The sequence below is a fragment of the Corallococcus sp. Z5C101001 genome, assembly GCF_007352635.1.
GTDB lineage: Bacteria > Myxococcota > Myxococcia > Myxococcales > Myxococcaceae > Corallococcus > Corallococcus silvisoli.
Genome location: NZ_VKLU01000017.1, coordinates 115344 through 173014, shown reverse-complemented (window position 1 = coordinate 173014; position 57671 = coordinate 115344). Strand labels below are relative to the sequence as shown.

At 71.7% G+C, this 57671-nt stretch carries 40 protein-coding genes (2 of these 40 cut by a window edge); 16 read left to right on the top strand and 24 right to left on the bottom strand.

What is annotated here, in order from left to right:
* The 3 genes in view from FOF48_RS32195 to FOF48_RS32185 are tightly spaced (at most 17 nt apart) and all read right to left on the bottom strand, a layout consistent with a single transcriptional unit that may run on beyond the window.
* On the bottom strand, positions 1-1177 hold the 5' portion of the coding sequence (locus FOF48_RS32195) for a DUF1501 domain-containing protein (protein ID WP_143908059.1). 230 nt of this gene lie to the left of the window's left edge; 1177 of the gene's 1407 nt are visible here — the first part of the coding sequence; the start codon lies at positions 1175-1177; its stop codon lies off the left edge, out of view.
* A gap of 17 nt (positions 1178-1194) precedes the next feature.
* Positions 1195-1866, bottom strand: coding sequence for a hypothetical protein (locus tag FOF48_RS32190; protein ID WP_143908057.1), 672 nt, complete (start codon positions 1864-1866; stop codon positions 1195-1197).
* Positions 1866-3683 carry a DUF1585 domain-containing protein gene (locus tag FOF48_RS32185; protein WP_255442909.1) on the bottom strand — a complete coding sequence of 606 codons (1818 nt, stop codon included), beginning with the start codon at positions 3681-3683 and terminating at the stop codon, positions 1866-1868. The genes FOF48_RS32190 and FOF48_RS32185 overlap by 1 nt, the downstream gene beginning before the upstream one ends.
* 335 nt (positions 3684-4018) lie before the next feature.
* On the opposite strand from FOF48_RS32185, the gene FOF48_RS32180 reads away from it, so the two are divergent.
* Positions 4019-4591: a DUF420 domain-containing protein gene (locus tag FOF48_RS32180; RefSeq protein ID WP_143908053.1), complete on the top strand. Its 573-nt coding sequence runs from the start codon at positions 4019-4021 to the stop codon at positions 4589-4591.
* Here the strand turns inward: FOF48_RS32180 and FOF48_RS32175 are convergent.
* Positions 4525-5187: a biliverdin-producing heme oxygenase gene (locus tag FOF48_RS32175; RefSeq protein WP_255442903.1), complete on the bottom strand. Its 663-nt coding sequence runs from the start codon at positions 5185-5187 to the stop codon at positions 4525-4527. The two genes, FOF48_RS32180 and FOF48_RS32175, sit on opposite strands and share 67 nt — an antisense overlap.
* Positions 5188-5396: 209 nt before the next feature.
* Here FOF48_RS32175 and gltB point away from each other — a divergent pair, with 209 nt between their 5' ends.
* Together gltB and FOF48_RS32165 are read left to right on the top strand one after the other, a co-directional pair.
* Positions 5397-9968, top strand: coding sequence for a glutamate synthase large subunit (gltB, locus tag FOF48_RS32170; protein ID WP_143908051.1), 4572 nt, complete (start codon positions 5397-5399; stop codon positions 9966-9968).
* A 3-nt stretch (positions 9969-9971) separates the two neighbouring features.
* A complete protein-coding gene (locus FOF48_RS32165) occupies positions 9972-11432 on the top strand; it encodes a glutamate synthase subunit beta (protein WP_143908049.1) in 1461 nt (486 codons plus the stop codon).
* Between the two features lie 101 nt (positions 11433-11533).
* On the opposite strand, the gene FOF48_RS32160 is transcribed toward FOF48_RS32165, so the two are convergent.
* The 4 genes from FOF48_RS32160 to FOF48_RS32145 all read right to left on the bottom strand — a co-directional run bounded on the left by FOF48_RS32160 (position 11534) and on the right by FOF48_RS32145 (position 18780).
* Positions 11534-12931 (bottom strand): ammonium transporter, encoded by a 1398-nt coding sequence (locus FOF48_RS32160; protein ID WP_143908047.1) that lies wholly within the window; start codon positions 12929-12931, stop codon positions 11534-11536.
* Between the two features lie 313 nt (positions 12932-13244).
* Positions 13245-13661, bottom strand: coding sequence for a hypothetical protein (locus tag FOF48_RS32155; protein WP_235685271.1), 417 nt, complete (start codon positions 13659-13661; stop codon positions 13245-13247).
* A 28-nt stretch (positions 13662-13689) separates the two neighbouring features.
* Positions 13690-14364: a hypothetical protein gene (locus tag FOF48_RS32150; RefSeq protein ID WP_143908043.1), complete on the bottom strand. Its 675-nt coding sequence runs from the start codon at positions 14362-14364 to the stop codon at positions 13690-13692.
* Between the two features lie 72 nt (positions 14365-14436).
* On the bottom strand, positions 14437-18780 hold the full coding sequence (locus FOF48_RS32145; protein WP_143908041.1) for a DEAD/DEAH box helicase: 4344 nt from the start codon (positions 18778-18780) through the stop codon (positions 14437-14439).
* A 136-nt stretch (positions 18781-18916) separates the two neighbouring features.
* Between FOF48_RS32145 and FOF48_RS32140 the strand changes: the two genes are divergently transcribed.
* From FOF48_RS32140 to FOF48_RS32130, 3 genes are all read left to right on the top strand, one after another.
* Positions 18917-20170 carry a hypothetical protein gene (locus FOF48_RS32140; protein WP_143908039.1) on the top strand — a complete coding sequence of 418 codons (1254 nt, stop codon included), beginning with the start codon at positions 18917-18919 and terminating at the stop codon, positions 20168-20170.
* Positions 20171-20473: 303 nt separating this feature from the next.
* Positions 20474-20833, top strand: coding sequence for a helix-turn-helix transcriptional regulator (locus FOF48_RS32135; protein WP_143908037.1), 360 nt, complete (start codon positions 20474-20476; stop codon positions 20831-20833).
* Between the two features lie 66 nt (positions 20834-20899).
* The gene (locus FOF48_RS32130) at positions 20900-21400 is read left to right on the top strand and encodes an SRPBCC domain-containing protein (protein ID WP_143908035.1); all 501 of its coding nucleotides are present in this window, start codon (positions 20900-20902) and stop codon (positions 21398-21400) included.
* Between the two features lie 75 nt (positions 21401-21475).
* On the opposite strand, the gene FOF48_RS32125 is transcribed toward FOF48_RS32130, so the two are convergent.
* Positions 21476-22474, bottom strand: coding sequence for a zf-TFIIB domain-containing protein (locus FOF48_RS32125; protein ID WP_143908033.1), 999 nt, complete (start codon positions 22472-22474; stop codon positions 21476-21478).
* 168 nt (positions 22475-22642) lie between these two features.
* Here FOF48_RS32125 and FOF48_RS32120 point away from each other — a divergent pair, with 168 nt between their 5' ends.
* Positions 22643-23578 carry a pirin family protein gene (locus FOF48_RS32120; RefSeq protein WP_143908031.1) on the top strand — a complete coding sequence of 312 codons (936 nt, stop codon included), beginning with the start codon at positions 22643-22645 and terminating at the stop codon, positions 23576-23578.
* Here the strand turns inward: FOF48_RS32120 and FOF48_RS32115 are convergent.
* Together FOF48_RS32115 and FOF48_RS32110 are read right to left on the bottom strand one after the other, a co-directional pair.
* Entirely contained in the window at positions 23569-24177 is a 609-nt protein-coding gene (locus tag FOF48_RS32115) for a DUF2378 family protein (RefSeq protein WP_143908029.1), read from the bottom strand. The genes FOF48_RS32120 and FOF48_RS32115 overlap by 10 nt on opposite strands.
* Before the next feature lie 81 nt (positions 24178-24258).
* Positions 24259-25722: an ATP-binding protein gene (locus FOF48_RS32110; protein WP_143908027.1), complete on the bottom strand. Its 1464-nt coding sequence runs from the start codon at positions 25720-25722 to the stop codon at positions 24259-24261.
* Positions 25723-25899: 177 nt separating this feature from the next.
* Between FOF48_RS32110 and FOF48_RS32105 the strand changes: the two genes are divergently transcribed.
* Positions 25900-26859 (top strand): PLP-dependent cysteine synthase family protein, encoded by a 960-nt coding sequence (locus FOF48_RS32105; protein WP_143908025.1) that lies wholly within the window; start codon positions 25900-25902, stop codon positions 26857-26859.
* A gap of 27 nt (positions 26860-26886) precedes the next feature.
* On the opposite strand, the gene FOF48_RS32100 is transcribed toward FOF48_RS32105, so the two are convergent.
* The 3 genes from FOF48_RS32100 to FOF48_RS32090 all read right to left on the bottom strand — a co-directional run bounded on the left by FOF48_RS32100 (position 26887) and on the right by FOF48_RS32090 (position 31027).
* Positions 26887-27978, bottom strand: a complete 1092-nt coding sequence (locus tag FOF48_RS32100) for an aromatic ring-hydroxylating dioxygenase subunit alpha (protein WP_143908023.1) — start codon at positions 27976-27978, stop codon at positions 26887-26889.
* A 42-nt stretch (positions 27979-28020) separates the two neighbouring features.
* The gene (locus FOF48_RS32095) at positions 28021-28434 is read right to left on the bottom strand and encodes a four-helix bundle copper-binding protein (RefSeq protein ID WP_143908021.1); all 414 of its coding nucleotides are present in this window, start codon (positions 28432-28434) and stop codon (positions 28021-28023) included.
* A gap of 115 nt (positions 28435-28549) precedes the next feature.
* Positions 28550-31027, bottom strand: coding sequence for a heavy metal translocating P-type ATPase (locus FOF48_RS32090; RefSeq protein WP_143908019.1), 2478 nt, complete (start codon positions 31025-31027; stop codon positions 28550-28552).
* 311 nt (positions 31028-31338) lie between these two features.
* Between FOF48_RS32090 and FOF48_RS32085 the strand changes: the two genes are divergently transcribed.
* Complete coding sequence (locus FOF48_RS32085; protein WP_143908017.1) at positions 31339-33390, top strand: leucine-rich repeat domain-containing protein; 2052 nt, start codon at positions 31339-31341, stop codon at positions 33388-33390.
* Between the two features lie 9 nt (positions 33391-33399).
* On the opposite strand, the gene FOF48_RS32080 is transcribed toward FOF48_RS32085, so the two are convergent.
* Together FOF48_RS32080 and FOF48_RS32075 are read right to left on the bottom strand one after the other, a co-directional pair.
* A complete protein-coding gene (locus tag FOF48_RS32080) occupies positions 33400-33978 on the bottom strand; it encodes an RNA polymerase sigma factor (RefSeq protein WP_143908015.1) in 579 nt (192 codons plus the stop codon).
* A gap of 4 nt (positions 33979-33982) precedes the next feature.
* Positions 33983-34561, bottom strand: coding sequence for a hypothetical protein (locus tag FOF48_RS32075; RefSeq protein ID WP_143908013.1), 579 nt, complete (start codon positions 34559-34561; stop codon positions 33983-33985).
* Between the two features lie 119 nt (positions 34562-34680).
* Here FOF48_RS32075 and FOF48_RS32070 point away from each other — a divergent pair, with 119 nt between their 5' ends.
* Positions 34681-35145 carry a hypothetical protein gene (locus FOF48_RS32070; RefSeq protein ID WP_143908011.1) on the top strand — a complete coding sequence of 155 codons (465 nt, stop codon included), beginning with the start codon at positions 34681-34683 and terminating at the stop codon, positions 35143-35145.
* Here FOF48_RS32070 and FOF48_RS32065 read toward each other — a convergent pair.
* On the bottom strand, positions 35142-36560 hold the full coding sequence (locus FOF48_RS32065) for a sigma-54 dependent transcriptional regulator (RefSeq protein ID WP_143908009.1): 1419 nt from the start codon (positions 36558-36560) through the stop codon (positions 35142-35144). The genes FOF48_RS32070 and FOF48_RS32065 overlap by 4 nt on opposite strands.
* Positions 36557-38017 carry an ATP-binding protein gene (locus tag FOF48_RS37645; protein ID WP_143908007.1) on the bottom strand — a complete coding sequence of 487 codons (1461 nt, stop codon included), beginning with the start codon at positions 38015-38017 and terminating at the stop codon, positions 36557-36559. The genes FOF48_RS32065 and FOF48_RS37645 overlap by 4 nt, the downstream gene beginning before the upstream one ends.
* Positions 38018-38186: 169 nt before the next feature.
* Here FOF48_RS37645 and FOF48_RS32055 point away from each other — a divergent pair, with 169 nt between their 5' ends.
* Positions 38187-39122: an MBL fold metallo-hydrolase gene (locus FOF48_RS32055; RefSeq protein WP_143908005.1), complete on the top strand. Its 936-nt coding sequence runs from the start codon at positions 38187-38189 to the stop codon at positions 39120-39122.
* A gap of 33 nt (positions 39123-39155) precedes the next feature.
* Positions 39156-40916, top strand: coding sequence for a M14 family zinc carboxypeptidase (locus FOF48_RS32050; RefSeq protein ID WP_143908004.1), 1761 nt, complete (start codon positions 39156-39158; stop codon positions 40914-40916).
* 137 nt (positions 40917-41053) lie between these two features.
* On the opposite strand, the gene cglD is transcribed toward FOF48_RS32050, so the two are convergent.
* Positions 41054-44470 carry an adventurous gliding motility lipoprotein CglD gene (gene cglD / locus FOF48_RS32045; protein ID WP_143908003.1) on the bottom strand — a complete coding sequence of 1139 codons (3417 nt, stop codon included), beginning with the start codon at positions 44468-44470 and terminating at the stop codon, positions 41054-41056.
* 261 nt (positions 44471-44731) lie between these two features.
* Between cglD and FOF48_RS32040 the strand changes: the two genes are divergently transcribed.
* Together FOF48_RS32040 and FOF48_RS32035 are read left to right on the top strand one after the other, a co-directional pair.
* Entirely contained in the window at positions 44732-45472 is a 741-nt protein-coding gene (locus tag FOF48_RS32040) for a TIGR02266 family protein (RefSeq protein ID WP_370456617.1), read from the top strand.
* Entirely contained in the window at positions 45469-46416 is a 948-nt protein-coding gene (locus tag FOF48_RS32035; protein ID WP_186002156.1) for a serine/threonine-protein kinase, read from the top strand. Before FOF48_RS32040 ends, FOF48_RS32035 begins: the two co-directional genes overlap by 4 nt.
* Positions 46417-46429: 13 nt before the next feature.
* Here the strand turns inward: FOF48_RS32035 and FOF48_RS32030 are convergent, their stop codons facing one another.
* Complete coding sequence (locus tag FOF48_RS32030) at positions 46430-50404, bottom strand: AAA family ATPase (RefSeq protein WP_143907999.1); 3975 nt, start codon at positions 50402-50404, stop codon at positions 46430-46432.
* A complete protein-coding gene (locus tag FOF48_RS32025; RefSeq protein ID WP_143907997.1) occupies positions 50401-51645 on the bottom strand; it encodes an exonuclease SbcCD subunit D in 1245 nt (414 codons plus the stop codon). The genes FOF48_RS32030 and FOF48_RS32025 overlap by 4 nt, the downstream gene beginning before the upstream one ends.
* 474 nt (positions 51646-52119) lie before the next feature.
* On the opposite strand from FOF48_RS32025, the gene FOF48_RS32020 reads away from it, so the two are divergent.
* On the top strand, positions 52120-52800 hold the full coding sequence (locus FOF48_RS32020) for a hypothetical protein (RefSeq protein WP_143907995.1): 681 nt from the start codon (positions 52120-52122) through the stop codon (positions 52798-52800).
* Between the two features lie 438 nt (positions 52801-53238).
* Here FOF48_RS32020 and FOF48_RS32015 read toward each other — a convergent pair whose 3' ends face one another.
* Genes FOF48_RS32015 through FOF48_RS32005 form a run of 3 tightly spaced genes read right to left on the bottom strand, consistent with a single transcriptional unit; the run spans position 53239 to position 55940 of the window.
* Positions 53239-54372 (bottom strand): putative Ig domain-containing protein, encoded by a 1134-nt coding sequence (locus tag FOF48_RS32015; protein ID WP_143907993.1) that lies wholly within the window; start codon positions 54370-54372, stop codon positions 53239-53241.
* 30 nt (positions 54373-54402) lie between these two features.
* Entirely contained in the window at positions 54403-55125 is a 723-nt protein-coding gene (locus FOF48_RS32010; protein WP_143907990.1) for a 1-acyl-sn-glycerol-3-phosphate acyltransferase, read from the bottom strand.
* 17 nt (positions 55126-55142) lie between these two features.
* A complete protein-coding gene (locus FOF48_RS32005; RefSeq protein WP_235685270.1) occupies positions 55143-55940 on the bottom strand; it encodes an SDR family oxidoreductase in 798 nt (265 codons plus the stop codon).
* 229 nt (positions 55941-56169) lie between these two features.
* Between FOF48_RS32005 and zwf the strand changes: the two genes are divergently transcribed.
* On the top strand, positions 56170-57671 hold the 5' portion of the coding sequence (gene zwf, locus FOF48_RS32000; protein WP_143907986.1) for a glucose-6-phosphate dehydrogenase. Its footprint extends 40 nt past the window's final position; the window shows 1502 of its 1542 coding nt (coding positions 1-1502); the start codon lies at positions 56170-56172; its stop codon lies off the right edge, out of view.

The window sequence follows — 57671 nt, the reverse complement described above, 5'->3', positions numbered from 1 at the left end:
GGTGGTCACGGCCGCCCGTGGCGTTGATGGTGGGCGTGCGCGCGAACTCGCTGAACACCAGGATGGTGGTGTGGTCCATGAAGTTGCCGCCGCCAGGGTGCGACGTCTGGCGGAGATCATTCACCAACAGGTTCAGCGCGTCGAATCCCGCCCGCTGGTTGCTTGCCTGGGTGACCTGCGTGCCGAAGTGGGTGTCCAGGCCGCCGGCCAGGTTGATGGACACGCACTGGCTGATGCCCTTCTTCAGGGCGGTGGCCACCATGGCGGCGCGGCCCGCGGCGCTGTTGTACGGGTAGGCCTGGTTGTTGAGCCCGTAGAAGTCGCGCACGGTCTGGTTGGCCGCCAGGTTGAAGCGGAACGAGTCCGACAGCTTGTTCTCCATCACCGTCTGCATCTGGGTGCGGCTGCTCTCGTAGGCCGTGCCCACGCCCCGCGCGGTGAGCGCCTGCTCCTCGCAGCTGATGGGCATGCCGTTCAGGTCGATGAGGCTCTTCTCGATTTCGCTGTCCAGCTGCCGGGCCGCCACGGGCGGGTCCAGCGTGAGGACCAGGTCCGCCAGGCCGCTCACGCGCAGCGCGTTGGCGTAGCCGCCGTAGCGGTCGTTGTAGGACTCCACGCCCTGGGCGATGGACGGGATGGGCACCGTGGGCTTCATCTGGCCCACGATCTCCGTCGCGGTGGAGGAGCCGCGCGCCGCGCTGCCGATGGGCATCTTCCCGGTGAGGAAGTAGCGGTAGCCCACCTCGTGGGTGAGCGTGCTCATGTTGATGCCGCGCACCACCGTCATCAGGTCGTAGTGGTCCGACAGCGCGCCCACCGCGGGCCCGAAGGTCATCGTCGCGGGGCCGGCGCCCGGACGCTCCTTGGGGATGATGGGCGTCTGCTGGAAGCGCGAGTCGGTGGAGAGCAGGCTGTAGCCCGGCATGATGCGCGTCTCGCTGACGCGGTCCGCGGTGAACACCGCCGGGTCGCGCGGGTCGAACGCGAGCAGCTGATCCCACCCTCCGTTGAAATACACGAAGACGAAGCAGCGGTCGGGCGGCGCCAGGTTGGTCGCCTGGGCCACGGCCTTGAAGGGGATGCCTCCCAGCAGCAGGGAGCCCATGAAGCCGGCTCCAGCCTTGAGGAAGGTGCGGCGCTCGGGGCAGCAGAGGTCGTCTTGGGGCGTCTTCTTCATCGCAGGCACCGTCAAGGTCAGTAGGTGATGAAGCGCGAGTCCGTCAGCATGGCGATGCAGACCACCGCCAGCGCCTGGTCGCGCTTCTTGAGGGTTTCGGCACGGGCCGCGGCCTTGCGGAAGAACGTCGCGTAGCGCGACAGCTCCTCGCCGGACAGGGGCGCGCCCCAGAAGCGCGTGGACAGGTACACCAGCGTCTCGTTCACCTGCGCGTCCGTGAGCTTGGTCAGGTCGCTCATGGGCGTGGGCAGCGTGCGGCCCAGCGTGCGCAGGGCCACGTCCGTCTGCGCGATGTCCTTCTGCGCCTGGGCGATGCAGACCTTGCGCGCGCCGTCGTCCAGGAAGCGGGCGAAGACGAGGTTGGGCTCGGTGTTCTCCGTGGTGATGAGCGCGTAGTCGGCGCGGCCCAGCGACTGGGCGCGGGCCTCCAGCTCATCCCACTCCATGCCCACGGCGACCTTGATGGACTCCTTGAGCTGCGCGACGGTGAGGCGCCGGGGGGCGCGGCCCACGCTGCCGCCCTGGGCCTCCGGGTCCGGCAGCGGGTCGATGGGGGTGGAGTCCCCGTGCGGGTTGGGCACCGGATCCAGCTGGGCATCCAGCGGGACGGGCTTGGCGGGGGCGTCCACGGAGCCTTGGGTGCAGCCCGTGGCGAGCGCGAGCAGCGCGGTCAACAGTAGGCGGCGCATCAGTCGATCCTCCGGTACGCGTCGGACATCACCACCTGCTGGATGAGGCCCTTGAGGCTGTGGTTGTTCTTGGCGAAGTCCTGCGACAGCGTCTGCAGGTACAGCCGCTGCTCCTCGGCGGTCATCGCCCGGCCCAGGAACTCGTTCCAGATGCGCTTGACGGTGCAGCGCTCCAGGTCGCCCGTCTCCATCATCCGCTGCACGAGCGTCTGCGGACCGCCCTCGATGTTCTTCTCCTCGTCCGCGGTGCGGTAGAGGTAGGTCTTCAAGAGGCCCAGCGAGTTGGCGCCGTCGCCGTCGAAGGCCTGCATGACGTACTGGGTGCACTCGCCGCCGCAGTTGGTGTCACCGGCGATGGCGCAGTCGCGGCACTTCACGTCCAGGCGGGGGAACTGGTCCGGCGACAGGAACAGCGCGGAGCGCTCCGCGAAGCGACCCCAGTGCGCGCCCGTGGGCTCGATGGTGGCGTGGCAGTAGTTGCAGCCGCAGCGCTTGGCCAGGTTGTTCTCGCGGTTGCAGGCGTCCTCCGGGGGCGGCAGCGACGCGTCCGCGGCCGGGGCGAAGTGCTTGCAGAGGAAGGCCTCGTAGAACTCGTTCACGCGGGCGCGCTGCGTGGGGAAGCGGTAGAGGAACGCCGGGGTGGTGAGCACGCCGGAGTGGGTGGTGTCGCGGGTGTACTCGCTCCACTGGTTGGCGCTCGTGTACGTCACGGCGGGCAGCGTGGCGGTGTCCGCGGGGGACTTGATGCTGAAGACGCCCACGCCCTGGCGCTGGCGGAAGAACTCCGACAGCGTGCCGTTCACGAAGGAGCGGCGGGTGGTGAGGATGTTGAAGTAGGGCTCGTCGTTGCGCACCACGGCGTCCGTGATGAAGAGCGGCTCCTCGTTGAAGGCGGTGACGCGCGCGGTGTGCACCTCCGCGATTTCGCAGCGGCGCATCTTGTCGCCGCAGCCGCAGGTGCGGTCGCCGTTGAAGCGCGCCGTCTCACAGGACTCGCCGGTGTACGGGTTCGTCGCGCGGTTCTGCGCCTCCACGGCGCACACCTTCACGGTGTCCGTGGTGGTGGACCAGTAGGGCTGCACCGCCGTGTTGACGTAGCCCTCGCGCTGCACGCAGCCCTGCTGCGGCACCCACGTGCCGTTGATGCCGCTGCGCTGCGCCATGGTGAAGCCGCAGCGGTCCAACCGCTTCAGGCTGGGGTTCGTCTCCGGCGTCGGGTGCACCCACGCGGTGATGACGCCCGTGGCCGGCGAAGGCACCAGCACGTTGGTGGTGTTCTTGCTCGGGTCCGGCAGGCACAGGTAGCCCACGGACTTGTTGGCGCTGGAGAGGAAGCGGTTGTCGCAGAAGTTCACGTACTTGCCGTACGTCGCGTCGGCCTTCAGCGCGTTGCAGTCCGCGAACTTCAGCTCCGGCGCCGTGGAGTTCACGTCCAGCAGCCGGCACTGGTAGTAGTTCGGGTCGTAGTCGTAGCTGACCGGCAGCGGCACGCCCTGCGGGTCGCGGCAGTTGGGCGGCGTGGAGTTGTCCTGGTGCGCGTCCTGCGGCTTCGCCTTGCAGTTGTCCTGTTCAATCTCCCCGTCACAGCGCTGGCTCTGGCCGCCGCGCAGGCTGTTGGAGTTGTTGCCGGCGAAGCTCAGCGGCGTCCCGGAGACGCGGAAGTCGCCGTTGGCCTGCACGCTGGAGTTGATGTTGGAGCGCAGCAGCGCGCGGTGGAACTCGCGCATCCGGGCGTAGAAGGACTCGTCACCCATCATCTTGCGGACGTCTTCCGCGGTGACGGAGCCCTTGGCCTGGAACGTCTTGTACTCCTCCATCGTCGGAGGACGTCCCAGCAAATCAAGAGAGAGCTGTCGAAGGTGCCGCTCCAGGGGGACTTTCGCCACGGGCGCGCACACCGCTTCTTCAGCGGCTGCGGGCAGGGCGAGCAGGAGGGCGGCGCTCGCCAGGGGGGCAAGGCAACGCACGCTGAACACGGGAAACCTCCGAGAGGGGGGTCGGGGGTGACGCACTGGTGTTCGAGTATGAAGGAATTTCCGGTTTGAGATCCAGTTGACCTTACCGATTCCATTCGCCCGACATGTAGGCCCACGTGCGGCCGACCTCGGAGGAGCGGTTGCAAGTGGGCCCTGACGCGAGCCAGAAGGGGGGCATGTCCAACGCCGCTTCCGGGCTTTCCCCGTCGTCCTCCTCGACCAGTGACCGGTCCTTCTTCATCGCCACGGGCGTGGTGTCCGCGGGGGCGCTGGCGCTCCTGGCGTGGCTGCTGCTCATCCGGCGTGGCGGCGCGGGGACGGCGGGCGTGGACCTGCGCTTCATGCCGGCGGTGAACGCGACCCTCAACGCGACGGCGGCGGCGCTGCTGCTGGGGGGCTGGGTGGCCATCAAGCGCGGCGCGCGGCGCGTGCACCAGAACCTGATGGTGAGCGCGTTCATCGCGTCCTCGCTGTTCCTGGTGGGCTACCTCGCGTACCACTTCGTGCACGGGGACACGCGCTACGTGGGCGACTTCCGGGGGCTGTACCTGACGCTGCTGGCCAGCCACGTGCTCCTGTCCATGCCAGTGCTGCCCATGGCGCTCGTGGCCTTCTACTTCTCCTGGCGGCAGCAGTTCGCCCGGCACCGCAAGGTGACGCGGTGGCTGGCGCCCATCTGGCTCTACGTGTCGGTGACGGGCGTGGTGGTGTTCTTCATGCTGCGCGGCGGCGTCCCCGCGGTGTCCTGAAGCGGCCCCGCGTCCCGCGTCAACCAGGCGGCGAAGCCATCGAAGGTGTCGCGGGCGCCCTGCACGACGGCCGCGTCGAAGGAGGAGGAGGCCGCCCGTTCGGACGCCTGGGTGAGGACGGCGCCGAAGGAGCGCCACATGGGCCCCACCTCCTCACCGTAGGCCCGGAAGAAGGCGAAGCTCCCCACGCGCGCGTCCGGACCGAAGTGCCGCGTCAGGTGGCGCAGGATGAGCTGGCCCCCCAGCGTGGAGCCCTCCAGCACGTACGCGCACCCCAGCGCCTCGGGCAGCCCCGGCAGGGACGGCAGCGGGGAGGCGCGAGGCAGCCGCGCGAGCGAGCCCGCGTCGTGCCCCAGCGCCCGCAGGTCCTGCGCCAGGAGCGGCGTCTTCCAGCGCGCTGGCAGGTTCAGCGCGGGCTCCAGGGCTGACAGGGGCCCGGCGAGCAGCGCCTCCACCGGCAGGTAGAAGCCATGGAAGGACTCCAGCTGGCGCTGGTAGTCCGCGGGCGTCAGGTGCGCGTCCATCAGCCGCACCGCGCCCTCCGTGCGCTCGTGATGGGAGCGCGTCTCCGTCTTCAGTCGCCGCAACAGGTCCAAGGTCCCTCCGAGGATGGGACGCAGCGCGGCATCCGGAAACCCCCTTGACGGCGAATGTCGTCCGCTCAGCGGAGCCGGTCGCGTGCCGCCCCTGCATGCGGTCCACCAAACCCCTGATGCCCCCTGTCTTTACGGAGTGCGACACGCCGCGTTAGCCTGGAAGCTCCACAGCTTGGCTTCCCGCGTCACGCGGGAAAGGGGTCCAGACGATGCCGTTCACCCGCCCTCCGCGCTACGGGTTGTACGAGCCGGAGACCGAGCACGACGCCTGCGGCGTGGGGTTCGTGGCCCACCTGAGGGGGCAGCGTTCGCGGGGCATCGTGGAGGACGCGCTGGAGCTGCTCAACCGGCTCAGCCACCGCGCCGCCGCGGGGCGAGACCCGGAGACGGGTGACGGCGCCGGCATCCTGGTGCAGTTGCCGCACCGCTTCTTCAACCACGAAGCGCCCCGGCTGGGGTTCGAACTGCCGCCGCGCCGCCAGTACGGCGTGGCGCAGGTGTTCCTGCCGCCGGAGCCCGAGGCGCGCCGCGCGTGCGAGGCGTTGTTCGAGGACGTGGTGGAGGAGGAGGGCCAGCGGCTGCTCGGCTGGCGCGACGTGCCGGTGGCGCCGGAGGAGCTGGGGCCGCTCGCGCGGGAGGCGGCGCCGGTCATCCGGCAGCTCTTCATCGCGCGCCGGCGCGTGGTGCCCAGCGCCTTCGAGCGCAAGCTCTACCGGATCCGCAAGCTGGTGGAGAACCGCGTGCAGGCGCGCGGCGTGGACCCCCAGGGGCGCTTCCACGTGGCCAGCTGTTCGTCGGAGACGCTCATCTACAAGGGGCTGCTGCTGCCCCGGCAGCTGCCGCGCTTCTACGCGGACCTGCGGCACCCGGAGTTCGTCAGCGCGCTGGCGCTGGTGCACTCGCGCTTCTCCACCAACACGTTCCCCACGTGGGAGCTGGCGCAGCCGTTCCGCTTCATCGCGCACAACGGCGAAATCAATACACTGCGTGGCAACCGCAACTGGATGACGGCGCGGCGCGGGCTGCTGCAGACGGCGAAGCTGGGCGGGAGCCTGGAGCCGCTGTGGCCCATCATCGTCCCGGGCAAGAGCGACTCCGCGCAGTTCGACAACATGGTGGAGCTGCTCTACCTGGGCGGGCGCACCCTGCCCCACGCGATGATGATGATGATCCCCGAGGCGTGGGAGGGGAACAAGGAGATGGGCGACGAGCGCCGCGCCTTCTACGAGTACTCCGCGTCCCTGCTGGAGCCGTGGGACGGCCCCGCCGCCATCGCGTTCACGGACGGGCAGCTGATTGGCGCGACGCTGGACCGCAACGGCCTGCGCCCCGCGCGCTACCTGGTGACGGAGGATGACCGCATCATCCTGGCGTCGGAGACGGGCGTCATCGACGTGCCCTCGTCGCAGGTGCGCCGCAAGGGGCGGCTGACGCCGGGCCGCATGCTGCTGGTGGACACCACCGAGGGGCGCATCCTGGAGGACGAGGAGGTGAAGCGCGAAATCACCTCGCGCTGGCCCTACCGCCGGTGGCTCCAGCGCAACGTCTTCACCTTCGAGGACCTGCCCGCCGTCCCCGCGCCCGCGCGCGTGAAGGGCGAAGCGCTGTGGCGGCTCCAGCGCGCGTTCGGCTACACGGACGAGGACGTGCGCACGACGCTCGTGCCCATGGCGGAGACGGGCAAGGAGCCCACGGGCTCCATGGGCACGGACACGCCGCTGGCGGTGCTGAGCGACCAGGCCCCCACCCTCTTCAACTACTTCCACCAGCTCTTCGCGCAGGTGACCAACCCGCCCATCGACCCGCTGCGCGAAGCGCTGGTGATGACGCTGGCCACGGCGCTGGGCCCGGAGGGCAACACCTTCGAGGAGACGCCCGAGCAGTGCCACCGGCTGTCCCTGCCCGGCCCCATCCTCACCAACGGGCAGTTGGCGCGGCTGGCGAACCTGCGCGGCGACACCGGCCTGTTCGAGCCGCGCACGCTGAGCCTCGTGTACCCGCATGCGGGCGGCGCGGCCACGGCGCTGGAGGTCGCGGTGGAGCGGCTGTGCATGGCGGCGGTGGACGCGGTGGACGCGGGCGCGAGCATCCTGGTGCTGAGCGACCGGGGCGTGGACGCGGCGCACGCGGCCATCCCGGCGCTGCTGGCCGTGTCCGCGGTGCACCAGCGGCTGGTGCGCGACGGCACGCGCATGTACACGGGCCTGGTGCTGGAGACGGCGGAGGCGCGAGAGGTGCACCACTTCGCGTGCCTGTTCGCCTACGGCGTGTCCGCGGTGAACCCGTACCTGGCGCTGGACACGCTGCGCGCGCTGGCGGACGCGGGCGAGCTGAAGGCGGACGCGGACAAGGCGCAGGCCCAGTACCTCCACGGACTGGAGGAGGGCCTGCTCAAGGTGATGTCCAAGATGGGCATCAGCACGCTCCAGTCGTACCGGGGCTCGCAGCTGTTCGAGGCGGTGGGGCTCCAGCGCTCGCTCGTGGAGAAGCACTTCACCGGCACGCCGTCGCGCGTGGAGGGCGTGGGCCTTCCGGAGCTGGGGCGCGAGGTGTCCGAGCGGCACGCGCGCGGCTTCGGCGCCGCGGCGGATGGAGAGGAGGACCTGCTCCCGGTGGGCGGGCAGTTCCGCTGGCGCCGCCAGGGCGAGCGGCACAAGTGGAACCCGGCGACGGTGGCGAAGCTCCAGGCGGCGGTGCGCGCGGACGACGCGGCGCTGTTCCAGGAGTACTCGCGGCTGGCGGACGACGAGACGCGCGAGCACAGCAACCTGCGCGGCCTGTTGGACGTGGTGGCGGACGGGTGCACGCCGGTGCCGCTGGAGGAAGTGGAGCCCGCGATGGAGCTGGCGCGCCGCTTCGTCACGGGGGCCATGTCCTTCGGCTCCATCAGCGCGGAGGCACACGAGACGCTGGCCATCGCGATGAACCGGCTGGGGGGCCGCTCCAACAGCGGCGAGGGCGGCGAGGAGTCGCGCCGGTACGCGAAGGAGCCGAACGGGGACTCGCGCCGCAGCGCCATCAAGCAGGTGGCGAGCGCGCGCTTCGGCGTCACCGCGGAGTACCTGGTCAACGCGGACGAGCTTCAAATCAAGATGGCCCAGGGCGCCAAGCCCGGCGAGGGCGGCCAGCTGCCGGGCCACAAGGTGGATGAGCGGATCGCCCGCGTGCGCTGGAGCACCCCGGGCGTGACGCTCATCTCCCCGCCGCCGCACCACGACATCTACTCCATCGAGGACCTGGCGCAGCTCATCTACGACCTCCAGTCCGTGAACGCGAAGGCGCGCGTGAGCGTGAAGCTGGTGAGCGAGGTGGGCGTGGGCACCATCGCCGCGGGCGTCGCCAAGGCGGGCGCGGGCTGCGTGGTGGTGGCGGGCTACGAGGGCGGCACGGGCGCCTCTCCCCTCTCCAGCCTCCAGCACGCGGGCCTGCCGTGGGAGCTGGGGCTGGCGGAGACGCAGCAGGTGCTGGTGCACAACGGCCTGCGCTCGCGCATCCGCGTGCAGGTGGACGGCGGCCTGCGCACCGCGCGCGACGTGCTGGTGGCGGCGCTGCTGGGCGCGGAGGAGTTCGGGCTCGCCACCGCGAGCCTGGTGTCCGTGGGCTGCATCATGCTGCGCAAGTGCCACCTCAACACCTGCTCGGCGGGCATCGCCACGCAGGACCCGGCGCTGCGCGAGCGCTACCAGGGCACGCCGGAGAACGTGGTGAGCTTCTTCCTGCTGCTGGCGGAGGACCTGCGCCGGCAGATGGCGAGGCTGGGCGCGCGCCGGCTGGATGAGCTGGTGGGCCGGGTGGACCTGCTGCGCCAGCGCGCGGCGGTGGACCACTGGAAGGCGCGCAAGGTGGACCTGTCCGCGCTGCTCACCGCGCCGGCCGCGCCGGCCACCGAGCCGCGCCACTGTCAGGCGCCGCACCGCAAGGACGTGGCGGACCACCTGGACCACGAGCTGCTCGCGAAGGCGCAGTCCGTGCTCGCGGGGGGGCCGCCGCTGCTGCTCACGCTGCCGGTGGCGAACACGCACCGCGCGGTGGGCGCGATGCTGTCCGGCGAGATTGCCCGCCGCCACGGCGCGCAGGGGCTGCCGGACGGGAAGCTGCGGGTGAAGCTGAAGGGCTCCGCGGGCCAGAGCTTCGGCGCGTTCCTCGCGGCGGGCGTGACCCTGGAGCTGGAGGGCGACACCAACGACTACCTGGGCAAGGGCCTGTCCGGGGGACGCGTCATCGTCTATCCGCCGGAGGGCAGCCGCTTCACCTCCGAGGAGAACGTGCTCGTGGGCAACACGGTGCTCTACGGCGCGACGGCTGGCGAGGTGTACCTGCGGGGCCTCGCGGGCGAGCGCTTCGCGGTGCGCAACAGCGGCGCGCAGGCGGTGGTGGAGGGCGTGGGCGACCACGGGTGCGAGTACATGACGGGCGGCGTGGTGGTGGTGCTGGGCCAGACGGGCCGCAACTTCGCGGCCGGCATGAGCGGCGGCACCGCGTACGTGCTGGACCGGGAGCGCACCTTCCGCGAGCGCTGCAACCTGGAGATGGTGGAGCTGGAGTCGCTGGTGGACGAGTCGGAGATCTGGCTCGTGCACGGGATGATTGAACGCCACCTGCACCACACGGGCAGCGCGCTGGCGCGGCGGGTGCTGGACAACTGGGAGCTGATGGTGCCGCAGTTCATGAAGGTGATGCCCACTGATTACAAGCGCGTGCTCCAGGCGCGGCGCGCGGCGCGCAGGCCGCCTCCGACCGCGGGCGTCCAGCAGCTCCACATCGTCGGCGGGGGGAGCTGAGCCATGGGCAAGCCCACGGGTTTCGTCGAGTGGCCGCGCGTCCCCGCACCCAAGCGGGACAAGGCGGAGCGCCTGGAGGACTGGCGCGAGCTGCACCTGCCGCTGGCGCCAGAGGAAGCGAAGCGGCAGGCGGGGCGCTGCATGGACTGTGGCGTCCCCTTCTGTCACCAGGGCTGTCCCCTGGGGAACCTCATCCCGGACTTCAACGACGCGGTGTACCGGGGCCAGTGGAAGGAGGCGTACCAGGTGCTCAGCCGCACCAACTCCTTCCCGGAGTTCACCGGACGGCTGTGCCCCGCGCCGTGCGAGGCCGCGTGCGTGCTGGCCATCGACCGGGACGCGGTGACCATCGAGCAGCTGGAGAAGGAGATTTCAGAGCGCGCCTTCGCGGAGGGGTGGGTGAAGGCCCGGCCTCCGGCGCGGCGCACGGGCAAGCGCGTGGCCGTGGTGGGCTCCGGGCCCGCGGGGCTCGCGGCGGCGGCGCAGCTCAACGCGGCCGGGCACGCCGTGACGGTGTACGAGAAGGACGCCCGAGTGGGGGGCCTGCTGCGCTACGGCATCCCGGACTTCAAGCTGGAGAAGTCGGTGCTGGACCGGAGGATCGCGCTGATGGAGGCGGAGGGCATCGTCTTCCGCACGGGCGAGGACGTCGCCGTGACGCCGGGCTACCGCGCGCTGCGCGAGCAGTACGACGGCGTGGTGCTGGCCATGGGCGCCCGGAGGGCACGGGAGCTGGACGTGCCGGGCCGCGAGCTGTCCGGCGTGGTGCAGGCGATGGACTACCTGGAGCACCAGAACCGGGTCGTCACCGCGGGCGCGGCGACGGACGCGCGCCTGGACGCGAAGGGCAAGCGGATCATCATCCTGGGCGGCGGAGACACGGGCTCGGACTGCCTGGGCACGGCCCTGCGCCAGGGCGCCGCGAGCGTGATGCAGGTGGAGCTGCTGCCCGCGCCGCCGTCGGTGCGCGCGAAGGAGAACCCGTGGCCGCGCTGGCCGCTGGTGTTCCGCACGTCGTCCAGCCAGGAGGAGGGCGGCGAGCGGGCCTTCGCGCTGCTCACCAAGCGGCTGGAGGGCCAGGACGGCCAGCTGAAGCGGCTGCACGCGATCCAGGTGGAGGTGCTGCGCGAGCCGGGCGGCGTACCGAAGCTGGTGGAGGTGCCGGGGTCCGAGCAGGTGTTCGACGTGGACCTGCTGGTGTTGGCCATGGGCTTCACCGGGCCCCAGACAGAGCGCCTGGAGGAGGAGCTGGGCGTGGCGCTGTCACCGCGCGGCACGGTGCGCGTGGACGCGAAGTTCGCCACCTCCGCGCCGGGCGTCTACTGCGCGGGCGACGCGAGCCGGGGCGCGAGCCTCATCGTCTGGGCGCTCGCGGATGGCCGAGAGGCGGCGCGCGCACTGGACACGTGGCTGGCGGGCACCGCGTCCGCGCTGCCCACGCGCGGACAGGACTGCGCGTTCTGAAGGCGGCGCTCCTTCGGGGGCTTGAGGCCTGAAAGGAAGAAGGCTCCCCCGCCGTGAGGCGAGGGAGCCTTCTGTGTTTCAGCGATATTCGGACCGGCCGGCTACGCGGGCACGGGATCCGAAGGAGGGGCGTGCTCCGGCGTGGAGGCCGTCGGGGTGGACGGGGTCGCGGCGGGCGGCGGTGCGGACAGCGCCGCGGTGGGGACCTCGCCCACGGTCTCTCCGTGCTGGCTCAGGTCCAGGCCCTCCTCCTCCTGTTCGCGGGTGACGCGCAGCGGGACGATGCGGTCGACGAGCTTGTAGAGGAGGTACGAGCCCACGAAGGAGAAGACGGAGACGACGACCAGCGCCAGCAGGTGCATGAGGAAGGTGCGGGGGTTGCCGTGGATGAGGCCCACGTCCTTCGCCAGCACGCCGGTGAGGATCATCCCCACCATGCCGCCCAGGCCGTGGCACGGGAAGACGTCCAGCGTGTCATCCAGCGCGGTGCGGCTCTTGAAGTGTACGGCGGCGTTGCTGACGAAGCTGGCGACGAGGCCCACGAGGATGCTCTGCCCCACGGTGATGAAGCCCGCGGCGGGCGTGACGGCGACCAGTCCCACCACCGCGCCCACGCAGGCGCCCATGGCGCTGGGCTTGCGGCCGCGCAGCCAGTCGAAGGCGATCCACCCGAGCATCGCGGCGGCGGAGGCGGTGTTGGTGGTGGCGAAGGCGAGCGTGGCCAGCGACGAGGCGGACAGCGCGGAGCCGGCGTTGAAGCCGAACCAGCCGAACCACAGCATGCCCGTGCCCAGCATCACGAAGGGCACGTTGGCGGGCGCGTGCGTGGCGTGCGTCAGGTGCACCTGACGGCGGCCCAGGACGATGGCGCCCGCGAGCGCCGCGAGCCCCGCGGACATGTGCACCACGGTGCCTCCCGCGAAGTCGAGCACACCCCACTGCCGCAGGAAGCCATCCGGGTGCCACGTCCAGTGGGCCAGGGGCGCGTAGATGAAGAGGCTGAAGAGCACCATGAAGAGCAGGTACGCCTTGAAGCGCACGCGCTCCGCGAACGCGCCCGTGATGAGCGCCGGGGTGATGATGGCGAACTTGAGCTGGAAGAGCGCGAAGAGCAGCAGCGGCACCGTGGGCGCCAGGTCCGGGTGGGTCTCACCGCCCACGCCGCTGAACATGAAGAAGGTCCGCGGGTCACCAATGAGGCCGTGGAAGCTGTCGCCGAAGCACAGGCTGAAGCCGACGACGACCCACAGCAGGCTGATGACGGCCATCGCGATGAAGCTCTGCATCAGCGTGGAGACCACGTTCTTCAGCCGCACCATGCCGCCGTAGAAGAACGACAGGCCGGGCGTCATCAGCAGCACCAGCGCCGTGGCCGTGAGCAGCCACGCCGTGTCCGCCGCGTTGATGGGACCGCCCTGCTTCACCTGCGCCGCCGGGGCCACCACCAGTCCCGCCACCGCCACCGCCACCAGCAGGACCATCGCCATCCACTTCTGCATCGACGCACCTCTCCGAAGAGCTGACGCAATGCAGTATGGATCCGGCATGGACTATTTTCAATCTACATGGCTCTAATCCGAACGGATTAAGATTAAATCTTCGATAATTGAGCATATATCCTGGATCCTCTGGAGCAGCCCCCCAGGCAAGCCCCAGGTGGCTCCCTGGGGCTCATGCCGCCCCTAGACGGTCGGAGCATGGCCGCACCCTTCAGAGGTCTGGCGCAAGTGCAGGAGGGATCCAGCACCGGTCCGAAGACCGGCAGGCGCGGAACGAAGCTGTCCAACCGAACCCTCTTGCCCCCTGTACCCGCTATCTCCGGTCCAAGATCCTTCCCTGTCCGTCGATCGCGTAGACGGCGCCTCCATCCAGGATGGGCTCGCTCAGGCCGCAGCGTGACGTGTCCGGGGAGAACCACACAAAGAACAGATCGTTCCCAGCCTGGAGGACATGGGTGTCGAAGGTGCTCCTCCTGGAGAGACATTCCGCCATGCGCTTGTCGGGGTCCTGGGTCTTGAGTTCCGCTCCGGGCGGCAGGAATTCATTCATCGCCACTTCGAGCGCGGCCATCATGGGGCCACTCAAATGGGCTCCCTCCTTGAATGAATTCGGGAACACCACGGCGGCAGCTTCTTCAGGAGGAGCCCACGAGGCCTTCTTCGCCTTGTGATACCCGAGCAGCGAACACCCGGTCAGGGAAATGCAGAGCAACGCAGCAAGCGCGGCCATCCTCATCGCGCGATCTCCCATTGAACGACTACGGCAACCATGACTGCCCCTCGAACAGGTCGAAGCTGAAATCCCCTGCCGTCCCAGAGGCCTTCCCAATGGGGATCCACTTCCCACCTCTCAAGGCCGACACGACCTGGGAGGAATAGTTGTAATCATATGCAAGGCATCCTCCATTACGAGGCCCATAGAAGAGCAGCAACTCGTGCTCCCAGATACGCCCGGACTTGTCCACGAATCGAGCAGCGCCCCAGGGCGACCAATTCGGCTCGCGGTTCGCGCCCATGTCCTCTCGTGAGAACTCCCAGCTGTGCGGGTGCGGGTGCGCGGGTCCAAGAATAACGGGGTCACGGGTGTTGGCATCCTGGAGGGCCAACGGCACCTTGCAGAACTTTCTTCCGCCTACGCCATCACCGCTGACGTCCGAGAAGTAGCTGAGGAAGTATGCCCGCTGCTGCGGGGAGTAGTACCAGAGCGCGCAATACTCCTTGCCCTGACGGCCATGCAGGGTCGACGCACCCGGCATCTGAATCATTCGCTCACAGGCAACCTGCGCCAGTTCCTCTCGGGTCTCGAAAGGCCCTGCGAGGGGTCCATCGACCTCATACATTCCATTGGAGAGCTGACGCACCCGAATGTCCGGATGAGGCGCCGAGCACCCCAGCCCAACGAGGAACAGCATCCAGTACAGGTGCGTCTGCATTCGCGGCCCCGCCACACCAAGTGACCGCAGAATGTCTATCAAGCATCTCCTTTTCGATTCCAGAGCAGGGGTTCAGTTCACCTGCGCGAGCGCCGCGTCGACTTCCGCGTCCTCGTTCTCCGGTGCGTCCTCCACCGCGTCCACGCCCTGCGGAATCCCGTCCACGTAGGTGACGACGTTGTTCGGCAGCGCGGCCACTCGCGGCCCCGGTGTCACCACGCCCGTGAGGTTCAACGGATCCACTCCGGACAGCTGGACGCGCACCCCTGACGGAGGCGCGCGCCGCACCGCCCGCGCCATGTCCACGGCCTCCGGCAACGCGAACTGCTCCCCCACGAAGCCCGACACGAAGCGTCCCCCTCGCAGCTCACCTCGCGCCTCCATGCGCCGGTACACGAACAGCAGCTCCCGCCACGTCGGCGCCAACGACTCGCGCATCACCAGGTCGCGCCAGACGATGCCGTAGCGCTGGAGGAACAGCTTCGCCAGCGCCTCCGTGACCTCCTCCTGCGACTTCGGCTCCGACGGCGCCAGCAGGCTCCAGCGGCCCGGCCCTCCCCGGTTGAGCAGCTTCTGCCGCTTGCGGTGCGCCGGGCTCTGCAGGATGCGCAGGTTCTGCACCGCGTCCGCCGTCACCAGCCCCTTCGCCACCAACTCCCACAGCGCGTCCTCCACCTCCGCCGGCAACCGCCGCGCCCGCGACACCAGGTCCTGGAAGAAGCACGCGCCCCGCCGCTCCAACACCCCCACCACGTCCTTCGCCGCCGCGCTCAGGTCCGACGGCATCCACACACCCCCGTCCGCCAGCACCGTGTGCGGACGCGCCGCCGCCAACATCCACTCCAGGTCCTCCCGCACCGTGAACGTCAGCGGCGCGTTGCGCGTGGGCGACGCCCGCTTCGCCACGACCGGCTCCGGCGCCTCCACCGGTGCTCCCCGGCGCGGCCCCGGAGGCTTCGGCGGATCCTTCAGCGTCACCCGCCCCCACGCCACCTCGCCCGCGTAGCACGCGCGCTCCATCAGGTCCGGCGTGTACCCGCTCATGCGCGCGGGCAACAGGAAGCGCTCCCACGCGGAGGCTGGCGCCTCGTAGCCCTGCAGCAGCCGCACCGCCTTGAGCAGGCCCGTGGACCCTCGCAGCGCGTCCACGTCCTCCAAGTGGTGCCACCGGAACAGGAAGCGCATGAAGTCCTGCGGACTCAGCGGTTCAATCTCTCGGCGCAGCCGCCCCACCGTCAGCCGGTGGATGCGCTGGAGCAGCCGCCGGTCACACCACTCCAACACCGGGCCGCCGTCCGCGTCCCTCGGCACCGGGACGTCGTCCTGCGCGCGGAACTGGCCTCGGAGCACGCTGCCCTGACTCTCCAACGCGTGCAGCGCCACGTTGATGTCGTCCGGGTCCAACAACGTCAGCCGCGCGAGCTCCGTCACCGTCGTGGGCCCCACCATCTCCATCCGCCCACGCACCACCTGGAGCACCGCCGCCTCGCGCTCCACCGGCCGGTCATGCGCCAGCACCGGCAACACCGGCTGCGTCTCCACGTCCGGGAAGAGCACCCGCACCGCGTTGCCCCGCTCCGCCGACACCAGGAACCGCGCCCCCTGCCGCTCCAGCCACGCCACCCGGCCCTGCTCGAAAAGGCCCGTCTCCAGGCCCCGCGGCACCTCCGACGCCCGCACCAACACCAGCTGCAACAGCGCGTCGTGCAGCTCGTCCTCGTCGCGCATCGGCGGCGCCGCGTCCTCCACCACCTGCCGGATGGCGTTCGCGTCCAGCGCTCCGAACGCCGCCGCGTCCTCCGCCGGCATCGCGCGGCGCAAGGCCACGTTGCGCACGCGGCGCTCCTCGGCCGGCGCGTCGTCCAGGAAGGTGTACGGCTGGCTGTTGATGAGCGCGTGCGCGAAGACGCTCGGCTCCGGGACGTCCCGCGCGACCAGCTGGATGCTCCCGTCCCGCATGCGCCGGAGCACCTCCCGCAGGCCGTCGATGTCCATCGCCTCGCGCAGACAGTCGTCCATCGTCTGCTTCACCAGCGGGTGGTCCGGCAGCTCCACGTCCCCGCCGCCGTGGTTGTCCTGGCAGCCCACCTGCGCGGGGAACACCGCCGCCAGCAGGTCCTCGCTGCGCGCGCGCTGGAGGTTCGGCGCCACGCGCTTGCCCCCCATCATCCGGTGCAGCGTCAACGCCCGCGACGCCACCCACCGGAAGCGCGTGCCGAAGATGGGCGCCTGGAGGATGGCCTGCACCAGCACCTCCTCCACGTTGTCCGGGTGCAGGAAGTCGAAGATGTCCGCCAGCGGGAACGAGTGCTGCTCCCCCAGGCTCAGGAGGATGCCGTCCTCCGTGGCCGCCGCCTGCAACTCGAAGTCGAACGAGCGGCAGAACCGCTTGCGCAGCGCCATGCCCCACGCACGGTTGATGCGACTGCCAAACGGCGCGTGGATGATGAGCTGCATGCCGCCCGCTTCGTCGAAGAAGCGCTCGGCGACGATCTGCGTGTGGCTGGGCACCACGTCGCCCAGCATCTTCTTCCCCAACCGCAGGTAGCCCAACAGCGCGTCCACCGCCGGCGGCGGCACCCGGAGCAGCTTCTCCAGGAAGCCCGCGGGGTCGTCGTGGCGCAGCAGCTCCTCACGCAGGCGCCCCACCTGGAGGCTCAGCTCATCCGTGCGCCCCGGCGCCTCACCGCGCCAGAAGGGCACGTTGGGCGGAGCCCCCCTCGCGTCCTCCACCATCACCGTGCTGCCCATCACCCGCTGGATGCGCCACGCGGTGCTGCCCAACAGGAAGATGTCCCCGGGCGAGGACTCCACCGCGAAGTCCTCGTCCAGCGTCCCCACCACCTTGCCCTCCGGCTGCGCGGTGACGCTGAAGCTGAACGTGTCCGGAATGGCGCCGCCGTTGGTGAGCGCCGTGATGCGCACGCCCCGGCGCCCCTTGAGCCGCTGGTTCACCCGGTCGCGGTGCAGGTGGATGCTGCCGCGGCCCCGGCGCTCGGCCACGCCCTCCGACAGCATCTCCAGCACCTGCTGGTACTCCTCCCAGGTGAGGTCCTGGTACGGGTACGCGCGCTGGAAGATGCTGAAGAGGGCGCGCTCGTCCCACTCCTCGCACGCGCACGCGGCGACGATCTGCTGCGCCAGCACGTCCAGCGGCTTCTTCGGGATGCGGACCGCGTCCAGATCGCCTTCACGCACGGCGTTGAGGAGCGCGACGCACTCCACCAGCTCGTCGCGCGTCATCGCGAAGAGGATGCCCTTGGAGATGCCCGCCTTGTGGTGGCCCGCACGGCCCACGCGCTGGAGCAGCACGGAGATGGCCTTCGTCGTGCCCAGCTGCACCACCAGGTCCACGTTGCCCACGTCGATGCCCAGCTCCAGCGACGCGGTGGCCACCATCACGCGCAGCTGGCCCGCCTTCAGCCGCTCCTCGGCCGACAGGCGCATCTCTCGCGACATGCTGCCGTGGTGCGCGGCCACCCACTCCTGGCCCAGGCGCTCCCCCAGGTCGTGCGCCACGCGCTCCGACATCTTGCGCGTGTTGACGAAGATGAGCGTGGTGCGGTGCTCGCCGGAGAGCTGGATGAGGCGGTCATAGACCTGTCCCCACATCTCGTGGCTCGCGAGCGAGGACAGCTCCGCGTCCGGGATCTCCACCTTCAGGTCCCACGGGCGCTGGTGGCCCACCTCCACGCGCTTGCACTCCGTGAGCGACGCGCCCGTGAGGAAGCCCGCGATGGCGTCCAGCGGCTTCTGCGTCGCGGACAACCCCAGCAGCTGGGGCCGCACGTCGGTGAGGGCCTTCAGCCGCTCCATCGACAGGGTGAAGTGGCTGCCGCGCTTGTCGCGGGCGAGCGCGTGGATTTCGTCCACGATGACCGTGCGCACGTTGCGCAGGGTGGCCCGGGCGCGGTCCGCGGTGAGGTAGAGGTAGAGCGACTCCGGCGTGGTGATGAGGATGTGCGGCGGGCGGCGCACCATCTGCGCGCGCTCGCCCGCGGGCGTGTCCCCGGTGCGCACCTGCACGCGCAGCGGCTGGGGCGAGTAGCCCTCCTCGCGCGCCAGCGTCATCAGCTCCTCCAGCGGCTGGAGGAGGTTCTTCTGCACGTCGTTGCCCAGCGCCTTGAGCGGCGACACGTAGAGGACCTGCGTGTGGTCGGGCAGCGTGCCCTCGAGCGCCAGACGGAACAGCGAGTCCAGCGCGGCGAGGAACGCCGTGAGCGTCTTGCCGCTGCCCGTGGGCGCGGCGATGAGCACGTCGTGTCCTGCGTGGATGAGCGGCCAGCCCTCCACCTGCGGACGGGTGGGCTCACCCAGGCGCGAGGCGAACCAGCGCCGCACCACCGGGTGGAAGGCGGCGAGCGCCGGATGGGCCGCGAACTCGGACGCGAAGTCGAGGTGGATTTGAGGGGACATGGCGGGCTCCCAGAGGCCAGCCTGAACACAGGTACAGCGCGTCGTCAACGTACGCCCGGTGCCTCCCTCCCGCGGCCTGGGCCGCCCTCCAGACGGGGGTCTGTGCCAAGGGACGCGGCGCGATAGCCTCATCCGGATGACCCGAGTCTTCTTCTCCGACCTGGAGACCCACTCGCCCAGCGGGCGCTTCATCCTGACGGCCCGCTCGCCCCACAACGGGACGATCCTCCGACGCGGCGGGCGGAAGGCTTCCTGGTGGTGGGGCAGGCGCACCGCGTTCCAGAACGAGTTCCGCTTCCAGCTGCTCGAACACATGCCCGGGAGCGCCGAGCCTCGCCTTGTCTGGGAGCGGTGGCAGCAGTGGAACGAGAGCAGTCCGCACCAGTTGTTCGTCTCGGACACGGGCTGGTCCATCCTCCGGACCCACGGCCCCCAGCTCATCGCCGTGGCTCCGTCGGGGCGCGACGTGCTTCGGGTGGACATCCTCGGTCCCAGGGCAGGGAAGGTGGGACGCGATGCGTGGCGGGCAGACCACGCCACGTCCACGACCGCGGGGCTGTTCTGGTCGAAGCATGCGTGGCCCTACTTCTTCCGCGACGCCGAGACGGACTTCTTCATCTGGCGGACACACCGAGGGCAGCGGCTGGTGCTCGACCTCACCCACGCGGCCATCCTCCCGGAGGCGGATGTCCGGGCGCGTGAATGGGATGCCGCGGAGCAGCGCGATGCGACCGCGCTGCTGGCGATGCTGACGGAGCGGCTCCAGGAGGTTCAAGCGCACCTGTCGAAGTCATTCACCGCTCCGCGGAAGGAGGTCTCCAGCGAGCTGCGGAAGGACCTCGACCGGGTGGTGGGCGCCGTCGTGCTGGTGGGAGCGCACCGCATCCACGCGTGCCTGCCGCTGCTCCAGCAGTGGGAAGCCGTGGAGGATTGGAGCAGCGTCTCGCGCAGCTCCGTGTTTCGCGAGGCGTCCCTGGAGGAGCAGACCTTCCGCCCCATCGTCCAGCAGTCCCTCCGGCGGCTGGGGGTCCAGCCCCGAGGCTTCGCGGCCTATTCCTTCCTCGACGCGAAGAATGAGCGGTACGCGGTCCCAGAGTGCCTGCCGGACCGGCGCGAGCGGGCAGCGACCCTGGAGAAGACGATGTCGGCCTGGGAAGTCCTCCAACGGGTGGGAGCACCGGACCTCATCCATCACGTGACCGAGTTCTCCGACGACGTGGAGCGCGCGTTCGAGCACTGGGAATACGACTTCCAGGCCGACGGCCAGTGGACGACGCTCCAGTTGCGCTGGGAGCTGAACTCGCGCCCGCCCTTCATCGCCGAGCTCCAGGAGCGCCCTTCCTCCTGGCTCCAGTCGAACGAGCGCGAGCAGGCACTGCTCGAGCGCTAAACCAACGATCGTGGCTCTCGAACGGCCTCAGGCGATGAGCCCGAGGCCGTTGCGGTGCAGGGATGGACTCGCGGAGCGCTGGCGATCGCGAGCAGTCCGGAGGGGACCGAGGCGCTGTCGAGGATGCGGTGGATGAGGACCGCGTGATGGACGCATCGGCGTGGCACTCGGCACTCGTCAGCAGCCCTCCCCTGCCTCCCTGCTCTCGCCCGTTCCCTTCAACACTGCCCCTATCCTTCCTTATGCGCTCCACATGCGCTCTACGCGGTTGATCTCGTGAAACCAGTTGGTATAGTAAACCACATGGTTTCAGATCTCTCGCCCCGGCTGGACGTCGTTTTTCACGCCCTGGCCCACCCCGCTCGGCGCGCGATCATCCGCCAACTGTCGGGCGGGGAGCGCAACCTCAGCGAGCTTGCCGCACCCCTCAAAATGACTTTCCCGGCGGCGACCAAGCACGTGCGCGTGCTGGAGCACGCCAAGCTCGTCCGTCGCCGCGTCGCCGGGCGGCAGCATTTCTGCCGGTTGGAGGCCGCGCCGCTGAAGGAGGCGATGCTCTGGACCGAGTCGTTCCGCCGGAGCTGGGAGGCTCGGTTCGAGGCGCTGGACTCGCTGCTCGATGAGATGAGCTCCGACGAGCAATCGCGGGCTCGTCGCCGCTGAGCGTTTTCACCGCCGCCTCGCCGCGGCCGCTCTCACTTTCCAACTGTCAGTCACAAGGACCAGCTCATGAGCCCCATCCCCGCCACCTCCCCCAAAAGCCTGCACATCTCCACGCCCACGGACACCACCATCATCCTCATCCGCGCGTTCAACGCGCCTCGTCGCCTGGTGTGGGAGGCCATGTTCACTCCGGACAAGATGCGCCGTTGGATGCTTCCTCCGCCGGGCTATGCCCTGACCACCTGCCAATGCGAGCCTCGCGTGGGCGGCGCGCTCGACATGGCCTGGAAGAGCGACGAGGCCGACCCGGCCATGACGCTCCGGGGCAAATTCACGGAGGTCGTCCTGCACGAACGGGCCGTTCACACCGAAACGATGGCGCTGGGGTCGGGTCAGGAGATCGGCTCGCTGCTGGAGAAGCACGAGTTCTCCGAGGAAGGCAGCGTCACCACGATGCGCATCACGCAAACGTACGACACGAAAGTGGCCCGTGATGGCGCGCTCGCGTCCGGCATGGACCAGGGCATGGAGGCCTGCTACCAGCAGTTGGACGCCGAGCTGGGGTAGCGCGCTCACGAATGGGTCGGGCGGGGTTCGATTCCGCCCCCAAGGACGAACCTCGGTCCAGGCTGGAGCGACGGCTCACCGCAGCACGACGTCACAGTGCGGACAGCGGTCCAGCGACAGGTTGGGGGCTCCGTCCGAGTCCGTGTTGTCGTAGTCGTGCAGGTCGTTCCCGCATCCCGGACACAGCAGTTGGAAATACGCGCTGAACATGTAGGTCAGGCTGGCGAAGGTGAAGGCCGCGGCGAAGGGGACCCCCGCCAGGTCCCACCCTTCCGGAGGAGGCCCGCGCCGCAGGACGAGCCAGAGGCCCCCGCCCAGCAGCCCCACGACACCGCTCGCGATCACCAGGGTGTTGTGCACCACCCACCGCCTGCTGAACTCCTCGCGGATCCTGACGAACTGCTGGAAGTCCAAGTCCCTCCGGACGGCCGGAGCCAGCACCTTCCCCGTGGCAGGCGCGCTGTCCTGGACCGCTTCCCGCGCCGACGCCGCCAGCGCGCGGTGGTGCTCCGCCGTGGACTGGAGCGCGGAAGCGACCCCCGCGAGGTCCCGCAGGAGCTCCCGGACGGACGCCTCGGAGAGCGAGCCCATGGGGGACGCGATGAGCTCCTGCCCCTGGAGCTGGAACGGAACGCCGCGCGCCTGGAGCCGGATCAGCGCGTCGCGGACGCCGGGTTCGCCCAGCAGCCGGATGACCGCCGCTGGGTTCGCGCCCTGGATGAGGAACGCCGCGTCCAGCGCGGGCTGGCCCACCTGGATGTCCCGCTCCTTCGAGGCCCCGCGCCAACGCAGACCCCGCCCCTGGGGGAGCAGCGCGAAGTCCTGAGGCAGCTTCGTCCCCAGCATGAGCCGCAGCCGTGAGGCCCCCGTGCGCGACAGGGACACCTCCACCGGATGGCCCCGGTAGCGGCCGGCCAACAGCACGCGCGTGGACGCCGGGAACGGTGACAGCTCCAGGATGGGGCCCAGTGCCCGCCAGCGACGCCGGGCCCATGCGCGGCGCCACGCCCGGAGCGTCAGCGGTGTCAGCGCCACGGCGGCCGCGACGGCAAGCCCGATGAGCCCAGGGGACATGGTGAGGCCCAGGCTAAACGCGGATCCACCCCGGAGAAAGCACGGCGTCCAACGGTGCCGCCCCACCCGGGTCCGAGCGAAGCGTCCGAGCGTGGAACGTCCGGGAGAAAGTGGCCGCGCGGGACGGGAACCCAGGCAGACTGGGCCCCCTCGAAAAGGAGCCACACCATGAGCTGGGAAGAGGATCTGCAGGGGCGTGAACCCCCTCCCTCGCTGGAGACGCTCATCGTCCCCCGCATTCGCGACCTGGGCGACGGCTTCCACGTGCGCCGCGCGCTGCCCTCCGCGCGCCGCCGCATGGTCGGCCCCTTCATCTTCCTGGACCAGATGGGCCCCGCGGACTTCGACCCCGGCCGGGGCCTGGACGTGCGGCCCCACCCGCACATCGGGCTGGCCACCGTCACCTATCTCTTCGAGGGCGAGATCCTCCACCGCGACTCGCTGGGCAGCGTGCAGCACATCCGCCCCGGCGCCGTGAACTGGATGACCGCGGGCCAGGGCATCGCCCACTCCGAGCGCACCGACCCCGAGACCCGCGCCGCCGGCGGCCGCCTCTTCGGCATCCAGGCCTGGGTCGCGCTCCCCAAGCAGCACGAGGAGACCGCCCCCGCCTTCGTCCACCACCCCACCGACACCCTGCCCGTCGTCGAGGGCGAGGGCGTCCACCTGCACGTCATCGCGGGCGAGGTGCACGGCGGCAAGTCCCCCGTGCGCGCCCACTCCGCCCTCTTCTACGCGGACGCGAAGCTGGACGCCGGCGCGCGGCTCAAGCTCCCCACCGAATACGAGGAGCGCGGCCTCTACCTGGTCGAAGGCACCGTGGACGTGGAGGGCACGCGCTTCCAGCCCGGCGAGCTGCTGGTGTTCAAGCCGGGCAGTGAGATCATCCTGAGCGCGGAGGCCCCCGCGCGCATGATGCTCCTGGGCGGCGAGCCCATGGACGGCCCGCGCTACCTGTTCTGGAACTTCGTGTCGTCCTCCAAGGAGCGCCTGGAGGCCGCCAAGGCGGACTGGAAGGAGGGCCGCTTCGCCGCCGTCCCGCAGGAGACGGAGTTCATCCCCCTGCCGCCGGATGATCCGCCCGCGCCCGTGCGCTACCCGTAGAGCCTGCGGACCGGCGCGACCGTGCCCGTGGGCCGCCGCGCCTTCGCTTCCGTCCACGTCAGCCGGTACGTCGCCGCCGTCCCGTCGAAGGCGAGGGGCGTCACCTCCGGTGAGCCCGCGCCCGACGCGCGCAGCGTCTCCACCAGGAAGCCGCAGGCGAAGAAGGGCGTGTCCGCCAGCACGTCCTTCACCCACAGGGTGGCGGCCTGCTTCGACAGCTCCTCCACCCGCACCTCGTTGAAGTTGTTGCCGGCGCGCAGGTTGTACGGCACGCGCTCCAGCGTCTTCTCCGGCCCCAGGTGCGTCACGAGCTGCATGCTCGCCCGCCCCACGGACGTCTGCTGGAAGCCCTTCAGGTACCGCGCGCCCAGCTCCAGGTAGGCGGCCTCCGCTGGCTGGCCCGGGAACACGTCCCGCGCCGCCACGTCCAGGAACGTCCGCCACTGCTCCAGCGAATAGTTGTGGCGCAGCGGCGCCGCCAGGTCCAACCCCACGGCCTTCAGGCGCTGGCGCCCGTCCCGTGTCAGGTGCGGCCCCAACGCGCGCACGAAGAGGGCGTCCACGCTCTGGGCGAAGATTCGCTTTTCGGATGGGACCATGCCCTCAGGGTGGTGTCGCCCCCGCGCATCCGGAAGTGCCGACGCGCCGCATCCGTCAACGAGTGGGCACATCTCCCGGCGTCATTGGCGGGGCAGCTTCACCGTGAAGGTCGTGCCCCGCTCCTCCGTGGAGCTCACCTGCACGCCGCCGCCGTGGGCGCGGACCAGCTGTTCGGTGATGTAGAGCCCCAACCCCAACCCCGCGGACACGCCCCGCTCCCGTTCACTGCGGCCGGCGCGGCGCCACGCGGTGAAGAGGTGGGGCAGCTGCTCCGGAGCGATGGGCGCGCCCAGGTTGTGCACCCACACGACGGCCTCGCCCTCCAGCCCCTCCGCGCCCACCCGCACGGGCGTCTCTGGGGGACTGAACTTGAGCGCGTTGGACATCAGGTTGCCCACCACCTGCTCCAGCCGATCCGCGTCCCAGTCGCCGCGCCCGTCGCCCCGCACCTCCAGCAGCACCTCGCGGTGGGGATGGCTGGCGCGCGACTCCTCCACCGCGCCGCGCACCACGTCGAACAGGTCGCACCCCGCGCGCACCACCGGCAGCCCCGCGCCCAGGCGCGCCCGGGCGAAGTCCAGGAGCTGGCGGATCATCCGGTCCATGCGCTGGGCGCTGGTGAGGATGCGCCCGGTGAAGACGCGCTGCCGGTCCGACAGCTCCCCCTGGCGCTGGAGCTGCTGCGCGGACATGGACAGCGCGTTGAGCGGGTTGCGCAGGTCGTGGCCCAGGATGCCCAGGAACTGCTCTCGGAAGTCCTCCGCGTGGCGCACCTCCGTGACGTCCTGCCCGGTGGCGATGACCGCCTCCACCGCGCCCGTGGGCCCGGTGGCCGGGGACATCGTGTAGTCGAAGTGCCGCGGGCCCCGGTCCGATGACAGGGTGATGCGGCCGCGCTGCACCTGCCCCGTGCGCCGGGCCGCGTCCAGCGCCTTCGCGTAGGGCTCCAGCTGGGGGTCCATCGCGCACAGCGCGTCCATGCTCAGGCCCGGCTGGTGCACGTGGTGCGTCCCGCGCGACGCGGCCACCGCCTGGTTGGCGAAGATGAGCGTGCCGTCCCCGTCGTAGAGGGAGATGGGGTCCGCCGCCGCGGACATGGCCAGGTCCAGCAGCCGCCGCTGCCGCTGCACCTGGTCGGAGAGGACGCGCACCTCGCGTTCGGCGCGGCGCAGGCGCAGGAGCGCGTGCACCTGGGCCACCAGCTCCTCGGGGTCCACCGGCGCGACCAGGTACGCGTCCGCGCCGTGCTCCAGCCCCTGCGCCCGGTCCGCGGCCCCCACCGCCTGCGCGGACAGGTGCAGCACCAGCGCGTTGTGTGTGCGCGAGGAGGACTTCAGGCGCCGACACACCTCCAGGCCGCTCATGTCCGGCAGCCGGACATCCAGGATGACGAGGTCCGTGTTCTCGTCCGCGAGCGCCAGCGTTTCACCGCCCGTGCCGGCCTCCAACACCTGGAAGCCCGCCAGGGAGAGGACGCGGGTGGTGACGTAGCGGCTGGCCAGGTCGTCGTTGACGTTCAGGATGATGGGCGCTGGAGGCGACATGCGGGCGGAAGAGAACCGTGGCCCTCCTTCGTAATGGCTGGCCCTCGGAGCGCCAAGTGTCGCGCGTGGGAAAATGTCTTCCGTGGGAGGACAGCCAGGGGGACGGGCGGTCGTCGCCGCTCGCTGGCCAACAGAGGGTGACTCCCCCCCTGGCGCGTTTCGCGATAGGGATGACCCATGCGCCCTCCCTGCCGCCCGCTCCCCGCTGATGGTCGCTTCCTCCAGGCCGTGGGGCCCACGCCGCTCGTCCCCGTGCGGCTGGACCCGGAGGGCCCCACCATCTGGTGCAAGCTGGAGTTCCTCAACCCCAGCGGCTCCACCAAGGACCGCATCGCGCGGTACATGCTGGAGAAGGCCTGGCGGCTGGGCGAGCTGTGCCCGGGCGGCGACGTGGTGGAGGCGTCCAGCGGCTCCACGAGCATCGCCATGGCGCTGGCGAGCGCGCAGATGGGCTGCCGCTTCACGGCGGTGATGCCAGAGGGCGTGACGGAGGAGCGGCTCATCGCCATCCGCGCCTACGGCGGCGAGGTGGAGCTGGTGCCGCGCGCGGAGGGCATCCGGGGCGCCATCGCGCGCGCGGAGGCCCTGGCGAAGGAGCGCGGGGGCTACGCGCCCCGCCAGTTCGAGAACCCGGACAACGCGGAGGCCCACCGCGTGTGGACGGGGCAGGAGATTCTGGCGCAGGTGCCGGGCGGGCTGGTGCACGGCGTGGTGAGCGGCGTGGGCACGGGTGGCACCATCGTGGGGCTGTATCAGGCGTTCGCGGAGGCGGGCTGTCCGGTGACGGCCTTCGTCGCGCGGCCCATCGCCGGGCTGGGCTGCGACATCGAGTGTTGCAGCTTCAGCGCGCGCGTGCCGGGCGTGGTGGACGGCCTGTCCAAGCTGTACCGCGAAGCGGACCTGCCGGGGCGCGTGGAGCTGGACGTCTCCGACGACCTGGCCATGCGCACCGCGCGCGCGCTCATCCGGCGCGGCTTCCCCGTGGGCCCGTCCTCCGGGCTCAACTACGCGGCGGCGGTGGAGGCGGCGAAGCGGCTGGGCCCGCAGGCGCAGGTGGTGACGGTGTTCCCCGACCGCATGGAGCGCTACTTCTCCACGGAGCTCGTCCAGCCCCGGCCGCAGGCCCGCCCCACCTGACCCGGCCTGGACAGCGGGGCCCAGGCGCTACGTGCGCATGCGCACGCGCGTCTCGTGCACCGTGTCCGGCGGAGGGGCGGTCCGCTCGCGCTCCTGGGCGCGCATCAGGCGCAGGATGCCCGGGCCCAGCACGTCGATTTCGGTGGAGGCGTAGGACTCCGTGCCGAAGCGGCGGATGGAGTCCGTCTGCTTCGCCAGGATGCGCGCGTCCTGACCGAAGATGTGCAGCCCCACCGGCAGGACGAAGGGCAGCGCGGCCTTCAGGAGCAGGCGTGGCACCGGCAGCTTGAACGTCACCACCGCGTACACGAGCGTGTCCCAGTCCCCCACCGGCGTCATGGCGGAGTTGACCAGGACGTGGCTCCGCTCCCCGATGCGGTACTCCACCTGCGCGATGGACGGCATCAGGAAGCGGTCGAAGTGCTGCACCACCCCGCCGCCCGGCGCGAGCAGCCGCCCCACCAGGCCCTTGGGCGCGGGCTCCCCGAGGTACTCCGCCTCCACGCGGTCCGCGCTCCGGCGCACCACCACGTCGATTTCGTTGCGCTTCTCCGCGGTGCGGAACAGGCCGCCGTGGAGGAAGGCCGTGTGCGGCACGTCCAGCGTGTTCTCCAGCACCGCGTGCAGCGACCCCGGCGCGCGGAGCACCCGGCGCACGGTGGTGTAGTCCGGCGCGTCCAGCAGCGGGAAGCGGAAGGGCTCCGTGGTGGGCTCCACGCCGGGCGTGGAGTAGACCCAGACGAAGCCGTCCTGCTCTCGCGCCGCGTGGGACGTGGCGCAGCGGGACTTCGCCTCCGGTTCCCCCACGAGCCCGGGGATGAGCCGGCACTGTCCTCCGGAGTCGAAGCGCCAGCCGTGGTAGCCGCACTCCAGCTGCCCTTCCCGCACGCGCCCCAGCGACAAGGGCACGTTGCGATGGGGACACCGGTCCACCAGCGCGCCGGGCTTGCCGCCCTCGCCCCGGAACAGCACCAGGGGGGTGCCCTGGAGCGTGCGCGCGAGCGGCTGGTCCTTCAGCTCGCGCGACGTGCACAGGATGAACCACGAGTGCGGCAGCCGGACGACCGAGATGTGACTGGGGGACGCACCGGGGGCGCGGCCTTCCTCGCGGGCATTCATGCTCCCAGTCTAATGGGCCTGGGGTTCCATGCACGCCCCCCTTCAGGCGGGCAGGTCAGCGGCGTGCTGAGCGGCCTCCGGGTTGATGGGCTGGGACATCATCCCACCGCTCATCCGCCGGCAGGACGCCTCGCAGCGGCGGCACGCCTCCGCGCAGGCCTTCATCAGCCCCTCTTCGCTCCGCTGCTCACAGGCGTCGGCGCAGGCCTCGCACACCTCCGCGCAGGCGAAGCAGGTGCGCGAATAGAGGTCGGAGTTGCGCAGCATGAAGCGCGCGTTCGTCTCACAGATGTCCGCGCAGTCCATCAGCAGTTGGAGGTCCTTCGACTCGGCGTGCCTGCCTCCCTGGTGCAGACAGTCCGCCAGCGTCACCAGACAGATGCGGTGGCAGGCCAGACATTGGTCGATGCACTCATGCAGCTCGTCGTTGTCCCGCTCTGATTCGGCGTTCGCCATGGGGGGTCCTTTCGGGCCAGAAAGCCGTTCCCCCTTCACGGTGGGCATGCGCGGGGCCGCGACCCTCCGGCCCCGCGGGGCCGCCTGCCCGGACGCCGCTCCGGAGCAGGGAGGACTACGGCTCCAGCCGGCGCAACCGCAGGGCGTTGCCGATGACGGAGACCGACGAGAGGCTCATCGCCGCGCTCGCGAACAGCGGGCTCAAGAGCAGGCCGAAGACGGGGTAGAGCACCCCCGCCGCCAGCGGCACGCCCAGCAGGTTGTAGACAAAGGCGAAGAAGAGGTTCTGTCGGATGTTGCGCAGAACGCCCTGGCTCAACCGGCGCGCGCGCGCGATGCCCCGCAGGTCGCCCTTCACCAGCGTCACGCCCGCGCTCTCCATGGCGATGTCCGTGCCCGTCCCCATCGCGATGCCCACGTCCGCCCGGGCCAGCGCCGGTGCGTCGTTCACGCCGTCGCCCGCCATCGCCACCACGCGGCCCTGTGCCTGGAGCTGCTTCACCGCGTCGCCCTTCGCGTCCGGCTGCACGCCCGCGAGCACCTCGGTGATGCCCAGCCTGCGCGCCACCGCGTGGGCCGTGGTGGGGCTGTCGCCGGTCAGCATCACCACCCGCAGGCCCTCCTCGCGCAGCCGCGCCAGGGCCTCCAGCGTGGACGCCTTCACGGGGTCCTCCACGCCCAGCAGGCCCGCCGCGCGGCCGTCCACCGCCATCAGCACCACGGTCTGCCCTTCCTCACGCAGCGCCTCCGCGCGAGAGGTCAGCGCGTCCGCCTCCACGCCCAGGCTCCGCATCAGCGCCGCGTTGCCCAGCGCGATGTCGCGGCCGTCCACGCGGCCCCGGACGCCCTGGCCCGGGTGGGACTGGAAGCCGTCCACGGCTCCGAGCGCGACGCCTCGCTCCCTCGCGCCCGCGACCAGGGCCTCGGCCAGGGGGTGCTCGCTGCCGCGCTCCAGGCTCGCGGCCTGCCGCAGGAGCACGGCCGCGTCCACGCCCGGCGCGGGCTCCACCGACACGAGGCGCGGCTTGCCCTCCGTGAGCGTGCCCGTCTTGTCCACCACCAGCGTGTCCACCGCCGCCATCCGCTCCAGGGCCGCCGCGTCGCGGATGAGGACGCCCATGCGCGCGCCCTGCCCGGTCCCCACCATCACGGACATCGGCGTGGCCAGCCCCAGCGCGCACGGGCAGGCGATGATCAGCACCGCCACCGCGTTCACCAGCGCGTGCGCGAGCTTCGGCTCCGGTCCCCACACCGCCCACACGGCCGCCGTCAGCAGCGCCACCGCGATGACCGCGGGCACGAAGACGCTGGCCACGCGGTCCGCCAGGCGCTGGATGGGGGCCCGCGTGCGCTGCGCCTCGGCCACGCGCTGGACGATGCGCGACAGCAGCGTGTCGCGTCCCACGCGCTCCGCGAGCATCACCAGCGTCCCCGTGCCATTCACCGTGCCGCCCGTCACCTTCGCGCCCGGGCCCTTCTCCACCGGCACCGGCTCGCCGGTGACGAGCGATTCGTCCACCGCGCTCGCGCCCTCCAGCACCTCGCCGTCCACCGGCACCTTCTCACCCGGGCGCACGCGCAGCCGCTGGCCCACGTGCACCTGGGCCAGCGGGACGTCCTCTTCGTGGCCGTCATCGCCGATGCGCCTCGCGGTGGCGGGGGCCAGCGACAGCAGGGCCCGCAGCGCGCCGGACGTCGCGTGGCGGGCGCGCAACTCCAGCACCTGCCCCAGCGCCACCAGCGTGAGGATGATGGCGGCGGCTTCGTAGTACACGGGCGCGGTGCCGCCGTGCCCCGTCCGCGCGCCTTCGGGCAACAGGTGCGGGAACAGCGTGGCCCCCACGCTGAAGACATACGCCGCGCCCGCGCCCAGCGCGATGAGCGTGAACATGTTCAGGTGCCGGTTCCGCACCGACGCCCAGCCCCGCTGGAAGAACGGCGCGCCCACCCACAGCACCACCGGCGTCGCCAGCGCGAACTGCGCCCACAGCAGCGCCGCGGGCGACAGCGCGTGCTGCACCGGCTGGCCCGGCAGCATGTCCGACATGCCCAGCAGCATCAGCGGCACGCTCAGCGCGAGGCCCACCCAGAACCGCCGCGTCATCGAGCGCAGCTCGGGATCCGCCGGCGCCCGCGCCGTCACCGTGCGCGGCTCCAGCGCCATGCCGCACTTCGGGCAGGTGCCGGGCCCGTCGCGCACCACCTCCGGGTGCATGGGGCAGGTGTACTCGACGCGCGTCTCCAGCTCGGGCGGCGACTCGGGCTCCAGCGCCATGCCGCACTTCGGGCAGGCCCCCGGCGCGTCCCGCCGCACCTCCGGATCCATGGGGCACACGTACACCGTGCCCCGCGCGGCGGCGGGAGGTGGGGTCCGAGGCTGGAGGAAGTGCCCGGGGTCCGCCTGGAAGCGCTGGCGGCACTTCGGCCCGCAGAAGGACCAGGTGTGCCCGGCGTGCTCCCACTGCCCGCCCTTCGGCGCGCGCGGGTCCACCTCCATGCCGCACACGGGGTCGATGGCGGGCCCCCCATCCTCCGGGAAGGGCGGTGGCCTGGGTGAAGCGGAGACAGGGGAATGCGGATGCGAATGCGCCATGGTGAAGCCTCCTTTCCCCAGGCCAACGCGGCACCCGGCGCGCTCTTACACATGCGTAAACCCCTGGCGCGGCGGCGGAAGGGCACCCGCCCCGCTCCGTCCGTTGAAGGGAGGGGCGTCAGGCGGGCCCGGCGCCTGCCCGGCCGAGGCATTTTTCCGGTAGGAGGGCGCGCAAGGGGTCGTCGGAGTGACTGGAGTTCCAGGGGGTTGCGGCGCCGGGTGACCTCCCCTACGAACAGCAGCCCGGAAAGTCTCCCGCATCCGTATTCCCTGGGAGACAAGGTCGGGGCCCGACCTGGAGAGGGCATCGAATGCGACGCATGTGGAGCGCATGGGGGGCGGTGCTGGCGCTCCTCGGCGGCGGCTGTGATGCCATCGACCTCTCGGGTGTCACCCAGCGCAACGCGAAGACCCGGGTGCGCCCGGAGCCCCCGGGCGAGCACTGCCGCTTCGGCGGTCAGGCGGTGCAGTCCGGCCTGGACCTGGACCGCGACGGGCTGCTGGACGACGCGGAGGTCACGGCCACCGACTACATCTGCGCGGCAGCCCTCCCCGAGGTGAGCACCCGCACGCGGCCCGAGCCCCACGGAGCGAACTGCGCGCTCGGAGGACAGGCGATTCAGTCCGGCCTGGACCTGGACGCGAACGGACAGCTGGACGACGCGGAGGTCACCGCCACCGACTACGTCTGCGCCACCACGGTCGCCAACGTGCTCCTGCGCGTGCGGCCGGTGTCCCCCGGCGCGCAGTGCGCCCTGGGCGGGCAGGTGACGCACGCCGGACATGACGCCAACGCCAACGGCCTGCTGGAGGACGAGGAGGTCTCCCGCGAGGTCCTGGCCTGCGACGAGCCGGCCTCCGTGCTCTCACGCATGCGCTCGATTCCCGCCTTCACCGCCCCGTGCGATGGCGACGGGAACGGCGGAAGCGCGGTGGAGGCCGGGGTCGACCTCAATGGAGACACCGCGCTCGAGCCGTCCGAGGTCGAGGCCACCGGCTACGCCTGCGGCATCGAGCCCTCCGAGCTGAAGGCCCGTCACCAGACAGAGCCCGCGGGCTCCCACTGCGCTCGCGGTGGCACGCGCGTGGACTTCTTCCAGGACTCGAACCACGACGGTACGCCCGACCCCGGCGGCTTCACGTCGACCGTGTACGTGTGTCATTCCATCCGCGTGCACGACGGGATGTTCGTCGTGACGAGCCCCGTGGACCTGGTGGCGCTCGAGGGCGTCACCCACCTGAGGGGCGAGCTGCGCATCTCCGCGCCCACGCTGACCGACGCCTCGCTCCCCGCCCTGTCGGTCATCCAGGGGGCGCTGACGGTGGTTGCCAACTCCAGCCTGCGGCGGTTGTCCCTGCCCGCCCTGCGCTTCGTGGGCGGCGACGTGGCGGTGCGCTCCAACGCCCTGCTGGATTCATTGACGCTGGGCACCGCGGCGAGCGCCCCCCTGTGGGTCGAGCGCAGCCTCCTCGTCGAGGACAACCCCCTGCTCCCCACCCTGGAGGGGCTGGCGGCGGTGCAGCCTCGCGACAGCATCACCCTGCGCGCGAACGACTCGCTGGTGGAGCCCGGCCAGCTGTCCTTCGTCACCGTGCTCCAGGGGTCGGTCCTCTTCCAGGACAACCTCCAGGTGAAGCGGACGCCCTTTGTCCACCTGACCCGGGTCCACGGAGACGTGCGCATCACGAACAACAGCTTGCTGACGGCTCCCTTCGGGCTGGAGCAGCTGACCTCCGTGGACGGCACGCTGGAGTTGAAGAACAACGCGTTGCTCGAGCAGTTGGCACCCCTGGGCCAGCTCACCTCCGTGGGCCAGCTGGAGCTCATCGGCAACCCGCGCCTGGAGAACACCGTGGGGCTCGACAAGCTCACCTTCGCGGGCAGCATCCATCTCCAGGGCAACACGGGGCTCTTGAGCGCCGGGGACATGCCCCTGTTGCAGCGGGTGGATGAGGGCTTCTTCGTGAGATTCAACGCGCAGCTCCAGCGCGTGCACCGCCTGCCCCAGCTGCGTGGCACCGGAGCGGTGACCCTCACCGTCAACGACGCGCTGACGTCGCTGGAAGGCTTCAGCCGGGTGACATGGCTCCATACGCTGGAGGTGCTGGGCAACAAGCAGCTCGCGACGCTGGGCGACCTCTCTGCGCTGCGCGAGTTGAGATTCCTCAACCTCCAGGGCAACCCGGCGCTCACCGGCTTCAACCTGGGAGAGCTGGCCCGCGTGACGGACGACTTCGTCGTCGTGGACAACGCGAAGCTGCCCACGTGCCTGGCCACCACGCTCGCGGCGAACGTCTTCCAGGGCGACCCGCTGGGGGGCGTGCACATCTTCAACAACGACGACGCGACCCCGTGCCCCTGAGGGCGCGGCTCACCGCCGGGGCTTGCAGGTGCAGTCCAGGCAGCCGTGCGCCGCGCACGCGCCGCAGCCGCGCTCCAGCGAACGCTTGAGCGCCAGCCGCGCGCGGTGCAGCCGCACACCCGCGTTGTTGGCGGTGATGCCCACCTCGCGCGCCACGTCCGGCACCGCGCGCCCCTCCAGGTCCACCTGGTGCACCAGCTTTGCGTACTCAGGCTTGAGCGTGGGCAGGAGGTCGTTCAGGCACGCGCACACGGTGGCCTTCAGCTCCGGATCCTCCGACGCGGCGCCCTCCGCGTCGCGGGCCTCCACCGCCAGCGCGCGTCCCTCCGCGGCCTGCCGGCGGTGGTGGTCCACCAGGGCGTTGCGCAGCAGGCGGTAGACCCACGCCACCGCGCCCTCGCCATCCTTCAGCGCCCCGCCCTTCTCCAGGGTGCGGGCGAAGGCCGTCTGGAGCAGGTCCTCCGCGGCGGCCCGGCTGCCCACGCGCCGCTCCAGGAACGCGAGGAAGCGGCGCTGATGGGCCAGGAGCGCCGCCATCACGTCCTCGCGGTCCGGGGGCAGCCCCGCCTCTGGCCCTTCAGCGTCCATGCGGTTACGGAGGGCCGTAGCCCTGCACGCGCGAGTTCAGCTCCACCGCGGTGGCGTAGATCTGCGCCCACGCGCGGTACTTGAAGCGGTCCAGCGTGCCCTTCTGGTCGTTCGCGTAGTCGAACATGTCCTTGCGGAACTGCGCGTCCGCGGCCTTGCGGGCCTCGGGCTTCAGCGGCGTGCCCTTGCGGTCGTAGTAACGCAGCATGTCGTAGCCGTAGTCGTGCGTCTTGGCCGCCTTGTCGAACTCCTTCACCGGGCCAATCTGGCCGGGCACCGACGCGTAGCCGAGCGGGTCCTGCATGCGCTGGCCGTGCGGCGTCTGGATGGCGTAGGGCTTGTAACCCATCACCTGCTCGAAGTCCGCCGGGGGCGGGCGCGCGCCGGTGAGGTACTCGCTCATCAGCTTGCCGTTGTCGCCCGGAGGCGCGCTGGACACGGCCCCCGTGCGCTGGGCGGCGGTGGTGCCGGAAGCGAAGGAGTCCTTCACCGCGTTGCGCGCGGCGGGGGCCGCGGGGCGGGCGGTGGGGGACTCCGTACCGGAGGTCAGCGGCTGGCGGACGGGGGCGTTGCGGATGAGCATGGGGCGCCTGGGAGAGAAGTCTTCTCGATTTTTCGGAATCCGCCTGCCCAAAGTTGCGGATCCACTCCCAAAGTCGCGCAGAATGCGCCAACGCACCGCGTGGTGCACTGGAGGACACCGTGGGGAACTACCTGTATTCCGAGGGAATCAAGGAGCTACGCGCAGGCAACTTCGAGAACGCGCAGCGTCTCGTGGAGCAGGCGAAGCAGCAGGGGGACGCCTCCGTGGAAGAGCTCCACGCCATGGCCTTCGCGATGGACGGGCACGGCCAGCGGGGCTTCGCCACGGAGCTGCTGCAGGAGGCGCTCAAGCAGCAGCCCTCCGCCGCGGAGCCGGCCTGTGTCCTGGCGATGTTCCACCTGGAGAAGCAGGAGGACGCCCAGGCGGTGGAGGTCCTCAAGGCGGCGCTGACGGCATCTCCCGAGCACCCCAAGGCGAACCTGTGTATGGCCATGGCGCTGGCGAAGACGGAGGCCGGCAAGGCCCGGGCGCACGCCGCCAAGGCGATGAAGGACACGGACGCGGACGTCCGTCAGCAGGCGGAGGCGCTGGACAAGGTGCTGGCGGAGCACGAGCCCCGCTAGGGTGACTCGCCGCGCTTGAAGTCCTCCGTGCGAACCCCGTAGCGCTTGAGCAGGCGGTGCAGGCTCTCGCGCTCCATGCCCGCGCGCTCGGCCGCGTGGGTGACGTTGCCGGAGAACTCCTGCATCAGCGCGGTGAGGTAGTCGCGGGACACGGCGTCGCGAACGCGGTCCACCGTCTCGCGGTAGGGCTGCTTCGCCAGCGCCTCCGCGGGCAGCGGGCCCGGGGCCGCGAGGGAGCCGGGCACGTCGAGCTCCGGCGGCAGGTCCTCCGGCGTGATGCGTGGGCCCGCCGCCACCGCGGCCGCGCGCGCGACCGCGTTCTGGAGCTGCCGCACGTTGCCCGGCCAGGGCGCGGCGGTGAGCGCGTGGAGCGCCGGGGGCGTGAAGCCCTCCAGCTCCGGCCGGTTCGCGGCGGCGAGGAAGTGCATGGCCAGCAGCGCGATGTCCTCGCGCCGCTCGCGCAGCGCGGGCATGCGCACCGTCACGCCGCCCAACCGGTAGTAGAGGTCCTCGCGGAAGCGCCCTTGCGCCACCTCCACCGCGAGGTCCCGGTGCGTCGCCGCCACCACGCGCACGTCCACCGTCACCGGCGTGGTGGTGCCCACGCGGCGCACCTCCTTCTCCTGGAGCGCGCGGTTGAGCTTCACCTGCACGGGGAGCGGCAGGTCCCCCACCTCGTCCAGGAAGAGCGTGCCGCCGTGGGCCTCCTCGAAGAGGCCCGCCTTCGCGCCCGTGGCGCCGGTGAAGGCCCCCTTCGCGTGGCCGAAGAGCTCGCTCTCCACCAGCTCCGCCGGCAGCGCGCCGCAGTTCACCGCGACGAAGGGCCTGTCGCGGCGGGGGCTCTCCCGGTGCAGCGCGCGGGCGGCCAGCTCCTTGCCCGTGCCCGTCTCGCCGGTGAGCACCACCGTGAGGTCGCGCGCCGCCAGCTGCGCGAGCAGCGCGTGCGTCTTCTGGAGCGCGGGGCTGGTGCCGCGCAGGCCGTGGAAGTCCGGCATGCGCGCCACGCGGCCCGCCAGCCCCCGCGCGTCCCGGTGCTGGCGCTGGCGCTCCAGCGCGCGGGCCACCACCAGCGCCACCTCGTCCGGGTCGAAGGGCTTGGACAGGTAGTCGTACGCGCCCTCCTTGATGGCCTCCACCGCCTTGGGGATGCTGGCGTAGGCGGTGACGAGCACCACCTCCGTGTCCGGCGCGCGCCGCTTCACCTCGCGCAGCACCGTGAAGCCATCCGCGCCGGGCATCTGGATGTCCGTCACCACCACGTCGAAGGGCCGCGCGGACAGCAGGGCCAGCGCCCGCGCCCCGTCCGGCGCCGTCGTCACCGCGTACGCGTCGCCGAGGATGCGCGCGAACAGCTTGAGCATGTTCTCCTTGTCGTCCACCACGAGGACGGACGGCCGGGGCTCCGCGCCGCTCATGCCGCCGCCTCCTGTTCGCGCGAGGGCGCGGGCAGGGACAGCGTGAAGCGCGCGCCGCCCCACGGGCCCGTGTCCACGTCGATGCGTCCGCCGTGCGCCTCCGCGATGGACTGGCTCACCGCGAGCCCCAGCCCCGTGCCGGAGGGCTTGGTCGTGAAGAACGGCTCGAACAGCCGCGCCCGCGCCTCCGCCGTCATCCCGGGCCCGGAGTCGGACACCGCCACCCGGGCGCCGCCCTGCGCGTCCACCGCGATGCGCACCTCCACCCGTCCGCCCTCGCCCGCCGCCTCCGCCGCGTTCTTCACCAGGTTGAGCAGCACCTGCCGCAGGCGCGGCGCCTGCGCCCACGCGGTGCCTTCCCCGTGCAGCTCCACCGACACCGGGGCCAGCCGCGCGGACTCGCGCAGGCGGGACACGACCTCCTCGCACGCCTCGCGCAGCGCCACCGGCTCCAGCGGCCCGCGCCCCGGACGCGCCACGTCCAGCAACCCCTCCACGATGTCCTGGCAGCGCACCGCCTCCTCCTCCACCACGCGCAGGTCCTCCGCGAGCGCGCCCTCCGCCCGCCGCTGCAACAGCCGCACGTATCCCAGGATGACGCCCAGGGGGTTGTTGATTTCGTGCGCCACGCCCGCCGCCAGCCGTCCAATGCCCGCCAGCTTCTCGTGCTGGACGAGCCGCGCCTGGTGCTCCCGCAGCGCCCCCGTCATCCGGTTGAGCTGCGCGGCCAGGTGGCCCAGCTCCCCGGGATCATCCTCCGGGATGCGCGCGTCCAGGTCCCCGCGCGCCAGCCGCGCCGCGCCCTCCGACAGGCGCGCCACCGGCCGGGCCACCGAGTTGCCGATGTAGACCCCCACCCCGGCCGCGAACAGCGTGGCCCCGCCCAGCAGCAGCAGCGCCCAGCGGAAGCTGTCGCGCTCCACCGCGCCCACGTGCGCCTCGAAGGCCGCCATCGACGCGTCCGAGCGCTCCGTCAGCGCGTCCACCCGCGTCTGGATGCGCGACACCCACTCCAGCGCGCGCCCGTGGGCGGCCTCCACCGCGTGCGCGTCCTTCGCCATCACCGCGGGCAGGAGCGTGTCCCGGTAGAGCGTGTCCAGCGCGTCGCCGGAGGCCTGGATGTCCGCCACCGCCGCGCGCTCCTCCGCGTCGCGCGCCTGCTCCGCCAGCCGCCGCGTCAGCGCCTCCACGCGCGCGCGGGCCTCGGTGTGGAAGCGCCGGTGGGTGTCATTGCCCAGGATGATGGTGTGCGCCAGGTGCGCGTACTGGTCCCGCACCGCGGTGGCCAGCGCGCGCGCCTCTCGCGCCCGGCCCCCGACCTCGCGCAGCGCACGCGTGCCCTCATGGATGTCCGCCAGCCGGCCGAGCGCATACCCCGACGCCGCCGCGAACAGCGCCACCAGCGCGCCGAACGCGAGCAACACCCTGCGGGTGGTGGTGCCGGAGACAGGACCCATCGCGACCCCTCTTATATGGCCCGTCCCCCCGCGTCCGCTCCCCTCGCGTCCCGCCCAAGTCCTCCCGGCGCCGCATTCCCCTTGCGCCCCTCCCCCCTCCGGCCGAGCATCCCCCGTCCGAAGCGGCGCGGGCCCATCTTGAGGGGACACCCGTCGCCGGGAGCCGCCCATGACGATGCGCTTCAAGAACCTGGATGGCAGTGGGCCGCACCCGTTCACCAACGTCTTCAGGTGGGCCGTGGTGGACAAGCTCGCGGGCAGGCGCCGCAAGTCGCCCGCGCACGCCGCGGTGCCTCGTGTGGAGCCGGACCTGGCGGTGCTCGCCACCCCGCCCGCGCCGGGCGAGGGCGCGCGCCTGACCTGGCTGGGGCACGCGAGCTGGCTGGTGCAGTTGGATGGCGTGTCGCTCCTCATCGACCCGGTGCTGCGCGACGCCATCAACGTCGTCATCCGGCGCAACGTGCCGCCTGGCGTGCCGGCGGAGAAGCTGCCGCCCATCGACGCGAGCCTCGTGTCCCACAACCACTACGACCACCTGGACCTGCCCACGCTCAAGCAGGTGGGCGCCCGCGTCATCACCGGCCTGGGCCACGCGCCGGTGTTCCAGGGCGAGGGCCTGCCCTTCCACGAGCTGGACTGGTGGGAGTCCACGCAGGTGGGCCCGGTGCGCGTGCACTACGTGCCGTCCCAGCACTGGAGCCGCCGGGGCCTGAACGACGCGAACCAGATGCTCTGGGGGGGCTTCGTGGTGGAGGGCTCCAGCGCGCGCGTCTACCACTCCGGCGACACCGCCTACTTCCAGGGCTTCAAGGAGATTGGCGCGCGCTTCCCCCACCTGGACGCGGCGCTGCTGCCCATTGGCGCCTACGACCCGGCGTGGTTCATGCGCTTCCAGCACATGAACCCGGAGGAGGCGGTGCAGGCCTTCGAGGACCTGGGCGCGCTCGCCTTCTTCGCCATGCACTGGGGCACGTTCAAGCTCACCGACGAGCCGCTCGACGAGCCTCCCGCCCGCCTGGACGCGGAGTGGGTGCGCCGGGGCTGGCCGCGCGACCGCGTGCACGTGTTGCCCGTGGGAGGTACACACACCGTGCGCCACGGTTGAGCGCTGGCGGGGCTTGTGGTCTCAAGCAGAGCCATGCTCCTGCCCACGCTCACCGCCCTGATCCTCACGCAGGCCCCACCCCTCACCTCCACGTCCGAGCAGAGCGGCTGGACGCGCACCGGCCGCTACGCCGAAGCGGAGGCGCTCTGCCGCGCCTTCCCCAAGGCGTTCCCCGGCAAGGCCCGCTGCGACACGCTGGGCGTGTCCCCGGAGGGGCGCCCGCTGGTGGCGCTCGTCGTGAGCCAGGACGGCACCCTCACCGCCGACGCCGCGCGCGGGAAGAAGCGCCCCGTGGTGTTCTTCCAGGGCGGCATCCACGCGGGCGAGATCGACGGCAAGGACGCCGGCTACTGGCTCTTGCGCGACGCGCTCCAGGGCAAGGCGCTGCCGGACGTGCTCAAGGGCGTCACCGCCGTCTTCGTGCCCGTCTTCAACGTGGACGGACATGAGCGCTTCAGCCCCAACCACCGCCCCAACCAGGTGGGCCCGGAGGAGATGGGCTTCCGCACCACCGCGCGCAACCTCAACCTCAACCGCGACTACGTGAAGGCGGACGCGCCGGAGATGGTGCTGCTGCTCCAGTACCTCAACGCGTGGGATCCGCTCGTCTACGTGGACCTGCACGTCACGGACGGCGCGAAGTTCGAACCCGACGTGTCCGTGGGCCTGGAGCCGCAGAAGTCCGGCCCGCCCGCGCTCCAGGCGCTGGGCACGAAGCTGCTGGGGGAGCTCTTCACCGGGCTCACCGCGCAGGGGCACCAGCCGCTCGGCTTCTATCCGTCCTTCCTCCAGAACGACGACCCCACGAGCGGCTTCGCCTACGGCGTCCCCCCGCCGCGCTTCAGCCATGGCTTCTGGTCCATCCACCACCGCTTCGGCGTGCTCGTGGAGACACACTCCTGGAAGACCCACGCCCAGCGCGTGAAGGCCACCCGCGACGTGATGGACGGCCTCTTGCGCCTCGTCGCCCGCGACGGCGCGGCGCTCCTGGCCGCGGTGAAGGCGGAGGACCAGAAGGCCGCGTCCGGCCAGGTGCGGGAGGTGGTGCTCGGCTGGGAGAACACGGCGAAGCGGGAGACGCTCCAGTTCAAGGGCTACGCCTACGAGCGCGCGCCATCGGACATCTCCGGCCAGCCGTGGATCCACTACGACGACACGAAGCCCCAGACGTGGAGCGTGCCGTACGCGCCGGACATCCAGCCCGCGCTCACCGCCACGCTCCCCACGGGCGGCTACCTGGTGTCCGCCGCGCACGCCGCGTGGGTGGCGCCGAAGCTCGCCGCGCACCACATCGCGTTCCAGCGCCTCACGCGCGCGGTTTCCGCCGCGAAGGTGGAGTCGTTCCACTCCAAGGACTTCCAGTTCCAGGCGCGCTCCAACGAAGGCCACCAGGGCCTCGCCGCCAAGGGCACGTGGAAGCCGGACACGCAGGACCTGCCGGCGGGCACGCTCTACGTGCCGGTGGCGCAGAGGAACGTGGAGCTGGTCGCGCACCTGTTCGAGCCCGCGGGGCCGGACTCGCTCCTGGCGTGGGGCTTCTTCAACGCCCACTTCGAGCAGAAGGAATACATCGAGGACTACGTGGTGGAGCCCTTCGCCCGGGAGCTGCTGGCGAAGGACCCCGGCGTGAAGGCCGCGTTCCAGGAGCGCCTGAAGGACCCCGCGTTCGCGAAGGACCCGAACGCCCGCCTGCGCTTCTTCGCCGAGCGGCACCCGGCCTGGGACGAACGCCTGGGCCTCTACCCCGTGTACCGCGCCGACAGCGCGCCCCCGGGGCTCGCGCCGGTGAAGTAACGAAAAGAAGAAGCCCCCGGCCCGTGGCCCCGTGAAGGGGCGTGGGGCACCGGGGGCTTCAGGTCCAGCGGGCTTGCCTCACCGCCGCGCTCCCGGTCCTCGTGGCACCGGGAGCGCGTCTTCGTTTCGGAGGCGACCTAGCCGATGGGCTTCTCGCAGGCGCACGCGCTGACGTTGCACGTGTAGCCCGGCGCGCAGCCGCCGCAGTCCGGCTTGCAGACGCAGGCGCACAGGCTCGGGTTGGAGCCGAAGCCAGGGCCGCAGTTGAGCGCGGCCGTGTCGCAGACGCAGCCGCAGGACGCGCTGTCGAACTTGTAGCCCGCCGCGCAGGACGCGGACTGCACGCAGCTGCACGAGCAGGTGGCCGTGTTGCACGTCTCGAACGTGCCGCACGCGCCGCCGCAGTCCGGCGCGCAGGTGAAGTTACACACCGCGCGGTCGGTGTTGCACACCTGTCCCGGAGGCGCCGTGCCGCCGCAGTCCGACGGGCACTCGCACTTGTCCGTGGTGCGATTGCAGACGAGCTTGCCCGCGCAGAAGTCCGGGTCGCTGGGGTCGTAGTACTGGGTGTCGGACGAGCACGGGGGCGGGTTGCCGTTGGGCTTGCTCGTGCGGTCGATCCAGTAGCGGTACGACACCGCCGCCTGCGTCTTGCCGGACTCCTTCGGACGGCACGCGCCGTAGAAGGACACGGTGCGGTTGATGCCGTCCACGTCGAAGCCGTTGGTGCGGCTGCGCGGCAGGTCTCCGATGCTGGGGCACAGGGTGGCGTTCGCCACCTCCGCCACCGCCACCTTCAACGACGCGCCAATGGGCGGCTTGAGCGTCTTGTAGCCCACGGACGCGATGACGCTGTCCACGATGGCGTTGATGGTGTTGGTGATGGAGGTGCTGTCCCGGATGCTGCCCGCGACGCCGCCCGAGGCCTGGATGACGTCCAGGTGGCGCGGGATGCGCGGGTCCTCATCCGTGCGGCACCACGTGCTCTTGTCCGCGGTGGCCTTCTCCGGCGGGCAGATGATGCCGTGCATCTGGATGACCGTGTTGAGCGGGTTCTTCGTCGTCCCCGCCGTCGTGCCGGTGTTGAGGAAGTACGCCGTGTATTCCTCCAGGGAGCTGCTGGACTGGTCGCGGGTGTCGGTCAGCACGACGACCACCACCTTCGCGCCCGGCCGGATCCGCGTCGCCGTGGTGCCGCCCGTCGCGGTCAGGTCGTTGATGGCCTTGCGCGCCGCCTCCAGCGGACGCTCGGTGCCGTCACCGGTGATGCCCACCCAGCACTCCTTGTCGCTGCCGCAGGTGGTGTTGGGCAACGGCGTGGAGCTCGAGCTGTCCGTCACCGCGCACACGGAACTCCTGCACACCGCGTTCTCGGTCAGCCACGACTTGAACTGGTCGACGTTCTGCGTGAAGGCCCGGAGCACGCCCTTGTTCGGACCGGTGCCGGTGTACGCGGTGGTGACCATGCCCAGGCGCCAGTCCAGCGTGGCGTTGGCCAGCTTGTTGGCCACCGCGCTCGCCGCGCCGGCGAGGAAGGTCTGCGACGTGGCCATGGAGCCGCTGTCGTCCACGACGAAGAGGAAGTCCACCACCGCCGTGTTGCCGGTGAAGACCTCGCACTGCACCGCGTCCGCGTCGCCGAACTGCGCCAGCGCGGAGCCGCCCGCCGTGTCCGACATCGTGAAGAGGCTGTTCGCCTCGTTGTAGCGGGCCGCGGGCGTGAGGGCGATGATCGCCACGACGCTCTGGTTGGAGCGGTGCACGTACTGCGCCTGGACCTTGAACGGCCCGGTGATGCCCGCGTTGTTGGCCAGCGTGCCCTGGCTGGAGGGCACCAGCTGCCGCGCCAGCGAGTTGGTGAACGCCTTCAGGTCCGTGGTGCCGGCGAGCCCGTACCGCGCCACCACCGCGGGGAAGCCGTCCCAGGTGCTGAAGGTCTGGGTGAACTCCACGTCCGCGGGCGACAGCAGCGCCGTGCCGGAGCGGATGCCCACCTCGTCCCCGGAGGGCGTGGTGGAGCCCGTCACCTGGCCGCGCTTGTACGCGATGAACGTCACCTGCTTCGTGTCATCCCACCCCATCACGCCCACGGTCTGGTTGTTGACGGTGAGGTTGACCAGGTTGGCGTTCTTGAAGGTGTTGGGCAGCGCCAGCCGGATGTCCGCGCCGCTGTCCTCCTTGAACGTCACCGTGCGCAGGTTCTGCTCGCTGCACGCCTTGCCCGCGGGCGTGCTGGCCGCGCCGTCCGTGGGGTCCAGCGGGTTGAGCTCGCCGGGGTCGACACGGCCGTTCTGGTTGGAGTCCTCCGCGCCGTCGGAGATGCCGTCACCGTCGGTGTCCGCCTTGGTGGGGTCCGTCTTCGTGGTCGGGTCCATGTCGCCCGAGTAGCCGCAGTTGGTGCGCGGGGCCGCCGCCGTCGTCACGCCCCGCTCCAGGCCGTCCAGCAGGCCGTCGCCGTCCGTGTCCGGGTTGGTGGGGTCCGTCTCGCCCGGGTCCACCTTGCCGTTGGAGTTGAAGTCCTCGCCCAGGAAGCCGTCGCGGCCGGGGCCGTCCTGGAGCCCGTCGCAGTCGGAGTCCGTCAGGCGGGGGTCCGTCTCACCGGAGTCCACGCGGCCGTTCTTGTTCTTGTCCTCCACGCCGTCCGCCACGCCGTCGCCGTCGGTGTCGGCCTTGTACTTGTCGGTGCCGGTGGCGTCCTCCACCGCGTCGGGGATGCCGTCGAAGTCCGAGTCCAGGACGGACGCGGCGCAGTCCGCCTTGCGCGGATCCGTCTCGCCGGGGTCCACCTTGCCGTTCTTGTTCACGTCCTCGGCGCCGTCGGAGCAGGTGTCTCCGTCGGTGTCGGGGTTGAGCGGATCCGTGCCGGTCTGCTTCTCCAGGCCGTCCGGCAGCCCGTCGCCGTCGGTGTCGCGCAGGCGCGGGTCCGTCTCACCGGGGCTCACCGAGCCGTTCTTGTTCGCGTCCTCCACGCCATCCGGGATGCCGTCGCCGTCCGTGTCCGCGGTGTTGGGGTCCGTCTCCGTGGCGTCGCGCTTGCCGTTGCGGTTGGCGTCCTCCAGGCCGTCCGGCAGGCCGTCCTCGTCCGTGTCCGCCTTCACCGGCGAGGTGCGCGTGGACGGATCCTGGTCCGGGTAGAACGAGCAGTTGGGATCCACGCTGGACGTGCGGCCCACCTCCACGCCGTCGCGGATGCCGTCGCCGTCCGTGTCGCGCAGGCCGGGGTCCGTCTTCAGGCCTCCGGCGTAGACCGTGGAGTACTCCTCCTCGTCCGTCAGGCCGTCGCAGTCCGAGTCCTTCTTCGAGTTGTTCGGATCATATGGGTCGGTGGGGACTTTGCCGGGGTCGGGGTCGGGGTCGACGATGACGCCAGCGTCCTCGACATAGCCCGCGTCGAAGCCCGCGTCGAAGCCCGCATCGGAGCCCGCGTCAGTGCCTCCGTCGGTGATGGTTTCAGGACCGGGTCCCGGGTCGGGGTCAGGGTCGGTGCCACCACAGCCTGTGAGGAGCGTGGCGGCGAGCAGCGTGCCAGAGCAGAGTCGGATCCAATTGCGCATACAGAGGTGCACTCCGAGAAGGGGGGTTACGGAGAACACCCGCCAGCATAGAAGCCCGCGCGCGGGATTCCGATGTAGGTCCGTCCTCGGACGCAGATCGCATCGTGATTTTGGAAGTTCTGAGTCCGCCGTCGTCGCCTGATTCCGACTGCACTGTCTTTACGAGGGCCAGGAGGGCTCGGCTATCTTCCGCCCGTGCCAGTCTTCGGTCTTGCGGCGGTCTGGGGGGAAGCAGCTTCGCCTGAGAAGGCGGCGGCCGTGGTGCAGGGGTTGGGCGCGCTGTTGCCCTCCGCGCAATCCATGCAGTTGCTGGTGGCGTTCCGCGACGAGGCCGGCGCGTTGGAGGTGAAGGTCGAAGTGCCCGGCTATCCGCGCGCGGCGGTGGAGCGGCTGGGTGAGGAGGTGCGCAAGAGCGGCGGCACCTTCGTGGAGCTGTGGCGCCTGCCCAAGGCGGAGCGGGACGCGCTGCGCTCGCGGACGCTGGCGGGCGGCACGCCCTTCACCGGCGAGGAGCGCGCGCAGGCCGCGCAGGAGCTTCAACAGCACCTGGAGGCGCTGGCCGCGCGAGGCCCCCTGCCCCAAGCGCCCGCGCCTGGAGCGCCGCCCGCGACAGTGGCCCCTCCCGCCCGGCCGGAAGGCGAGTCGTTCCGGAGGCCGGAGGGCGAAGCCTCCGCGGAGGAGCCCCAGCGGCGGGGCCGCAGGTTCGCGGTGAAGCTGGAGCTGGAGTTCCGCACGGAGCTGGACTTCGTGCGCGAGCACGCGCTGAACATCTCCAACGGCGGCCTCTTCGTGCGCACGGCCCACCGTCCGCCGCAGGACAGCGTCGTCACGGTGGACGTGAAGCTGCCCAACGGCCAGCGCCTGCAGGGCGAGGCGCTGGTGGTCCACGTGGTGGACGCGCCCTATACCGGAGGCGTGGGGCTGGCCTTCCTGAGCGACGACGCCACCTTCTCGGCGACGCTCGACGAATACCTGGCGAGCCTGGTGGGGGACAAGGCGTGACGCTGGAGGAAGGCCAGACACCGGAGTGGCCGCGCGACCTGGGGCGCTTCCAATTGCTGTCGCGGCTGGGGCGCGGCGGCAACGCGGAGGTGTTCCGCGCGCGGATGCGCCAGGGGCCGATGGCGGGCGAGGACGTGGCGCTCAAGCGCGTGCGGCCGGAGCGCGCGCGGGACCCGGAGGCGCGCGAGCAGCTGCTGCACGAGGCGGAGCTGGCGCGGTGCCTGGAGCACCCGCACATCGTGGGCTTCCGGGAGTACGGCGAGCTGGAGGATGGGCCCTACCTGGCGCTGGAGCTGGTGGACGGCACGGACCTGGGGCGGGTGCTGGCGCAGTGCCGCCGCCGGCGCATCGAATTGCCCATCGACCTGTCGGTGATGATGGTGCGCCACGTGCTGGAGGCGCTGGCGTACGCGCACGCGGCCACCAACTCCAAGGGCCGGCCGCTGGCGGTGGTGCACTGCGATGTGTCCCCGAGCAACGTGCTGCTGTCCCGCGGCGGCGAGGTGAAGCTGGCGGACTTCGGCGCGGCCCGCTCGCGCGCGGGCATGGCGGTGGATCCACGGCGCGTGGGCAAGCAGCACTACCGCTCCCCGGAGCTGCTGGCGGGCGAGGTGTCCGTGGCGGTGGACCTGTGGGCGGCGGCGGTGCTGCTGTACGAGCTGTTGTCGCTGGCGTCGCCCTTCCCGGAGGGCACGGCCGAGGAGGTGGAGGCCTCCATCCGGGGCCTGCGGGTGACGCCCGTGCGCATGCTGGCCCCCGAGGTGTCCGACGCCCTGGCGCTGGTGTTGGACCGGGCGCTCGCGCCGCATCCGTCGCAGCGCTTCTCGTCGGCGGAGCAGTTCGCCCGGGCGCTGGCGGCGCTGAGCGACGACCGCGTGGCGACCCCGCTGGCCGTGGCCGCCGTCGTGCGCGGGCTGATGAGCGCGGAGCCGGTGACGGGCTGAGCTGGCCGGGCCGTCACGCCACCTGATGTTCCGCTGGCGCGACGAGGCCCGCTTCGCCCTCCACCACGAGCCGGCTGCGCCCGCCGCCCTGCTTGACCACGCGCACCTGCACGCCGATGCGCTCCGCCAGCCCGCTGACGTGGGAGATGATGCCCACCTGGCGGCCGGTGGCCTGGAGCGCGTCGAGCGTGGCCAGCGCCACCTCCAGCGTCTCCGGGTCCAACGTGCCGAAGCCTTCGTCGATGAAGAGGGTCTCCACCTGCGTCGTCTCCGATGACAGGGAGGCCAGGCCCAGCGCGAGCGCCAGGGACACGAGGAAGCTCTCGCCGCCGGAGAGGCTGGCCACGCTTCGCACCTCGTCGCCCATGTCGCGGTCCACGACCTGGAGGTCCAGGTCGTGGCCGGGGACGCGCTCCAGGCGGTAGCGGCGGGCCAGCTCGCGCAGATGCGCGTTGGCGTGCAGCAGCAGCGCGTCCAGCGTGAGGCTCTGGGCGAAGACCTTGAACTTCTTCCCGTCGTGCGAACCGATGAGGTCGCCCAGGGTCTTCCACACCTCCGCCTCGCCCCGGCGGACCTCCAGGGCCCGGGCCTCCGCGCCATGGCGCGCGCGGGCGGCGTCGTCGGAGTCCAGCCGGGCGCGCAGCAGGGCCTCCGCGCGGCGGCGCACCTCCACGTCGGTGCGCAGCGTGTCGCAGAGGGCCGCGACGTCCGCCTCCACCAGGGAGGGAAGTCCGGAGGCCTCATGACGAGCGCGGCGCTCGCGGCGCTCCACGAGCACGGCGCGGGCCTGGGCCACGGCTTCACGCAGGGCGGTGAGCGCGCGGCCTTCCGCGTCGCACCAGGTGGCGTCGCGCGCCAGCAGGGCCTTGAGCTCCTCCAGCGTGGTGCCGCGTCCGGAGAGGCGTTCCATGAGGACGGACCGGGCGCTGTCGAGCGCGCGGAGGGCTTCGGTGCGCAACCGCACGGCGTCCTCGGCGCGCGCGGTGGCCACCTTCTCCGCCTGCTGGAGGGCTTCGGAGTCCTCGCGGGCGCGCTCGTAGGTGTCCTGGGCCGCGTCGATGCGGGCCTGGAGCTCCGCGCGCACCTCCTGCGTGGGGCGGCCCTGGAGGAGCCGGGCGCGGAGCTTCGAAGCGTCCAGGAAGGCGGCGTCCTTGAGGCGCGCGCGGTCGGCGGCCGTCTGGGCTTCCTCGTGCCGGGCCTGGAGGCGGACCTCCTCGCGGGCGCGGCGGCCCTGTTCCTCGTCCAGGCGCTTGCGCGCGGACTCCAGCTCCGCGAGCTTGTCGCGCCACTTCGTCACGCGCTCCAGGCAGCGCCCCTGGAAGCGCACGGGGTCCGCCGCGAGCTTCTCCTCCCAGGAGACCTCGCTGGCGAAGGGCGGGGACACCTCGAGGAGCGCGCGCCGCCGGGCGTCGCTTGCGATGTCGCGGCGCAGGAGCGCGTCCCGGTGGGACTGCGTCGCGCGGGCCTGGGCGTCCTCGGCCTTGCGCAGCGCCTCGGCCGCGGCCTCGCGCCGGGTCCGCCGGGTCTCCAACAGGGCCCGAGCCTCGCGCGCCGCGCTGGCCCGCAGCTCAGCGGAGGCCTCTTCCTCGCGCACCGTCGCGAGCCGGACGCGCACGTCCTCCTGGGCGGCGCGGATCCACGCCCGCGCCATGGGACCTTCCGCGTCATCGGGAGGCGGTGCGTCAGCTGGGCTCCGCTCGGCGTCCCCTCCGAGCGACAGCGCTCTCGCGTCGGTCGGGCCCTGTCCTTCCTGGGCGGCGCGGATCCACGCCCGCGCCATGGGACCTTCCGCGTCGTCGGGAGGCGGTGCGTCGGCTGGGCTCCGGGCAGCATCCCGCCCGCGCGACAGCGCTCTCGCGTCGGCTGGGCCTTCTCCTGGAAGCACCGCGCGGGTCCACCGCTCGCGGGCCGCGCGCCAGGACTCGTGGTGGCCCTTGCGCCTGCGTGCGGCCGTGTCACGCCTGCCTTCGGCCTGGGTCGCGGCCGTGTCCGCCGTCGCCTGCCGCACGCTCGCGGCGCCCTCTTGCTTCGCCGCGGCGTCACGCGCCGACTCCAGCTCCACCACCCGGGCCGCCGCCTCCGCGACCAGCCCCTCCAGCGCCGAACCCTCGCGGGCATACGGATGTTCGAGCGCACCGCACAGCGGACACGCCTCCCCGTCATGCAGCGCGGCCCGGTGCGAGGCCAGCCCCTGGGTCGCCTCCGCGCGCGACTGCGCACGCCGCGCCTCCTGGAGCATCGCCTCGTGCAGCGCGCGCCGTGCCCCCGCGTCCCTCGCCTCTTGCGCCGCGCGCGCGGACGCTTCGCGGTGCGCCGTCACCTCCGCCGCCGCCTCCCCTTCCGCCGCCCCCTCTCCCCGCGCGCCTTCGTCCGCGAGCGACAGCGCGCCCAGCGCCTCCTGACGCGCGAGCAGCGCTTCACGAAGCGCCCGCCGCGCCGCGCCGCCGTCCTCCCTCAGCGCACCTTCCGCGTGCGTGGCCAGGGCCTGCGCCTGCGCTTCCGAGTCGGCCGCGCCCTGATGCTCCTCGCGCCGAGCCCGGGCCTCACCGTCCAGCCGGTCCGCGTCCTTCCCCAGCCGCTCCACGTCCGAGCCCGCGGCCTGCTCCTCCTTCAGCGCCACCGCGTAGCGCTCCAGCTCGCGCTGCCAGCGAGGCCATTCGGCCGCCAGGGTCTCCCAGCTCGCATGCGACGCGCGCCAGGCCTCCGCCCCCTCCACCAGCGCCTGGGCCTTCGCTTCCGCCGCCTGCACCACCGCCAGCGCGTCGCGCGCGGACTCCTCCCCCCGCACCGCCTGCTTCGCCAGCTCCGAGGCCTCGCGGGCCTCGCGCTCGGCCTCCGCGCGGCGCGTGTCCAGCGTCGCGGCCTCCTCCAGCGCCGGGCGCACCGCGGCCTCCGCCTCCAGCGCCGCCGCCCGCACGGCCTCCGCCTGCATCCGCGCCTGGCGCTGCGCCCCGGCCGCCGCGAGCGCCACTTCCGCCTGGGAGGCCCGTTCGAGTTGGTCGGCCTCCGCCCGCGCGCAGCGCTGCTCCGCGGTCTCCACCGCGGACACCACCGCGCGGAAGCCCTCCGCCGCGCGCACCGACTCCAGCAGCGCCTCCCTCGGCGCCGCCGCCTCCCGCTCCGCCTCCGCCCGGGTCAGCGCGCTCGCGGCCTGCTGCTCCTGCCCCATGAACTCCGCGCGCTGCGCGTACCAGGACCGGGCCCCTTCCGCCTCGCGCAGCCGCGCCTCCTCCCGCGCCCGCGCCGCCTCCTCCTCGCCCAGCCGCCCGCGTGCGCCCTCGCGGTCCGCGTCCGACATCAGCGCGATGGCCGCGAGCCCCTGCGACAGCCGCTTCAGCTCCTCCTGCTCCTGCGCGTTCTTCTCGTGCGCCGCGACGGACACCCGGCTGTACACCTCCGTGCCCGTCATCCGCTCCAGCAGCTCCGCGCGCTCGTTCGCGTCCGCGCGCAGGAACGCCGCGAACTCCCCCTGCGCCAGCAGCGCCGAGCGGCGGAACTGGTCGAACGACAACCCCAGCCGCTCCTGGATGGCCTGGAGCACCTCGCCCTTGGTGCGGCCGAACAGCTGCCCCGAGGCCACGTCCGTCAGGCTCAGCTCCTGCGGCCGGAAGCGGCCCTCCGCGCGCTCGCGCGCCCGCCACACGTTCCAGCGCGCCCGGTAGCGCCGTCCGTCCTTGCCCAGGAAGTCCACCTCCGCGTGGCCCTTGCCCGCCCCGCGCCGCAGCATGCCGCGCACGTCGTAGGCCGACAGCCGCGCCTCCTCGTCCTCGTCCGCGCGGCCCACCAGCACCTTGCTGGGTCCGCCCAGCCGGGGCGTGCGGTCGAACAGCGCCAGGCACAGCGCATCCAACAGCGTGCTCTTCCCCGCGCCCGTCGCGCCGGAGATGGCGAACAGCCCCAGCCGGTCCAACGGCGCCCGGTCCAGCTCCAGCGCGAAGTCCCCCGCGAAGCTCGTGAGGTTGCTGCCGCGAATCGCGAGGATCTTCACGACGCGTCCTCCTGCACCTGCGTGAGCAACGCGTGAAAGGACTCCAGCAACACCGGCGAGGGCGCCTCCTTGAAGTCCCGCGCGTAGCGGGCCAGGAACACGTCCTCCGGCGTGCGCTCGCGCAGGGACAGCCCCGGCCGCGCGTCCGCCAGCGCGCCGCCCGTCCCGGTGTAGAAGGGCGTCAGCTTCACCAGGCGCGCCGCGCGGCCCTCCAGCGCCTTCTCCACCTTGTGGCGCAGCGCCGGCTCCGGCCGGGGCAGCGACACGCAGACCTCCAGGTACGGCCGCATCGCCTCCGGCATCCCCGCCTCGTGGGCGGGCAGCGCCGCCAGCAACTCCAGCACCTCCACCAGCGGCGCCGCATCCCTCGCGGGCACCCGCATCATGTCCGTGGTGCGCGGCACCGACAGCGGACGCACCTGCTGGAGCGCCCCATCCTCCACGTCCAGCACCAGCACCTGATGCCGGTAGTGCGCCTCCGACAGGGACAGCGGCAGGGGAGAGCCGCTGTAGCGCACGCCCTCGCGGCCCCCCACGCGCTGGGCCTTGTGCAGGTGTCCCAGCGCCGCGTACGCGACGTCCTCCGGGAACAGCTCCACCGGCAGCGCGTGCTGGTTGCCGCCCAAGATCTTGCGTTCGCTCAGCTCCGACAGCTCCGAGCCCGTCATGTAGCAATGGCCCATGGCCACCAGCGCCTGCCCGGACCGGCGCCGCCTGCGCGCCGCGGCCAGCACCTCCGCGTACACGGAGCGCACGCCCTCCACCAGCCGGTCCCCCTCGCCGTCCGGCACGGGGGGCAGATCCGAGGGCCGCAGGTACGGCACCGCCGCCACCCACGCGCCCACCTTCCCACGCGCGTCGTGCACCGGCACCACCAGCCGCTCCATCTCCAGGCCGCCCCGGTGGCGAGGCAGCCCACCCACCACGCGCACGCCCAGCGCGCTGAAGAGCGGATCCGGCGCGTCCAGCCGCGCCGCGGAGTCGTGGTTGCCGCCCACCACCACCACGTCCAGCTTGGGGAGCGTGCGCCGCGCCCGCGCGATGAAGTGGTACCAGGCCGCCTGCGCCTCCGCGCTGGGGTTGGCCGTGTCGAAGATGTCCCCGGCCACCAGGAGCGCGTCCACCTCCTGGGACTCCAGGGTGCCCAGCAGCCACGTCAGGAACGCGGCGTGCTCCGCTTCGCGCGAGACGTCATACAGCGTGTGTCCCAGGTGCCAGTCCGACGTGTGCAGCAGGCGCATCCGGCGTTCACCCTCCCTCGTGGCCCGGTGGCGGGTGCGAGCCGGGCAGCCTCCCCCGGTCCCGACCCCGACTCCAAGCGGCAAGCCCCCGCTCCCTTACCCGCCCCCTCTGACATTGTCGAAAAAGGGCGTCATTCCGCGTGGTTGCATCCAAGCCCTGCGCCCCGCGTCCCATGCATCCCGCCCCACGCGCCACGGCGCCTCCAGCGCGCGGAGCGCCCACCCGTGGAGGCGCACCCGGACGGTGCGAGCAGCGCGTCGCGAGGGCCCCACGGACAAGGGGCCACCGCCCGTCCCTGGCCTCCGGGACGCGAGGGAGCGCGGGCACTCGGGATTCCACGCGTTTGCATCCGGGCGCAGGCCCTTCCCCCGGGTCCAAGCACCCCATGGAGCAAGCCTGCCCTGCGCGCGGGCGGTGCGGATGCGTTCGGATTGATGGTCCACGCGCCGCGCGCCAGTGCACAATGCACCGCCATGCTTCCCGGTGTCTTTTCTCCGCTCGGCATCCTCGGGTCCCTGCTCGTCGTGGGCACCCTGGTCCTCGCCACCCTGTTCCAGCTCAAGCGCCGCCAGCGCGCCGCGTGGGAGGCGTTCGCGAAGGCGCACGGCCTCACCGTCGCGGAGCGGCGGCTGGAGGTGCAGGGGCGCTACCAGGGGCGCACGTTGCTCCTGGCCACGGGCAAGCGCGGCGCGGGCGGCAAGAAGCGCCAGACCGTCACGGTGCTGCGGCTGGACCTGGAGGGCGCGCTGCCCGCGGATCTCCTGGTGGAGCACGAGCGCCCGGAGGACAAGGTCCCCGGCGCCGCCACCCCGCGCGAGGAGGCCCTGGGCGACGCGGAGCTGGACGCGACCTTCCAGGTGGAGAACCTGGCTCCCGAGGCGCGCCCCGTGCTGCTGGACCCCGGGGTGCGCCAGCGCCTGCTGGGCCTGCGCGGCCACCGGCGCGTCAGCATCAAGGGCGGCTGGCTCCAGGTGGAGCAGCGCGGTGTGCCCGCGAGCAGCGCCACCCTGGAGGCGTTGATCCGCGCGCCCCACGACCTGGCCCGAGCCGTCACCGAGGCCGCCCCCGCCCTGCCCGCATCCCACTCCGTGGAAGCCGCGCTGCACGCGGAGGCACCGCCGGACGAAGAGCTGCCCGGCTCCGAGCACGCCTGAAGCGCGCCGAACGCGGGCCTCCGCCCGACGAAGTGAGGCAGTGCTCCACCGAGCACGCCGGACGCCCGCTGTGAACACGAGGCCCCCGCCCGAAGTGAAGCAGTGCTCCGCCGAGCACGCCGGACGCCCGCTGTGAACACGAGGCCCCCGCCCGAAGTGAGGCAGTGCTCCGCCGAGCACGCCGGACGCCCGCTGTGAACACGAGGCCCCCGCCCGAAGTGAAGCAGTGCTCCGCCGAGCACGCCGGACGCCCGCTGTGAACACGAGGCCCCCGCCCGAAGTGAGGCAGTGCTCCGCCGAGCACGCCGGACGCCCGCTGTGAACACGAGGCCCCCGCCCGAAGTGAAGCAGTGCTCCGCCGAGCACGCCGGACGCCCGCTGTGAACACGAGGCCCCCGCAGCCCGAAGTGAAGCGGTGCTCCACCGAGCACTCCCCGCTCAGCTCCGCCGCCGCCGCGCTCGCAAGCCCAGCAGCCCCAGCACCGTCCACACCGCGGGCGCCAGCGCGCCGGCGCCGCAACCACAGGCGACGACGTCATCGCCTTCGTCGTCGCCACGCGGAAGCGTCCCCCCGTCCGTGGCGGTCCCCGCGTCGGGCTCGGGACAGGCGACACACACCATGATGACACTTGAGGCCTGCTGCCCCAGCGTGTCCGTGACGAGGACGTACAGCAGGTGCTCGCCCGGCGCGAGGCCCGTCGTGTCCCACCGGCCCGGCGCGCCACCGAAGGAGTAGGACGGACCGGGTCCCTCCTGCGTCTGCAGCCGCTGGCCATCCACCCAGAACTCCGCGCTCACGCAGCCCACGTCATCCGCGCACCCGCAGGAGTAATCCGCCCATCCCGCTGGCACCCGGGCCCCCTCGAACGGGGCGGTGATGCGCGCCACGGGGGGCTGATCCCGCCCCACGACGAGCCGGAAGGCCAGCTCCGCATCCGGCTGCTGCCCGTTGCTGGCCACCACCGCCACGTCCACCTCGCCCGTCTGGGAAGGCGTCCACGTGAGGTGGCCCAGCGCATCCAGGCTCATCCCCGGAGGCGCGGTGCGCAGGGCATACGTCGCCGCGGGCCGCCCCTTCGCGTGCACGACGAGCCGATAGGGCGCGGCCACCACGGCCTGGGTGACAGGCACGGTGGTGAAGACCGGGGCCAGGGGATCCTGGTCCGCTTCCGTCGCGATGACGGTGCGTGACTCCAGGTACGGCGCGGACAGCGTGAAGGTGGCCGTGCCATCCTCACTGTCCGCGTCCTTCGCTGCCGCCAACACCACCTGCTGGGGGGTGCTCCAGGTCGCCGAATCGAACGTGAGCGACGCCCCTTCCCGCACCGTGAGGTCCTCGTCGCCGTCCGTCCGCTCCACCGTGACGGTGACCGGCACGAACGGGTCTCGGGACAACGCCACGCTGAAGGACGCGGTGCCCCCCTCCACCACCGTCAGCGCCGACACGGGCAGCACGAGGCGCGCGGGGTCGGGAATGCCCGCCTCCGGCAAGGGAAGCGGCCGGGAAGGAGCCCCCGCCCACGCGGTGGAAGTCAGACAGACCCCGAGCCAGAACAGGAGCAGGTGGCGCATGGCCCGGACGCTACCCCATCCGGCGCCCCCTCAACCCGCGCGCGCGAGCGCCTCCACGTACTGCTCGCGCACGCGCGTGGCCAGCTCCGCCGAGTCCGGCCCGAAGCTCTCCGGCGGCAGCGCCGGCATCACGCGCACGGTGATGTTCGCGCGCGGGCTCATCCATGGCCCGTCCCCGTCCACCAGCTCGCGCGTGCCACGCACCAGCACCGGCACCACCGGCACGTGCTCCTCCAGCGCCAGCTGGAACGCGCCGCGCTTGAACGGCAGCAGCTCCCCGGACGAATAGGTGCCCTCCGGGAAGATGAGCACCGGGATGCCCCGGCGCAGCCAGCGGCGGCACGGGCGCAACAGCTGCTCCATGGACGTGGAGCTGCCGCGCACGATGGGCACGTACCCCAGCAGCGTCATCATCCAGCCCACCAGCGGCGCGCGGAACAGCGACGCCTTCGCCACGAACTTGTACGGCGTGAACAGCCCCATCACCGCCAGGATGTCCGCGAAGGACTGGTGGTTGACGACGTAGACACACGGCCCCTGGGGCAGCAGCTCCCGGCCCTCCACGCGCACGCGCCAGCCGGGCGAGGCGTGCAGCCACAGCCCGTGGCACCACCGGCACACCAGCGCGTGCAGCCACCGCCGGTCGGGGTCCAGCGGGTACGCCACCACGAACAGCACCGCGCCCAGCGTGAAGAGCAGGGGCGCGGTGAGCAGGAACAACACGAAGAACCACAGCGAGACGACGTAGCGCATGGGGAGGACGGCGCGCTTCAGCGCTGGGCCGGCGGGGTCATGTTCGCCGCGAAGTTCATCGCGTAGTTGACCTCCAGGCCGCCGTCCACGACCAGCGTCTGGCCGTTCACGTACGCGGAGCCCTCCGAACACAGCCACTCGATGGGCCGGGCAATCTCATCCACGTGGGCCACGTGGCCCGCGGGCACCTGCTCCTGCACCTTCGCCTCCAGGCCCGCCCACGCGTCGCCCATGTAGAAGCGGCTGGAGTCCGTGTCGATGTAGCCCGGGTTGACCGCGTTGACGCGGATGCCCGTGCCGGACAGCTCCGCCGCCAGGTACTTCACCAGGATCTCCATGGAGCCCTTCATCGCGCCCAGCAGCCCGTGGAACGGCAGCGGCATCCGCGAGTCCATGCCGGACACCGCGACGATGCGCCCCTTGCGCCCGTCCATCAGCGGCACCGCGCGCTGCGCGCCCAGCAGGAAGCTCTTCACCGTCACGTTGAAGGTCTTGTCCATCTGGTGCAGCTTCGTCTGCATCAGCGGCGTGAAGACCGTGGAGGCCGCGTTGGCGACGAACACGTCCAGGCCCTTGAACTCCTCCTGGATGACGTCGAACACGCCGTGGAGGCTCGCGGGCTCCAGCTGATCCGCCATCACGGTGCGGCAGCGGCGGCCCAGCGCCTCCACCTCTCCCACCAGCGTCGCCGCGGCCTCCGCGTCCCGGCGGTAGGTGGAGACGATGTCATAGCCGGCACGGGCCAGCCGCAGGGAGACCGCGCGGCCCACGCCGCGCGAACCCCCGGTGATGAGCGCCACGGGAGAAGTCGTCATGGCGCCCAGGGATACCATGTTCCCGGGCCCCGGCTCGCGCCCGGCCGCCCGTGCGCTCCTCGGCGGAGCCGGTGCGGGCCCCCCGGGTCCGCGCGGCGCGTGGCGACGGCGGCGCCGCACCGCCGGGGCAGGCAAGACGTCAGGCCCGCGTCATTCTCCTGCAATGCGCTTGCAGGGCCGCCAGATTAGCGCCTTAAGGTGCCCGGTCGAACCCGGAGGGAGACACCGCATGGACGCGCAGGGAGTGCACATCGAAACCCATCCCCGTGAAGGCGAACCGGTGTTCAGCGCAGGCCGCCCGGACCCTTGCACGCTGGTCCTCTTCGGCGCCACGGGCGACCTGGCCGAACGCAAGCTATTCCCGGCCCTCTTCGAGCTCGCCCGCTCCGGCCTGCTCCCGGAGCACTTCGCCATCGTCGCCTTCAGCCGCTCCAAGCTGGAGGACGGGGCCTTCCGGGAGCACGTGAAGGAGGGCCTCCAGAAGTTCGCCCGCACGCAGCCCGTGGACGAGGCCACCTGGAAGCGCTTCGCCCAGAGCATCGAGTGCGTCTCCGGCGGCTACGACGACCCGGAGGCCTTCAAGCGCCTGGGCCTGAAGCTCCAGGACATCTCCAAGCGCCACAAGACGGGCGACAACCAGCTCTATTACATGGCGACGCCCGCCTCCACCTTCCCGCAGATCATCCACAGCCTGGCCGGCGCGGGGCTGCTCACGCGCGAGGAGAAGCCCGGGCAGAAGCCCTGGCGGCGGATCATCATCGAGAAGCCCTTCGGCCACGACCTGGAGAGCGCGCGAGCCCTCAACAAGGAGCTGGGCGCGGTGGTGGACGAGAAGCAGATCTTCCGCATCGACCACTACCTGGGCAAGGAGACGGTGCAGAACATCCTGGTGTTCCGCTTCGCCAACGCCATCTTCGAGCCGCTGTGGAACCGCCAGCACATCGACCACGTGGAGATCACCGCGGCGGAGACGATTGGCGTGGAGGGCCGCGGCGGCTTCTACGACGAGACGGGCGTCATCCGGGACATGGTGCAGAACCACCTGCTCCAGGTGCTGGCCCTGTGCGCCATGGAGCCGCCGGTGTCCTTTGGCGCGGAGGACATCCGCGATGAGAAGACCAAGGTGTTCCGCGCGCTGCGCCCGGTGGAGGGCAGCGCGGTGCCCGAGCACGTGGTCGTGGGCCAGTACCAGGGCTACCAGGACGAGAAGGGCGTGAAGAAGGGCTCGCGCACGCCCACGTACGTCGCGCTGAAGCTGAACGTGGACTCGTGGCGCTGGCAGGGCGTGCCCTTCTATCTGCGCGCGGGCAAGAACCTGAAGCGGCGCATGACGGAGGTGTCCATCCACTTCAAGTCGGTGCCCATCGGCCTGTTCAGCGGCGGCGGGGACACCTGCCAGCGGCTCCAGCCCAACGTGCTCACGCTGCGCATCCAGCCGCACGAGGGCATCGCGCTGTCCTTCGAATCCAAGGTGCCCGGCGAGGACGTCAACATCGGCGGCGTCACCATGGACATGGACTACGCGGAGAGCTTCCAGAAGCCCGTGCCGGAGGCGTACGAGCGGCTGCTGCTGGACTGCATGCGCGGCAACGCCACCCTCTTCGCCCGGCAGGACAGCGTGGAGCAGGCGTGGGGCTACATCACGCCCATCCTGCAAGCGCTGGAGACGGAAGCGGGGGGCAAGCTGTACCCGTACGCGAAGGGCAGCAAGGGGCCGGACGCCGCGGACGC

Excerpts from the sequence above, each read along its gene's own strand:
- FOF48_RS32190 (WP_143908057.1), bottom strand. The coding sequence starts at position 1,866 with ATGCGCCGCCTACTGTTGACCGCGCTGCTCGCGCTCGCCACGGGCTGC.
- FOF48_RS32185 (WP_255442909.1), bottom strand. The coding sequence starts at position 3,683 with ATGGAGGAGTACAAGACGTTCCAGGCCAAGGGCTCCGTCACCGCGGAA.
- FOF48_RS32180 (WP_143908053.1), top strand. The coding sequence starts at position 4,019 with ATGTCCAACGCCGCTTCCGGGCTTTCCCCGTCGTCCTCCTCGACCAGT.
- gltB (WP_143908051.1), top strand. The coding sequence starts at position 5,397 with ATGCCGTTCACCCGCCCTCCGCGCTACGGGTTGTACGAGCCGGAGACC.
- FOF48_RS32165 (WP_143908049.1), top strand. The coding sequence starts at position 9,972 with ATGGGCAAGCCCACGGGTTTCGTCGAGTGGCCGCGCGTCCCCGCACCC.
- FOF48_RS32160 (WP_143908047.1), bottom strand. The coding sequence starts at position 12,931 with ATGCAGAAGTGGATGGCGATGGTCCTGCTGGTGGCGGTGGCGGTGGCG.
- FOF48_RS32155 (WP_235685271.1), bottom strand. The coding sequence starts at position 13,661 with ATGGCCGCGCTTGCTGCGTTGCTCTGCATTTCCCTGACCGGGTGTTCG.
- FOF48_RS32150 (WP_143908043.1), bottom strand. The coding sequence starts at position 14,364 with ATGCAGACGCACCTGTACTGGATGCTGTTCCTCGTTGGGCTGGGGTGC.
- FOF48_RS32145 (WP_143908041.1), bottom strand. The coding sequence starts at position 18,780 with ATGTCCCCTCAAATCCACCTCGACTTCGCGTCCGAGTTCGCGGCCCAT.
- FOF48_RS32140 (WP_143908039.1), top strand. The coding sequence starts at position 18,917 with ATGACCCGAGTCTTCTTCTCCGACCTGGAGACCCACTCGCCCAGCGGG.
- FOF48_RS32135 (WP_143908037.1), top strand. The coding sequence starts at position 20,474 with ATGGTTTCAGATCTCTCGCCCCGGCTGGACGTCGTTTTTCACGCCCTG.
- FOF48_RS32130 (WP_143908035.1), top strand. The coding sequence starts at position 20,900 with ATGAGCCCCATCCCCGCCACCTCCCCCAAAAGCCTGCACATCTCCACG.
- FOF48_RS32125 (WP_143908033.1), bottom strand. The coding sequence starts at position 22,474 with ATGTCCCCTGGGCTCATCGGGCTTGCCGTCGCGGCCGCCGTGGCGCTG.
- FOF48_RS32120 (WP_143908031.1), top strand. The coding sequence starts at position 22,643 with ATGAGCTGGGAAGAGGATCTGCAGGGGCGTGAACCCCCTCCCTCGCTG.
- FOF48_RS32115 (WP_143908029.1), bottom strand. The coding sequence starts at position 24,177 with ATGGTCCCATCCGAAAAGCGAATCTTCGCCCAGAGCGTGGACGCCCTC.
- FOF48_RS32110 (WP_143908027.1), bottom strand. The coding sequence starts at position 25,722 with ATGTCGCCTCCAGCGCCCATCATCCTGAACGTCAACGACGACCTGGCC.
- FOF48_RS32105 (WP_143908025.1), top strand. The coding sequence starts at position 25,900 with ATGCGCCCTCCCTGCCGCCCGCTCCCCGCTGATGGTCGCTTCCTCCAG.
- FOF48_RS32100 (WP_143908023.1), bottom strand. The coding sequence starts at position 27,978 with ATGAATGCCCGCGAGGAAGGCCGCGCCCCCGGTGCGTCCCCCAGTCAC.
- FOF48_RS32095 (WP_143908021.1), bottom strand. The coding sequence starts at position 28,434 with ATGGCGAACGCCGAATCAGAGCGGGACAACGACGAGCTGCATGAGTGC.
- FOF48_RS32090 (WP_143908019.1), bottom strand. The coding sequence starts at position 31,027 with ATGGCGCATTCGCATCCGCATTCCCCTGTCTCCGCTTCACCCAGGCCA.
- FOF48_RS32085 (WP_143908017.1), top strand. The coding sequence starts at position 31,339 with ATGCGACGCATGTGGAGCGCATGGGGGGCGGTGCTGGCGCTCCTCGGC.
- FOF48_RS32080 (WP_143908015.1), bottom strand. The coding sequence starts at position 33,978 with ATGGACGCTGAAGGGCCAGAGGCGGGGCTGCCCCCGGACCGCGAGGAC.
- FOF48_RS32075 (WP_143908013.1), bottom strand. The coding sequence starts at position 34,561 with ATGCTCATCCGCAACGCCCCCGTCCGCCAGCCGCTGACCTCCGGTACG.
- FOF48_RS32065 (WP_143908009.1), bottom strand. The coding sequence starts at position 36,560 with ATGAGCGGCGCGGAGCCCCGGCCGTCCGTCCTCGTGGTGGACGACAAG.
- FOF48_RS37645 (WP_143908007.1), bottom strand. The coding sequence starts at position 38,017 with ATGGGTCCTGTCTCCGGCACCACCACCCGCAGGGTGTTGCTCGCGTTC.
- FOF48_RS32055 (WP_143908005.1), top strand. The coding sequence starts at position 38,187 with ATGACGATGCGCTTCAAGAACCTGGATGGCAGTGGGCCGCACCCGTTC.
- FOF48_RS32050 (WP_143908004.1), top strand. The coding sequence starts at position 39,156 with ATGCTCCTGCCCACGCTCACCGCCCTGATCCTCACGCAGGCCCCACCC.
- cglD (WP_143908003.1), bottom strand. The coding sequence starts at position 44,470 with ATGCGCAATTGGATCCGACTCTGCTCTGGCACGCTGCTCGCCGCCACG.
- FOF48_RS32025 (WP_143907997.1), bottom strand. The coding sequence starts at position 51,645 with ATGCGCCTGCTGCACACGTCGGACTGGCACCTGGGACACACGCTGTAT.
- FOF48_RS32020 (WP_143907995.1), top strand. The coding sequence starts at position 52,120 with ATGCTTCCCGGTGTCTTTTCTCCGCTCGGCATCCTCGGGTCCCTGCTC.
- FOF48_RS32015 (WP_143907993.1), bottom strand. The coding sequence starts at position 54,372 with ATGCGCCACCTGCTCCTGTTCTGGCTCGGGGTCTGTCTGACTTCCACC.
- FOF48_RS32010 (WP_143907990.1), bottom strand. The coding sequence starts at position 55,125 with ATGCGCTACGTCGTCTCGCTGTGGTTCTTCGTGTTGTTCCTGCTCACC.
- FOF48_RS32005 (WP_235685270.1), bottom strand. The coding sequence starts at position 55,940 with ATGACGACTTCTCCCGTGGCGCTCATCACCGGGGGTTCGCGCGGCGTG.